This is a genomic window from Nocardioides sp. LHG3406-4 (assembly GCF_049897745.1).
GTDB lineage: Bacteria > Actinomycetota > Actinomycetes > Propionibacteriales > Nocardioidaceae > Nocardioides.
The window spans coordinates 54,923-111,561 of record NZ_JAFCWV010000004.1; the positions used below are offsets into that span (position 1 = coordinate 54,923).

The following is a 56,639-nucleotide window of genomic DNA, read 5'->3' on the forward strand; positions in this document are numbered from 1 at the left end:
GAGGACGACGGGTTCGCCCACGTGCTGATCGACGAGGCGCAGGACCTCACCCCGATGCAGTGGCGGATGGTCGGCCGCCGCGGCCGCGGGGCGAGCTGGACGATCGTCGGTGACCCGGCGCAGTCGTCCTGGCCGGTGCCCGAGGAGTCCGCGCGCGCCCGTGCAGAGGCCCTGGCGGGCAAGGCGCTGCACGAGTTCCACCTCTCCACCAACTACCGCAACTCCTCGGAGATCTACGAGTACGCCGCGGCCTACGCCCGCCGCGTCGGGCTCGACGCAGACCTGCCGACCGCCGTGCGCTCCACGGGGGAGGCGCCCCGGGAGGTGGTCGGCGGCGACGATCTCGAGTCGGCGACCCGCGAGGCGGTCGCCCGGACCGCCGGCCAGGTGGCCGGCACCGTCGCGATGGTCGTACCCGCGGCCCGACGCAGCGAGGTCAACGCCTGGTTGGCGGGCTGGCCGGAGTTCGCCGACGACGCCCCTGGCGCCCGCTCGGCGGTCGACTCGTCGGTCGCACCGAGTGGTGAGGACCGCATCGTGGTGCTGACCGGTCTCGACACCAAGGGCCTGGAGTTCGACGGGATCGTGGTGGTGCGTCCCGACGAGATCGAGGCGGAGTCGGCGACGGGGCGGGCCACGCTCTACGTCGTGCTCACCCGGGCCACCCAGCTGCTGACCACCGTTCGCTGAAATCGGGGATGACCGGGGCTTCGCGATACGATCCGAGCGAGCCAGTCCGGGGAAACCCGCGCCACCGTCACTGTTCGGGGGAAACACCATGAGCGCGCAGTACGCCGACGACCGAGACGGGCGAGGAATGATCCTCTCCATCCCGTGGGTGCGCCGCGGAGCACTCGCGGCGCTCGACGTGGCGAGCTGGAGCATCGCGCTGGCCGTGATCATCGGCATCCGTCTCGACTTCACCATCACCGACGTCCAGTGGGCGTCCGTGCTGCGCTACTGGCTGACGGTGGGCGTGCTCCTCATCGCCATCGGATACGCCACGAAGTTCTACCGCGGCCGGTTCCTCGTCGGCTCCTTCGACGAGGCCCTCGGGCTGGCGCTGCACATCGGCGTGGTCACGGTGATCACCATCCTGAGCGGCTCGGTGCTCTACCCCGGGCTGCCCCGCAGCATCCCCGTCCTGGTGCCGCCCGTCGCACTGCTGATCAGCGCCGCGTTCCGCTGGCTCTACCGCGCCTTCCGCGAGCGCACCGAGGAGACTGGTGCGGAGACGCTGCGCAACGCCGTGATCTACGGCGCGGGCGACGCCGGGCGCCAGGTCGCCAACCTGGTCCGCACCGACCCCCACCTGTCCTTCCGGATCGTGGGGTACGTCGACGACAACCCCGGCAAGCGCCACCTGAAGATCCACGGCGTGCCGGTGCTGGGCAGCGGCCACAACCTGGCATCGGTGGCCGCCGACTGTGGCGCCACCGCCGTCATCTTCGCCGTGCCTAACGCCGCCGGCGCCCTGATCGGTCGCGTGCAGGAGCAGGCCCAGGAGGCCGAGCTCGACTTCTTCGTGCTCCCGCGGGTCAGCGAGCTCATCGGGGGCCGCGTCGAGGCCACCGACATCCGTCCGGTGGAGATCGGCGACGTGCTGGGGCGCCACCAGGTGTCGACCGACCTGAGCGCCATCGCCGGGTACCTCACCGGCAAGCGCGTGCTCATCACCGGCGCCGGCGGGTCCATCGGCTCCGAGCTCGCGCGCCAGGTGCGCAGGTTCGGTCCGGCCACCCTCATCATGCTCGACCGCGACGAGTCGGCACTCCACGCTGTCCAGCTCTCGATCTACGGCCACGGCCTGCTCGACAACCCCGACACGGTGCTGGTCGACATCCGCGACTACGACAGCCTGCGCGAGGTCTTCGAGGACCAGAAGCCCGAGATCATCTTCCACGCCGCCGCCCTCAAGCACCTGCCGATGCTGGAGCGCTTCCCCAGCGAGGGCTGGAAGACCAACGTGCTGGGCACGCTCAACCTGCTCCGCCTCTCGGGCGAGTACGACGTCGAGCACTTCGTGAACATCTCCACCGACAAGGCAGCCGACGCCTCCAGCGTGCTCGGTGCCACGAAGCGCGCGGCAGAGCAGCTGACCGCCTGGCAGGCCCAGCAGACCAAGCGTCCCTACATCAGCGTGCGGTTCGGCAACGTGCTCGGCTCTCGCGGCTCGATGCTCCACACCTTCAACGCCCAGATCGCCGCCGGAGGGCCCATCACGGTCACCCACCCCGACGTCAGCCGCTACTTCATGACGATCCCGGAGGCGTGCGAGCTGGTCGTCCAGGCCGGCGCGGTGGGTCGTGCCGGTGAGGTGATGGTGCTCGAGATGGGTCAGCCCGTGAAGATCCTCGACGTCGCCAAGCGGATGATCGCCCTCTCCAACGCCCACAGCGTCGACATCGTGTTCACCGGCCTGCGGCACGGGGAGAAGCTGCACGAGAAGCTCTTCGGCGACGACGAGCGGTCCCGGACCACCGAGCACCCGATGATCAGGAGCGTCTCCGTGCCGCCGCTCGATCCGGCCGACCTCGACGACTTGGCCGCAGTGGGTCGCGCATGACGGCACGCATCTACCTGTCCTCGCCCGACGTCACCGAGCGTGAGGAGCAGGCGGTCGTCGGCGCGCTCCGCTCCGGCTGGGTCGCGCCCCTCGGCCCCGACGTCGACGCCTTCGAGGCCGAGCTGGCCGCCTTCACGGGTCGCAAGCACGCTGTCGCCCTCTCCTCCGGTACGGCGGCGCTCCACCTCGCTCTCCTGGGCGTGGGGGTCACTCCCGGCTCGGTGGTGGTCACCTCGAGCATGACGTTCGCCGCCACGGCCAACGCGATCACCTACACCGGGGCCACCCCCGTGTTCGTCGACTCCGACGAGACCGGCAACGTGGACCCTGCCCTGGTGGACAAGGCCATCGGCGACCAGAAGGCGCAGGGGGCGCACGTCTCGGCGCTGCTCCCGGTCGACCTCATCGGCAAGGTCGCCGACCACGTCGCGCTCGCAGAGGTGGCCGAGCGGCACGGCGTACCCCACGTCGTCGACGCCGCCGAGTCGCTGGGGGCCTTCCGCGAAGGACGACCGGCGGGGCAGGACGGCATCGCCTCCATCGTGTCCTTCAACGGCAACAAGATCATGACGACCTCGGGCGGGGGCGCGCTGCTCTGCGACGACGCCGACTTCGCCCGGCGGGTCCGCTACCTGTCGACGCAGGCCCGGCAGCCGGAGGTGCACTACGAGCACACGGAGACCGGCTTCAACTACCGGATGTCCAACCTCCTGGCCGCGCTCGGGCGTGCTCAGCTGGAGCGGCTGCCCGCCATGCTCGAGCGCCGCCGGGAGTGGCGCACGCGCTACCGCGCACTCTTCGCAGCGGTGCCGGGGGTGACCATGTTCGGCGGCGACGACGGAGCGACCGCGGACGCCGGCACGACCGTCGACAACTTCTGGCTCACCTCGGTGCTGGTCGACGCCGACCGCGCCGGCTGGACCTCCGACGACCTCCGGCTCCACCTCGCCGCGCACGACATCGAGGCGCGGCCGCTCTGGAAGCCGATGCACCTGCAACCGGTGTTCGCGTCCGCGCCGGCCTACGCCAACGGCACGTCGGAACGCTTCTTCCGCACCGGTCTCTCCCTGCCGAGCGGCTCCGCCCTGAGCGACGAGCAGTTCCAGTACGTGACGGAGACGATCGAGCAGTTCCTCCAGAAGGCATCCGGGTGAGCAGGGCGTGGGCCCGTACGTCGCCCAGGGCGCGCAGCGGCTGCGCGCGATCCCGCTAGCATGAGGTACCTGACTCGTCGCCCCAGTCGAGCCGCCACGCGCGGGCTGACCGTCCTCCTGGACCAGGCGACGAGCAGCCTGAGCAACTTCCTGTTCCTGCTCCTGATGGCCCGGTCGAGCAACACCCGGGACTTCGGCGCCTTCGTCCTCGTCTTCACGGTCTTCACGTTCGCCCTGAGCTTGAGCCGTTCCAGTCTCGGCATCCCCCTGAACACGGATCTCAGCGCGCTCGAGGGGGAGGAGGCGCGCGAGTTCCTCGGCCGGAGCATCGCTGTCGCGCTGGCCTTCGGAAGCACGGTCGGGGTCGCGGTGGGCCTCGTCGCGTGGATCCTGGCACCGGGAGGATCGCCCAGCACCGCGATGCTCATCCTGGCGGTGGCCTCGCCTCTGCTGGTGGCCCAGGACATCGGCCGCTACGTCAACATCGGCGGTGGGACACCCGGCCGAGCGCTCGCCTCGGACTCGCTGTGGCTGGTGGTCCTCGCCCTCGGGTACGTGTGGTTCATCGTCACCGACGCGGTGTCGCCCACGGCGGCGGTCGCGGTGTGGGTCGGTGGCGCCCTGCTGGCCCTGCTCGCCCTGCTGCCGTCTCTCGTCAAGCCGATCGTGAAGGGGACCGGACACTGGTTCCGCCGCGATCGCAGGCGCCGCCATCTGCTGTGGGACGCGGCCATCGCTGCCGCAGCACCACTGATCGTGGTTGCCGTGACCGCTGTCGTCGTGTCCTCGATCGCAGTCGGCACCATCCGTGGCGCCTCTGCACTCCTGACCCCCATCAACGTCCTCATCTCGGCAGTGGGGATGGGGGCCGTGGCCGAGGCCGCGCGACACGCCTGGCCGGTCGCCCGACGTCTCGTGGTGGGGGTCACCGTCGTCCTCGTCGCCGTCACCGTGCTGTGGGCGGGCATCCTGCTGGCACTGCCCGCGTCCTGGGGTCAGGAGCTGTTGGGTGAGACCTGGGAGCCGGCGCATCGGCTGTTGCCGGTCACGGCACTGGAGGTGGTCGGACTGTCGCTGTGGCAGGGCAGCATCGCGCTGATGCTCACCGGGGGATACACGAAGCTGGCCCTTCGCTTCCGGATGGCCTACGCGGCAGGAGTGATCACGCTGGCCTGCACCGCCGGGGTGATCGTCGGGTCCGCTCTCTCCGTGCAGCTGTCGATGACCACGGTGACGCTCGTCATCGCCGCCTCCAGCTGGTTCGCGGCGTTGCGGCTGACGAAGCCCGCGGGGCGGGTCGCCGGCGGGGTCGACGCAGGATCACCGCCCGCGCCGCCAGCAGCACCCTGAGCTCGACGGCCAGAAGTCCACCCCGGCCTCAGGGCCGGCGGGCTCGGCCGATCACCTCGTCCGCGAGAGCCACGATGCGCCGCGCCTGGGTCACGTTGTTCTTGTGCTGCAGGACGAACGCCCTGCCGGCCGCTCCCCGGGCGTTCAGCTCCTCGAGGGTCGACGCGAAGGCCGCCCCGAGTGCCAGCCGCACCCCTTCGGGACCGGGCTGATCGATCGTCAGCACGTGGTCGTAGTACTCCGCGGGCATGCCCGGCAGGCGGGTCGTCACGACCGGGGTGCCCGACGCCAGGTACTCCATGTTCTTGGACGGGAACGAGTACTTCGTGAACTCCTGATCGATCGGGCGCGGGTTCACCAGGAGCCAGGCGCGTCTCTCCTCGGCCATGACGAAGTCCAAGGGGCGAGGACCGTGGAACTGGACACGAGGATCGGCACGCGCGATCTCTCGCAGCTCCTCGGCGTAGTCACCGTCTCCGTAGATGATCAACCGAGCCGTTGCGTGGTCCCACTGCTGGAAGCCCACCACCAGGTCCTCGAGCCCGTACTCCTTGCGGAGCGCGCCGGCGTAGAGCACCGTCGGGCTCTCGCTCTTGGCCCCCGGCTCCCCGTGATGGGGATCCTCGCTGACCAGCCCCTCCATCACGATCGAGGGACGATGCCCTACGGGCAGGACGTCGGTCATGTGCGGCGTGAGGACCACGAAGGCATCGAGGCGGCTCACGCAGGCGGCCACGACCCGCCGTGCGATCTTGTGGACGACTCCCACGTCCCGGTGGGACGCGTCCGCGACGTCGGCCATGTAGGAGTACAGGTCGCAGAAGATGCCCACCCGGGCGACTCGGGCACCGACGAGGGCGGCCAACGGCGCCGGCATGGCCGTCACGTACGCCCCGTCCAGGATCATGAGCCGCGTCGGCGCCTTGCGGGTTCGCCAGCGCCACAGGAGGGTTCGCCAGTACAGCGCGAGCGAGGCCGTCCCCTGCTTGGCGAGCGCCACGTTCGGGAACGCCATGTGGTCGATCACGTGGTTCGGGGACCTGTGCTCAGACCTGCGCGGCCAGAAGCGTCCGCGGTGGAGCGCCGGAGCGACGGCCCGGCCCACCACCGAGTAGACATGACAGCCCTGGACTCTCGTCAGGCCTTCCTGGACGAGGGTGTGGAACTTGAAGGACGCCTCCGGCATGCCGTACGTCGCGGTCTGCGATCCCTCTCGGACGAGCTGCTTCATCCGTGCGAACTCGTCTGGTGAGGGGGCGCTCGAGATGTAGAGCACCTCGACGGTGTTCCGCGCACGTGACGTCAACGGCCAGCTCCTATCCGGGTCACTTCGGCCTGCAGGATGGCGGCGACCCTCTCGGCGCGGTCGGCCGAGCTGGGAAGCTGATCGGCCAGTCGCAGACCCAGCTCGACATGGGCCGCCACCCGGTCGGGCGACGAGAGCGTCTCGACGACGGCCTTCGCTGCACCCGCGGCGTCGAGGGGGTCGAAGTAGACGGGCGCGTCGCCGCAGACGTCCCGGACGAAGTCCCGGTCGGAGGCGAACAGCACGCGCCCCATCCGCATCGCTTCGAGAGGCGCGGCCGAGAACGCCTCGAGCAACGAGGGGAAGATCGCGCCGTCCACTGCGCCGTAGACGGTGGGGACGACGTCTATGGAGATCGGTCCGATGTTCTCGCAGCAGGAGCGGAACTTCTCCGACATGGACTCCCACTCGGCCGCGGTCAGCGTGACCACGAACCTGAGCTTGGCGCCCAGACCCGCTGCTTCGGAGGCCAGGCGCGGCAGGAACTCGTGGTTCTTGTGCGGGTAGGCCCGCGCGACGTAGCAGAGCACGTGCGTGTCGGGCGCAGTGTCCGGCAGCGCACGGGGAAGAGGCGTCCAGTGCTCGGGCTCGTCGAAGATGCCGTGGTAGGAGTTGCTCACCACGTCGATGTGGTCCGCGTCGGCGACCCTCCGTCGGATGAGCTGCTTGGCGATCGCAGGGGACTCGACGACCAGCCGGTCCGCTGTCCTCGTCAGGAGTCGCGACACGAAGCCTCGCAGCGCAAGGAACGCCTGTTGGCGCCTGCTGCTCGCCTCACCGGCAGGGACCGGGAAGACCGAACGCACGTCGGCGAAGCCGACGATCCGCCGGCGGGCCCGCGGCCAGCCGTACTCGGGCCCGAAGACGAGGAACGAGACGTCGTGCCGGCGCCGGCGCGGCATCCACTGCCGGATCTTGTAGGGCCTCGAGTCATGGATCCGGAGACCGGGCAGCCCTCGCGCAGCCGCGCTGAGGTTGGCGTGCACCTCGCTGCTGACCAGGATCGTGGCGGTCCGCAGCCACGGCGCGTCCGGCAGCCGCACGAACTCGTCGATGAGCGATGCCCCCACCTGGACGCCGCCACCGACGTGGAGGTTGGAGGCGTCGATGAGGACCGGTCTGGTGCCGCTCACGGGCGACCCGTCCACGCGTGGCGTCGTCGAGGGGGGCGGGCAGGGATCGCGTGCCCGCACGAGGCTGGGCCTAGCCCGGGCTTCATCCAGCGACCTCTCTCGCGCAGCACAGCATGAGCGGCCAAGTGTAGGTGTCCCACCCGGAGGGACCGAGCGGGAGCAGGTGCCGTTGCCACTGCGTCCCGCCCGCGGGACTACCCTCGTCGCCATGCGGGTCCTGTTCCTCACCCAGTGGTTCGAGCCCGAGCCCACCTTCAAGGGACTCCAGTTCGCCAAGGAGCTGCAGCGCCAGGGTCACGAGGTCGAGGTGATCACGGGCTACCCCAACTACCCCGGTGGCACGGTGTACGACGGCTACCGGATCAGGGCCTACGAGCGCACCGTCGTCGACGGTGTCGTGGTGCGTCGCGTCGCCCTCTACCCCAGCCACGACTCCTCCGGCGCCCGTCGCGCGCTCAACTACTGCTCCTTCGCGGCCACCTCGACGCTGGCAGCGTTGCTCGGTCGCCGACCCGACGTCGCCTACGTCTACCACCCCCCGGGCACCACGGCTCTGCCCGCCATGGCGCTGCGGCTGCTGCGCGGGGTGCCGTACGTCCTGGACATCCAGGACCTGTGGCCGGACACGCTGCAGGCGACGGGCATGGTGGGCAACCCCCGTGTGCTCGGCGTCGTCGGCGCCTTCATGGACGTCGCCTACCGGTGCTCGGCGCACGTCGTGGTGCTCTCCGCGGGCTTCCGGCAGCGTCTCCTGGCGAAGGGCCTCGACGACCGCAAGTTGACGGTGATCCCCAACTGGACCTACGAGGATGCCATCGAGCCGGTCGACGAAGCCTCTGCCCGTCGCAGCCTGGGTCTCGAGGGCACCTTCAACGTCGTCTTCGCGGGCACCATGGGCAAGGCGCAGGCGCTCGAGACGGTGCTGGAGGCCGCGCACGCCATGCGGGAGGACGAGGACGTGCGCTTCGTGCTCGTCGGCGGTGGCATCGCGGTCGAGAGCCTGACCCGTCAGGCGGCCGAGATGGGTCTACGGAACCTGGTCTTCCTGCCTCGCCGCCCGACCTCGGAGATCGGTGAGGTCCTGGCTGCGGCCGACGCGCTCCTCGTGCACCTCAAGGACGACCCGCTCTTCGAGATCACGATCCCGTCCAAGATCCAGGCCTACCTCCTGATCGGCAAGCCGCTGCTGATGGGTGTCCGCGGGGACGCCGCCGCGATGGTCGAGGCTGCCGAGGCCGGCGAGGCGTTCGCGCCCGAGGATCCCGCGGCGATGGTCACCGCGATCCGTCGTCTCAAGGCTCTGCCGCCGGCGGAGCGTGCGGCCATGGGTCGGCGGGGCAGTGCCTACTACGAGCGGGAGCTCTCCCTGGCCGTCGGCAGCGCCCGGTTCGCCGACGTGCTGGGCCGGGCGGCGAGCCGCGTGCCGTACGCCAGGACGAAGCGTGCGATCGACGTGGCAGGGGCCGCGTCGGCACTCGCCCTGCTCGCCGTACCCATGGCGGTCCTGGCTGCACTGATCAGGAAGCGGCTGGGCAGTCCCGTGCTCTTCCGCCAGGAGCGCCCCGGCCGCCACGGCAAGCTGTTCACGATCCTCAAGTTCCGCACCATGACCGACCAGCGCGACGAGGACGGGCAGCTCCTGCCCGACGCCGACCGGCTGACGCGGTTCGGCAGCACGCTGCGCACCTCGAGCCTCGACGAGCTTCCCGAGCTGGTGAACGTGCTCAAGGGAGACATGAGCCTGGTCGGACCCCGCCCGCTGCTGCCCCGGTACATGCCGTACTTCTCGGACGCGGAGCGCAGGCGGTTCCTGGTGCGCCCGGGCATCACGGGTCTCGCCCAGGTCACCGGCCGCAACCTCGCGACGTGGAACGAGCGGCTCGCCCTGGACACGTGGTACGTCGACCACGTCTCCCCCTGGTTGGACCTGAAGATCGTCGGGAGGACCATCAAGGGCGTCCTGACGCGCGACGGTGCGGTGGCCGCACCCGTCTCGGTGATGCGGGACCTCGACGACGAACGCCGCGCCGTCACCGTGGAGCGCTCCTCTTGACCGTCATCCGCCTCGCAGGAGTCCAAGACGTCGAGGAGATGGCCGAGCTCTCGCGGAGGTCCTTCGATCCACCCCTCCGCGACCACCTCGTCACCACCCAGCCCCGCACGGGCGAGTTCTGGAGGATCTTCGTCGAGCATCCGGGGAGCTTCCCCGGCCTCCGCTTCCTGGTCGCCGACGCCGGGCCGGGCGGGATCGTCGGGCTGGCGGACTTCCGGCACCCCGAGCCCGCGACGGGCTTCCTCTCCCACGTGTGCGTCTCCGCGGCAGCGCGGGGCCAGGGCCTGGCCACGGCGCTGATGCGGGCCTACCTGGAGGAACGGCCGGACGTGCAGCGGATGGAGCTGGACGTGTTCGAGGGAAGCACCGCGGCGCGTCGCCTGTACGAGCACCTCGGCTTCAGGGCTCGGTCGTCGTCGTCCTGGTGGACCATGCCCCTCCCAACCTCCGAGAGGGACACCGACACAGGGATCGCGTTCGCCGACCTCCACGGGTCTTTTGCGCGGTTCGGCCTCTTCGGCTTCTGCGAGCTCCACGGGACCTTCCGCGACAGGGAGTTCCACGTGGGACGGATCGGCGAGGAGGTGCTCAGGCTCTTCTCGCCTGACGACGCCTCGGACACCGGTCTCCTCGGTGCGCTGGGCGCCGTGTTCCCCACGCTGAGCCGGGCCCTGGTCGTGACGCCCGGGGACTCCGCCCCCGCGCTGGAGCGGCTCGAGCTCCTGGACCGCTCGGTGCGGATGGCAGCAGAGGACCTCCGGGCGATCGCAGGGCCCTCGTGAGCACCCCCAATGCGTCCGGAGCCCGGTGATGGCGACGTTCACCCTCGAGACGGACTCGTCCGCCCGATGGGAGCAGGCGTGGGCCGCGACCGGCCGCGAGCCGTTCGCGCACCCGGCGTACGTCGAGCTGCAGTGCGGCACGGGCGAGGAGGCCCGCGCCGTCTGCTGGGCGGACGACGGCGGGGAGATCCTGCTTCCCCTGGTGACGCGTCCCCTCCCGGACTCGCTGGAGGTCCGAGAGGTCAGCGACCAGGGCTGGGTCGACGCGGTCTCGCCCTACGGGTACGGCGGCCCCTTCACGTCCGGAGCGCCCGACGTGGCGGCCTTCATGAGCGCGCTGCTCGAGTGGATGCGCGAGGCGAGGGTGGTGACCGCCTTCCTGCGCGCGTCGTTGGGTGTCCCGATGCCCGCGAGCCTGGACCTCGACGGCTACGAGGCCGTGCACCTGGCCGACAACGTCGTCGTCGACCTCGGTCGCTCCCCGGAGGAGCAGTGGAGCACCTACGAGCACAAGGTCCGTAAGAACGTGAACAAGGCGCGTCGCGCCGGCCTCCAGGTCACGGTGCGCGACGACTTCGACGGCCTCGAGGCGTTCCTGGGCATCTACCACGACACGATGCGACGACGCTCGGCGTCCGACCACTACTACTTCGGCGCCGACTACTTCGCCACCATCCGTGACCGGATGGCCGGCTCCTACTGGGTCGCGGACGTGCTGGACGGCGACGGTCGCACCGTGTCCACCGAACTGGTCCTCACCAGCGACCGGCGCTGCTACTCGTTCCTCGGCGGCACGCTCGAAGACGCCTTCCCCATGGCCCCCAACGACCTGCTCAAGCACGAGGTGATCAGCCACGCCGCAGGGCTGGGCATGGACGGCTACGTCCTCGGCGGGGGATACCAGCCGGGTGACGGGATCTTCCGCTACAAGCGCGCCTTCGATCCCGAGGGGGTGCAGCCCTTCCAGGGCGTGCGCCTCACGGCCGACTCCTCGACGTACGACGCCCTCTGTGCCGCTCGGCGCGGCGGCGACCCGGGCTCGTTCTTCCCGGCCTACCGGGCTCCCTGACGCCTCGATCGACGTCCCACCGATGGACGGGCGCGGCTCGACCCGCGCGCCGTGGCTAGGGTTTCGCCATGACTGCCGCTGACGCCCGTGCCGCGATCGAGGCGATCCAGGCGCACGAGGCATGGGCGATCATCCGGCGCTCCACCCGGGCGGGCGACCGCGACACGGTCGGCATCGTGGGCGGCACGCGTCGAGTGGTCGAGTCGCTCCTCGATGTGCCCCTCGAGGAGGGCCCGCCCCGCGACGGTCACATCGCCGACCGGCTGCTGGCCGTCCCGTTCCGGCAGGTGCGCGAGCGTGGCTTCGAGGCACACGACGACGGCACCCCGCTCGTCGTCGTGGACGTCGAGTCCGAGCTCGAGTTCTCCGTTGCCGAGGTGGTCGACGCGATCGACGACACCGGCGTGGAGTTCACCGACCGGGGCGGCTTCGAGACCTCCGACGAGGACTACGCGAAGGTCATCGAGTCGATCATCGGCGACGAGATCGGCCAGGGCGAGGGCGCCAACCTCGTCATCGGCAGGCACTACCGCGCCACCGTCGCCGACTGGGGGGCCCACACGGCGCTGACCGTCTTCCGCAGGCTGCTGCAGCGCGAGCGGGGTGCCTACTGGACCTACGTCTTCTTCACCGGCGACCGCTACCTCATCGGCGCCAGCCCAGAGCGGCACGTGACCATCCACGGCGGTGACGTCCGGATGAACCCGATCAGCGGCACGTTCCGCATCCCCCGCGACGGCGGCGTGCACGACCGGCTCCTCGACTTCCTCCGCGACGAGAAGGAGATCTACGAGCTCTTCATGGTCGTCGACGAGGAGCTGAAGATGATGTGCGACATCTGCACCGAGGGCGGCCAGGTGCTGGGCCCGTTCCTCAAGCCGATGAGCCACCTCGTGCACACCGAGTACCTCCTCGCCGGGCACACCGGTCGCGACCCGCGGGAGGTCCTGCGCGACACGATGTACGCCGCCACCGTGACCGGCTCGCCGGTGGAGAACGCCTGCCGGCTGATCAAGCGGTACGAGACCGAGGGCCGCGGCTACTACGGCGCCGCGCTCGCGATCCTCGGCCGCGACGCCTCGGGCGGGCCGGTGGTCGACAGCCCCATCGTCATCCGCACCGCCGACGTCGGCCTCGACGGGCGGCTCACCGTCACTGCGGGCGCCACGCTGGTGCGCGACTCCGAGCCGGCGTACGAGGTCGCGGAGACCCACGCCAAGGCCGGTGGCATCCTCAGTGCCTTCGGCCTGGTGCCGGCGGCGCCCACGCCGGACGTCAACATCGCCGAGCTGGTCAACGACGAGGACGTGCTGCTCGCGCTTAACGCCCGCAACCGCCGCCTCAGCACGTTCTGGCTGACCGACCAGGCCGGCGCGCCGCCGGACCCGTCGCTGGCCGGCCAGCGGGTCGGCATCCTCGACGGTGAGGACGACTTCGTGAACATGCTGCGGCACGTCCTCGGCGTCCTCGGGCTCACCAGCGAGGTGATCCGGCACGACGCCTACGCCGACGGAGCGCTCGACGACTTCGACCTGGTCGTCGTCGGGCCTGGTCCTGGCGACCCGCGCGACGACGACGACCCGAAGATGCGGCGGTTCCGCGCTGCGGTCGACCGGCTGCTCGAGCGACGCCAGCCGTTCCTCGCCATCTGCCTGGGCCACCAGGCGCTCTGCCACCGGCTCGGCATCCCGCTCGAGTTCAAGGACATCGTCTTCCAGGGCACCCAGTCGCCGGTGGAGATCGACGGCCGGGTCGAGCGGGTCGGCTTCTACAACACGTTCGTCGGCAGGTCCGGTGGCCCGCTGCCGGACGGTGTCAGCGTCGAGGCCGACGAGGCGACGGGCGACATCCACCTGGTGCGCGGGCCGCACTACCGCGGCATCCAGTTCCACGCCGAGTCGATCCTCACCGAGCGCGGCCGCGACCTCATCCACGAGCTCGTGCGCGACCTGGTCGGCACGTCTTCGGCGAAATGACCGAAATCCGTTCGCATTTCGGGCAACCTGATCGCAGTCCGCTGCGTCTACTTCAGTGGAGACCGGTTTGAGGGGGACACCGCGCGCATGCGACGTCACGGGGGCATCGCAGCGCTGATCGGCCTGATGGCCGGCTCGGCGTTGCTCGCGGGTTGCAGCGTGCTCGGGGTCAGTCCCGGGTCCGCCGCTGATTCCTCTCGGCCGGTCTCCGACCAGTCCGCACCGCTGACCACCCAGGTCCGTCCCGCTGCTGGCGGCGCCGTGGCCCCGGCGATCACCCAGGCGGACCGCCCCAGCATCGTGTTCGTGCTGATGGACGACTTCTCGATGGACCTGCTCCAGACGATGAAGGGCGCGCGCCGGCTGGCCCGCACGGGCGCGTCGTACCCGCACTCCTTCGTCGTCGACTCGCTGTGCTGCGTCTCGCGCAGCAGCATCTTCACCGGGCAGTACCCGCACCAGACCGGCGTGCGCACCAACACCGCCGCCGGCGCCGGGGCCGATGGGCCGATGGGCGGCTGGGAGGCGTTCGACACCTACGGCAACGCCGAGCGCAGCTTCAACACCCGGCTGCAGGGGGCGGGCTACACCACGGGGTTCGTGGGCAAGTACCTCAACGAGTACGAGTACGTCCCCGGCCGCAAGCCCGTCCCGCCGGTCCCTCCGGGCTGGTCGCAGTTCAACGTGGTGTTCGGCTCGGCCTACGACGGGTGGGACTTCCACAGCACCACGATCAGCGGCGGACAGCTGCAGCTGCGCGCCCACCCGGCGCCGCCGCTCGGCTCCACCACCGAGGCCCTCGACGACGCCTACGCCGGCGAGATCATCGAGGACTACGCGCTCGACTTCATCCGCGCGCACCGCGATGACCGGGCGCCGTACTTCCTCGAGGTGGCGCCGTACGCCACCCACAGCCGCACCACGGCCGAGGGCGCCTACCCCGGCGACCCGCTCTTCCCGCCGGCGTTCCGCGATCGCCCGGGCGGCACGAACGCCGCCGGCAACTGCGGGATGCCGTGTCGCCGGCTGACCGTCGACGACCTGCCCGGGTACGCCGACGACAGCAGCGACAACCGGCCGCGCCGCCGCAACGGGAGCCCGGCCACCGCCTGGAACACCCAGGCCAGCCGGCTCCCGACCTCGGCGTACGTCACTTCGCTGCGCACCCGCGCCCAGATGGCGCAGTCGGTCGACCGCACCCTGCGCAAGATCATCAAGGCCGTCGGTGACGACACCTACGTCGTCCTGACCTCCGACAACGGGTTCCACCTCGGGCAGCTGGGTCTCGGCCGCGGCAAGGGCACGGCGTACGACACGGACGTGCGGGTGCCGCTGCTGATCGCGGGACCGGGCGTGACACCCGGCGCGCGTGCGGAGATGGTCAACAACATCGACCTCGCCCCGACGTTCGAGGACCTCGCGGGCGTCGCGTCGCCGCGCTACCGCTCGGGCAGCTCGCTGGTGCCGTCGCTCCGGTCGCCGGCGAAGGCGGAGCGCAACTTCGTCTTCTTCGAGCACACCTCACCCAGGTCGAGCGACGACCCCGACCAGGCCTTCACCGGCGACGAGCTGAGCCGGATCCCGTCGTACGTCGCCGTGCGCAGCCGCACGGGGCTGCTCATCCGGTACGACCTCGACCCGACGCCGGCCAGCGTCGAACGCGGGTACGAGTTCTACTCGTACGCGAAGCGGCCTTGGGAGCGGAAGAACACGTTCGCTGCCCCACGGAACCAGGCGGAGGTCGAGGTGCTGATGGGCAAGCTGAAGGCGTTCGACCGGTGCGCGCGGGCGACGCGGGGCGCAGCCGTGAGCCCCGCCTGCCACGACCTGACCCGCTGACGAGAGGGCGCCGATGCCGCGCGCGTTCATAGCACGCCCAGGTGTCCGGCCGCGGTCCAGCGGCGGTCAGGACGGCCAACGGGCGACGTTATGCTGACGTGATGCCTGACTCCACCGGAAGCGCTCAGTTCGCAACCACTCCCTCGTGGGTCCGGTGGTGGGTCGTTGCCTGCATCGTCTGCGTCTTCGGCCCGTACGTCGTCTCCGGCGTCCGGACCGAGCAGCTGGCCATGTACGGCTCGGCGGGCGCGATCCTCGTCACGCAGGCCCCCCGGCTGTGGCTGTTCCTGAGGCCTGCCGTGCCGCTCCTGGCGGTCTGGGCCTGCTACGTCGCGGTCGCCCTCGTCGCGACCCTGACGGCGGTGAACGACACGATCTGGAAGTCGGGCTCGCTCGTCGCCGGGCTGGACAACGCCTTGCTGCCGATGGCCACGATCGTGACGGTCACCTTCTGGGGGGCCCTCGCCAGGGGCCACGACCTCCTGCGCGTCGCCTGCCAGGCACTCGTCGCGGGGATGTGCCTCAACACGCTGGTCTCGATCTGGACCGCCTACGCCGGCATGGACGTCCCGGTACTCGGCCGCTTCTGGGCGGCCGGGAGCTCGGACCTGACCGTCGCCGTCCTGGCGGGGCAGAACGGGCGCTTCTCAGGCGTCTTCAACCAGCCCGCCGAAGCCGGCATCGCCTACAGCCTGGCGGCCTTCGCGGTGCTCTATCTCGTGCGCATCTCGGGGACGGCGCGATGGCCGCACTACCTCGCGTGGTCACTCGTCATCGTGGGCGGGCTGCTCACCCTGTCCAAGGTCTTCGTCGTGGGCGGCATCGCGGTCGCAGCGGTCATGCTCTTCACCGACCGTCGGAACCGGGCCCGGATGGGCGCAGCCGGTGCGGTGACCGTGGGCGCGGCGGTGGCCGGGGCCGGGCTCGGGCTCACCGGCGCCTGGGGAGCGTCGACGATGCTCAGCTGGTACCGCGCGAGCGTCCAGGCGGGCGACTCGCCGTTGTACACCATCAGCGCCGGCCGCTTCGGCAGCGCCGGCGATGTGCCGGCGCCTGTCGTGACCCCCGGTGCTCCCGATCCCGTGGAGCCGACGGTGCCCGAAGGGCTCGCCAGGATCGCCGCGGAGATCCTTCATCACGACCCGGTGATCGGGCTCGGTGCGCGGGGCCTGCAGGTCTCCTACGACTCGACGTGGGGCGAGGCGATCGTCACCGGTGGGCTCGTGGGAGTCGGCCTGATGCTGATCGTGCACGCGATCATCGTGGCGCGCACGTACCGTGCGAGCCGCCGCCTGGCGGCACCGGAGCGAGTGCTCGCGGTCGCCGTGACGGTGCTGGTCCTGGGCTCGTCCTTCGGGATGCCATCGCTCACCGGGAACCGCGAGTCGACGCTCCTGTGGATCTTCGTGGGGCTGCTCGTGCTGGCTCCCTCGACCGCAGCCCTCCGCCGCAGCAGGTCCCTCGACGGGCAGGACACCTCGGCGCCTGACTCGCCCGCCCATGAGGATGCGCTCCGGGGCGGCCGGTAGCCGCACTCGGCTCAGGCCGTTTCCGGCCGGGCTGCGCTGAGCTCTGCCGTCACTCCTCGCGCTGTGCGGGGGTTGCAACGCCGGCAAACCGTGGTGATCCCCGGATATCCGGGGATCCCGACCCGACGACCCGACGACCAGCGACCACTAGGTTGAACCCGTGCCGGAAGTCGTCGTCGTCGACCACCACGACTCCTACACGTGGAACCTCGTGCACCTCGTCGCCGGCGTCACCGGACGGGTGCCGGAGGTGGTGCAGCACGACGAGACCACCGTCGCGGCGCTGGCCGGGTTCACGCACGTCGTCCTGTCCCCGGGCCCCGGACACCCGAGCAGGCGGGCCGACTTCTCGGTGGGCGTCGACCTGCTGCTCGAGGCGACCCGCCCCGTGCTCGGCGTGTGCCTGGGCATGCAGGGCCTGGTCACGGCGTACGGCGGTCACGTGGAGCGGGTCGCGCCCGCCCACGGGGAGGTGGCGCACATCCGGCACGACGGTGCGGGCGTGTTCGCCGGGCTCCCGCAGGACTTCGACGCCGTGCGCTACCACTCGCTGGCCGCGGTCGCGCTGCCCGAGGAGCTGGTCGCCACCGCGTGGAGCGAGGACGGCGTCGTGATGGGCGTGCGCCACCGCCGCCTGCCGCTCGAGGGCGTGCAGTTCCACCCCGAGTCGATCCTCTCGGTCCACGGCGCCGAGCTCGTCGCCAACTTCCTGGGCCTGACGTGACCGGCCCGGAGGAGTTCTTCACCGACGTGGCCGCCCGCCACCCGCGCTGCTTCTGGCTCGACGGCGGCGGCGCCAGGGAGTGGTCGGGGCGCCGGTCGGTCGTGGGGTGGCTCGACGACGACGACGTCTCGCTCACCTACGACGCCGGCCGGGGCACGGTCAGCCGGCACTCGGGCGGCCGGTCCGAGGTGGTCGGCGACGACGTGTTCGGGGTGCTCGAGGCGGAGCTGGGGTCCGGGGAGGAGGACGACCAGTGGTTCGGCTACCTCGGGTACGCCGCCCGGCGGGACCTCCCCGCCACCACCGGCGGCGGGCTGCCGGACGCGGTGTGGATGCGGGCCCGGCAGGTGCGCCTCTTCGACCACGACCCGACGACCGCGAGCGGCGGCCGGCCGCCGCAGGGCGAGGCGCCGCCGGTCCCCGACGAGTACGCCGCGGCCTTCGTCGAGGTGCAGGAGCAGCTGCACGCCGGCAACAGCTACGAGGTCAACCTGACGCACCGCCTTGAGCGGGGGTCGCCGGCCGACCCGGTTGACGTCTACCGCCGGCTGCGCCGGGCGAGCCCCGCGCCGTACGCCGGGTTCCTCCAGCACGACCTGGCCGATCACCGGGCCTGGCTGCTGAGCTCCTCACCCGAGAGGTACGCCCTGATCGGCGCCGACCGGACCATCGAGACCAAGCCGATCAAGGGCACCACTCCCCGGGGCCGTTCCGTCGGCGAGGACGAGCGGCTGCGCGCCCTGCTGGCGGCCGACCCGAGGTTCCGCGCCGAGAACCTGATGATCGTCGACCTGCTGCGCAACGACCTGTCGATGGTGTGCGAGCCCGGCAGCGTGGAGGTGCCGGCGCTGATGCAGGTCGAGTCCTACGCGTCGGTGCACCAGCTCGTCTCGACCGTGCGCGGCCGGCTGCGCGACGACGTGTCGAGCGTGGGCGCGCTGCGGGCGCTGTTCCCCGCGGGCTCGATGACCGGGGCCCCGAAGCTGCGCACGATGGAGATCATCCGCGACGTGGAGTCGACGGCTCGGGGTGTTTACGCGGGCGCGTTCGGCTGGGTCAGCGCCGACGGTCGCGCCGACCTCGGCGTGGTGATCCGGTCGCTGATGACCGGCGGCGACGGGCGCTGGCTGCTCGGCACCGGCGGGGGGATCACCGTGCGCTCCGACGTACGCGAGGAGTGGGCGGAGTCGTGGTGGAAGGCGCACGCCCTCGAGGCGGCGCTGGGGTCAGGCTGACGCGGCCGGCAGCCACATGGAGACGCGCGCGCCGCCGGCGGGCGAGGCGTCCGCCCGGACCGCGCCGGAGTGCCGCTCGACCACCTGGCGCACGATCGACAGGCCCAGGCCGGAGCCGGGCATCGACCGCGACTCCTCCGACCGGTAGAAGCGCTCGAACACGTGCGGCAGGTCGGTGTCGGAGATGCCCGAGCCCTCGTCGTCGACGGTGAGCACGCCCTCGGCCAGCCGCACGGTGATGGTGCCGTCGGGAGGGCTCCACTTGGCGGCGTTGTCGAGCAGGTTGGTCACCGCACGCTCGAGTGCCGCGGACTCTCCACGCACCGGCCACGGCTCGAGCACCACGTCGAAGGTGGCGGCGGGAGCGCGGCGGCGCACCCGGGCCACCGCCCGCTCGGCGACCTCGGCGAAGTCGATGCGCTCGACGACGTGGTCGATCTGCTCGTCACGGGCCAGCTCGACCAGGTCGCCGACCAGGGTGGTCAGCTCCTCGGTCTGGGCGCGCACGTCGGAGAGGAGCTCGCCGCGGGCCGCGTGGGGAAGGCCGTCGCCGGCCTGCGCGAGCAGGTCGATGTTGGTGCGGAGGCTGGTGAGCGGGGTCCGCAGCTCGTGCCCCGCGTCGGCGACGAGCTGCCGCTGCCGGTCCCGTGAGGCCGACAGGGCCGCCAGCATCTGGTTGAAGCTGGTCGCCAGCCGGGCGATCTCGTCGTCACCCTCGACCGCGAGCGGGGTGAGCCGCTCGGTCCGGGCGATGTCCTCGAACGACGCGGTGAGGCGGCGCACCGGCCGCAGGCCGTTGCGCGCGACAGCCCAGCCCGCGAAGGCGGCGGTGAGGATGCCGATGCCGCCGCTGGTCAGCATGATCGTGCCGAGGCGGTTCAGCGTCCGCTCCTGCGGGGCGAGCGGCTGGGCCAGCACGAGCGCCTGCTGCGCCCCGGCCGGCACCGTCGCGACGCGGTAGCGGGTGCCGTCCGCGGCCACGACCGTGCGCACGCTGTGGGGAGTGTCGCCGGCCGCCACGTCCAGCTCGCGCCGGCCGAGGGGGATCGACGGACCGTCGTCGTCGGCGGTGAGGACCCCCTCGTCGGAGGTCACGAAGGCCACCCGCACGTCCGCCGCGCCGAGCATCCACGACGGCACGTCGCGGGCCGTCATCTGCGCGAGCGTGGTGTACGACGCAGCCTTGTTGGCGCGGTTGAGCAGCGACTCGTCCAGGGAGTCCTGGAGCTCCATCCGCATGGTGACGAAGGCGCCCAGCGCCATCAGCGAGATCGCCACGCCGACCGCGGCGGTCGTCAGCAGCGCTACGCGGCTGGCCAGGGACCGCCGGTAGTGCCACCGGCCGTCGTCGTGCAGGGTGTGCAAGGGCTCACGCGTCCTTGAGGACGTAGCCGACCCCGCGCACGGTGTGGAGGACCCGCGGCTCGCCCTCGGCCTCGGTCTTGCGGCGCAGGTAGCCGACGTACACCTCGAGGGAGTTGGCGGTGGTGGGGAAGTCGTAGCCCCAGACCTCCTCGAGGATGAACGAGCGCTCCAGCACCCGCCGCGGGCGGCGCAGGAACATCTCCAGCAGGGTGAACTCCGTGCGGGTCAGCTCGATGGACCGCTCTCCACGGCGGACGACCCGGGTGGCGATTTCCATGCTGAGGTCGCCGAAGGTGAGCGTCTCGTCCGGATCGTCCTCGTGGGGTACGACGCGGCGCAGCAGCGCGCGCAGCCGCGCGAGCAGCTCCTCCAGGGCGAACGGCTTGGTGAGGTAGTCGTCGGCGCCGGCGTCGAGACCCTCGACCCGGTCGCCCACGGCGTCCCGGGCGGTCAGCACCAGCACCGGGACGTCGTTGCCGGCGGCCCGGAGCGCACGGGTGGCCTCGAGGCCGTCGAGCCGCGGCATCATCACGTCCATGATCACCACGTCGGGGGCCGTCGACGCGATGCCGGCGAGCGCCTCGGCTCCGTCGGAGGCCAGCGCGACGGCGTACCCGTTGAACTCCAGGCTGCGTCGCAGCGACTCGCGGACCGCCCGGTCGTCGTCGACGACCAGGACGCGTTGACCGGGTGTGTTCACGGCCCCATGCTGCCAGCCGGGCCTGAGCCGCGCCTGAGAGTGCGGGAAGAGGAGCTGCATCCGCCGACGACTGCATAATGAGCACCCCCGCGCCGGCGGGAGGTCAACGAGGAGGCTGCCAGGTCGATGACGGATCCTGCAGCGGCTCGCGATGGGGTGCGGCGCCTCCTCGTCGCCGCCGTTCTCGCAGTCGTCGTCGCCGTAGCTGGCCTCACCTCCGCCTCCGCATCAGCCCGGGCGCCGGGCACGCTGACCACCTCCGACGGTGTCCTCTTCCAGGCATGCGTCCACCACCCGGTGGCCTACGCGGCGACGCCGGGCTCCGGGAACTGGTCGCTGTTCCTCTCCAGCACGCGCAGCGACGGCGCCCCGGGGCCGTTCGTCAGCCTGTCCTCCGCCCTCGGTGACCAGCCCAGCGGGTCCACGACCCTGGACTTCTGCGGGTACGCCGGCACGGCGGGCGTCTACGTCCCCGGCGACTACACGCTCTCCGGAGCGCTCAGCTGGGTCGACGCCGGCGGCGTCACGCACGCCGAGCAGCTGCCGTCAGCGGCGTTCACCATGGCCAGGCCGCAGACGCGGACCGCCCTCACCCTCTCGGACCGCACGCCGAGGCCCGGTCAGCCGATCCGGTTCCGGGTGAAGGTCGACGTCCAGTCGCCGAGCGGCTGGATGCGGGTGCCTGACGACGCCCTTCCCCTGCGGCTGCGAGTGCTGGCCCGTGGACCCGGCGAGAGGACGTTCACCCCGCTGCGCGGCGCCAACGGCGTCTACGACTACGGCGGCACCTGGTCGCGGAAGGTCCGCTGGCTGGGCACCCTGCCGCGCGCGCAGTTCGAGGCCGAGACCCGGGGCAACCGCCTGCTCGCGGCGTCGACGTCGAAGGTCGTCCGCCTGACCACGGTCCACAGGCGCCGGTGACCACGGAGGCCGGCCCGCTGGCGCGCCGTCAGGCGTAGCGTCGGGCGAGCTCGGCGGCCCGCGTGCCGTAGGACCCGCCGAAGTGGCAGGCGTGCACGAGCAGGGGGTGCAGCTGATGGATCGCCAGCCGGTCCTCCCAGCCGTCGGCCAGCGGGCTCGCCTCGTCGTACGCCGCCATCACCCGCGGCAGGTGTGGCAGCCCGAAGAGCGCGAGCATGGCGAGGTCGAGCTCGCGGTGCCCGCCGTAGGCCGCGGGATCGATGATGTGGACGTGCCCGTCGAGGCCCCACAGGCAGTTGCCGTTCCAGAGGTCCCCGTGCACGCGGGCCGGCGGCTCGTCGGGCAGCAGCGTGGCGAGCCTGCCGATGATGGCCTCGATCGTGGCGGCGTCGGCGTCGGTGACGGAGCCCCGGTCGCGCGCGATCTTGAGGTAGGGCAGCACCCGGCGGGTGGCGTAGAACTCCGGCCACGACGCGGCGGTGCGGTTGGGCAGCGGCAGCTTGCCGATGAAGCCGTCCCGCTCAGCGCCGTACGACGCAGCGCCGGCCCGGTGCGTGACCGCCAGCCGCTGGCCGAAGTCGGTGGCCGCCTCGAGCGTGGTCTTGCCCGGCTCGACCCAGCGGATCACCACGCACTCGTGGTCGACGCCCAGCACCTCCGGCACCGGCACCCCGTCGGGGGTCTCGCCGAGCCAGCGGAGACCGGCGGCCTCCGTCTCGAAGAAGCCGTCGGGCGCGCGCGGGAGCGTCTTCATCAGCGCCGTGGTGCCGTCGTTGAGCCGCAGCCGGGTGGCGGTGGAGATGTCGCCACCGGCGACCGGGGCGGTGCTCACCACGGCCACGCCGAGGAGCTCCTCGGCACGCCGGGCGACGAGTGGCTGCCGCGTCACGAGCCCGACCCGACGCGAGCGGCCCGGAGAGCGGCCACGAGCGCGGCACTGGTGCGTTCGACCATGGTCAACACCTCCCTGAAGCCGTCCTCACCACCGTAGTACGGGTCCGGTACGTCGCTGCCGGGGTCGACCGGATCGAACTCGCGGAAGAGCCGCACGCGGTCGGCCGAGCCGCCCAGGGCCCGTACGTCGGCCAGGTTCGCCTCGTCCATCACCAGCACCAGGTCGTGGTCGAGCCAGGTCGCGTCGAACTGCCGGGCGCGGTGGGCCGACCCGTCGTACCCACCGCCGGTCAGGGCCGCTGCGGCCCGGGTGTCCATCGGCCGGCCGACGTGCCAGTCGCCCGTGCCGGAGCTGGCCACCTCGACGGTCCCGGCAAGGCCTGCCTCCCGGAGCTTGGACTCCAGCACGACGTGGGCCATGGGCGACCGGCAGATGTTGCCCAGGCAGACCAGGGCGATCCGGTAGGGACCGGACGCTGCGGCCGACCTCGGGAGCGGCTCGGGCACGTCGGGCACGGGCGCCTCAGTCGTCCAGCACGGCGATGTCGATGAAGCCGTTGACGATGGTGATGACCAGGCCCCCGAGCAGGGCGGCCCAGAAGCCCTCGACGTGGAAGCCGATGTCGAGGTGACCGGCGATCCAGGCGGTGAGCATCAGCATCAGTGCGTTGATGACGAGCAGGAAGAGCCCGATGGTCAGCACGATGAAGGGCAGCGACAGGATCTTCACGACCGGCTCCACGAACACGCTGACGGCGCCGAGGATCAGCGACACCAGCAGCAGCGGGACGATCTTCTCCTGGACCTCGTCGAGGCCGGCGTTCGGTCCGTCGAACCAGATGTCGTCGAGCAGCCAGGCCGCCACCGCGACGGCGGCGGCGGTCGACACCAGCCAGGTCACGAAGCGCATGCGGCCACCCTAGTGGGGCTCATTCGCGGCCGGTCAGGGCTCTCGCGACCGCCCCGCTGCAGGCCCCGATGAGCGACTCCAGGGGCCCCCGCGTGCGGGCGAGTGCGTACGCCGCCCCGATGAGGAGTACGACGAGCACCTGGGGGAGGTAGCTCGACGGGACCTCCGCCGGCGGGATCTCCGGGGTGAGCAGCACGATGTGGAGCGAGTAGAGCGTCAGCGTCATCGCGCCGGCCCCGAAGACGACCGCCCATCCGCGGGTGACGACCCGCGCGGCCAGCACAGCGAGGCCCAGCACGGCCAGCGAGCAGCCGATCGTGTGGAGGAAGGTGAACGACGTGCCCGAGTGCGGGCCGATGGGGACCAGCCACCACCACGAGTCGGTGGGCGTGGTCCCGAAGGAGCCCTGGTCGAGCTGACGGCGCAGCTCGGTCCACGTGGTGGCACCGCCGTGGTCGGCGCGCAGCAGTGCGCGACGTACCCCGGCGTCGCCGGTGAGGTCGGTCGACACCACCCACGTCACGCCGGCCACCGCCGCCCCGACGAGCGCCACCCGCGCGGCTACCGCGGATCGGCGGAGGTCGAGCCGACCGATCGCCAGGCCGGCCAGCAGGTAGGCGAACCAGCCGATCGCCGGGTAGTAGCCGGTGAGCAGGAGGCTCTGGGCCAGGTCCGCCGGCGCGGCCAGGTGCTCGAAGGACGGCACGAGCCGCGCGGGCGACTCGAGGCCGGAGCGCAGCAGCATGCTGGCGACCGGACCCGCCACCGTCCAGGCCAGGGCGAGCAGGGCGAGGGGTCGCCAGCCCAGCCCGAGGAAGGGCAGGGCCAGCACGAACAGCACGGCGTAGTAGACGAGGATGATGGCAATGTCGGTCGGCAGCCCGCCGAGCAGCAGCCCGATGAAGGCGATCAGCAGCGCCCGGACCACGATGCCGGCGCGGTCGCCGTGCAGCCGGCGCCCCTGGTGCGGCCGCGCGCCGCCGGTCACGAGCGCGAGCGACACCCCGGCGAGCAGGGCGAAGAGCCCGGACGCCCGGCCCGACGCGATCGACTGGATCGTGGTCAGCTCGCCGTCGCCGCCGAGCGGCTCGAGGATGTGGGTCGCCATCATGCCGAGCAGGGCGAGGCAGCGCGCGACGTCGACGCCGACGATGCGGCCGGCGGGACCGGTCACGGGCGCGGAGACGCTCCCAGCGCCCCGATGATCGCGGTCTCGGCGTCGGCGAGGTGCTGCGTCAGGTCGTCCGCGGCAGCGTCGACGTCTCCCCGCTCCAGCATCATCACCAGGTGGGTGTGCGTCCCGGCCTGGTCGTGGGCGTTGCGCCGGATCCGGTCGATCTGAGCGAGGGCCAGCCTGAGCTCGGCGCTGAGGCTCTCGGCCACGGCGACGAGCCGGGTCGAGCCGAGCAGGCCGACGAAGGACGCGTGCACGGCGAGGTGGCGCTCGTTGAGCAGCTGGTAGGACCCGCCGGCGGCGACGGCGCCGGTGTAGGCGACCAGCGCCGCCCGGACCCGTTCGCGGGCCGGCTCGGCCGCCAGGTGCCAGTTGCGTACGCCGGCCACCTCCAGCACCGCCCGGGCGCGGCACACGTCGCGCACCGACTCCGGGTCGGGCGCGGCGACGGCGACGCCGCGGTTCGGCTCGCGGGTGGCCAGGCCCTCGGCGACCAGGGCGGCCAATGCCTCGCGCACGGTGGGTCGGGAGACGCCGAGGGACTCCGCAAGGGCCACCTCGCGCAGCGGGGTGCCGCTCTCTAGCTCGCCGTCGAAGACGGCTCGGCGGAGCTCGTCGGCGACCCGGTCGACGGTCGAGCTCTGCTCGATCCCGAGCGAGGCGAACTGGTCTGGCATGCAGACATCCTCCCAGTCCTCGTCCCAGTCCTCCGCCCAGTCATCCGCCCAGTCATCCGCTCAGTCCTCCTTCAGGTCCCGGGCGGGCCGGCCTAGCCCGACTTGCGCCGTACCGGTCGGTCGGGCACACTGCGGAGGTTGTCAGATTGTCTGACAATCCGACTACGACGCCTGAGGAGGCGACCCGGCATGAGCGCACTGGCGTGGGGCACGAGCTACGCGATGGTCCGTCCCGACCACTTCCGGGTCGACTACCGGATCAACCCGTTCATGGACCTCGCCGACCAGCCCGACCCGCTGCTGGCCCGCGACCAGTGGGACCGTCTGGTCGCGGCCATCGAGGAGCGCGGCGGCACCGTGCAGGTGCTCGAGCAGCGCGAGGACGCGCCCGACATGGTCTACGCGATGAACCTCGGCCTGGCCGTGGTGCGGCCCGACGGCACGCCCTCGATGGTGATGTCGCACATGCGCTACGCCGAGCGCCGGATGGAGACCGACAGCGCGCAGCCGTTCTTCGCCGACCTCGGCTACGCCACGTCGTACGTCGGGCTGGAGGGTGTCGGCGCCCACTTCGAGGCGGGCGACGCCTTCGCCTGGGGCGACGCGCTCGTGGTGGGCTACGGCCCGCGCAGCGAGGAGCTCGCGCTCAAGCACCTGGCCACCGACCTCGGCACCCGGGTCCGCGGCTTCCGCATCACCCACCCGGGGATGTACCACATGGACCTCGCGTTCTGCCCGCTCGACGACCGCCGAGCGATCGTCTGCCCGGCCGCCTTCGACGACGCCTCCGCCGCCGCGCTGCTGGAGCTCGTGCCCGAGCCGCTGATCCTGTCGGAGGCCGACGCCCTCGAGACGTTCGCCGCCAACTCGATCGTGATCGGCACGACGATCCTGATGCCGGCCTGCCCCGACGCGGTGCGCGCCCGGCTCGAGGCGTGGGGCTTCGATATCGTGCTGCTCGAGCTCGGCGAGTTCCACAAGGGTGGCGGCTCGATCCGCTGCCTGACCAACCCGCTCGACGTCACCATCGGCCGCGACCTGCCGGTGGTGCCCGGTGGCGAGGTCGTCATCCCCTGACGGGGGTCGGTCGGTAGCCTCGACGACGTGGTGGAGATGGCCGGCACGGGCAGCATGGTGCTCGGCAGTCTCGCGGCCGGTGCGGTGCTGATCCCCCTGGCGCTGCTGCTCCGGCGGCGTCTCGGCTGGGTCACCGGCTGGGCGATCGCGGGCCTGCTGTGGTCGGTCGTGGTGATCGCGTTGGTCACGCTGCTGCCCACAGACGCCTCGATCGGGGTGGTGCCCGCCGAGTCGCGGTTGCCGGAGTGCTCGATGGACTACGGCGGTCCGGCCCCGGACGGCTTCTGGATCCTCTCCGGCGGCCAACGCGCGCTCAACACGCTGCTCTTCGTGCCGGCCGGCGCGTTCCTCGTGCTGGCGGTCTCCCGGTGGCGGGCCGGGCTCGTGCTGGCGCCGGTGGGGCTGCTCGGGCTCGCCGGCTACTCCCTGCTCATCGAGCGCACCCAGTTCGAGCTGGCACGGATCGACCGCGCCTGCGACATCACCGACGTCGTCGACAACGTCACCGGCGCGGTGATCGGCTTCGCCATCGGCCTGGTGCTCGTGCTGGTGCTGCGGCCGTGGCGGCACCGCTCTGCTCAGTGAGGTTGCCGGCCGCGGCGACCACCTCGGTTTCGAGGCTCCTCGCTGCGCTCGTCGCACCTCAACCAGCGGTGACGTCGCACCTCAACCAGCGGGGATGTGGCGGCTCAGACTGCGGTTAGGGTGACGCGCATGTCGCACCCGCCCTCCGCCCCGACGCCGCGCCGCAACGTGCTCGAGATCCCGACCTACGTCGCAGGCAAGTCGGCCGCGCCCCGGCCCGGACTGACGTCGTACAAGCTGTCGTCGAACGAGAACCCCTACCCACCGCTGCCGGGCGTGGTCGAGGCGGCCCAGGCGGCGGTGGCGCAGATGAACCGGTACCCCGACATGGGCAGCTCCGCCCTGTACGACGCCCTCTCCGCGCGGCTGGGTGTGCCGGTGAGCGACCTGGCCGCCGCCACCGGGTCGGTGGCGCTGATCTACCAGCTGCTCCAGGCGTTCTGCGAGCCCGGGGACGAGGTCGTCTATGCCTGGCGCTCGTTCGAGGCATACCCGATCGCGGTGGCCGCCGCCGCCGCGACCTCCGTGCGCGTGCCGCTCCGCGAGGACGGCCACCACGACCTCTCCGCGATGTCCGCCGCGATCACCGAGCGCACCCGGGTCGTGCTCGTCTGCACGCCCAACAACCCGTCGGGACCGTCGGTGACCCAGGCCGAGCTCGACGCGTTCATCGCCACGGTGCCCGCGCACGTCGTGGTCGTCGTCGACGAGGCCTACCTCGAGTTCGTGCGGATGGCCGACCCGGTCGACGGGGTCGCGACGTACCGCACCCACAGCAACGTCATCGTGACGCGGACCTTCTCCAAGGCCTACGGGCTGGCCGGGTTCCGCGTCGGCTACGCCATCGCGGCGGCACCACTGGCCGGCGCCCTGCGTGCGGTGTCGCTGCCCTTCGGGGTCTCCGGGGTCGCCCAGGCCGCGGCCATCGCGTCGCTCGACGCCGAGCCCGAGCTGCTGGCCCGGGTCGACGAGCTGGTGTCGCGGCGGGCCGAGCTCGTCGCCGGCCTCACCGACGTGGGCTGGCGGGTGCCGGACCCCCAGGGCAACTTCGTCTGGTTCGCGCTGGGGGAGCGCACGACCGAGTTCGCCGCGGTAGCCGACGAGCTCGGCATCACGGTGCGCCCGTTCGCGGGGGAGGGCGCCCGGGTCACGGTGGGCGAGCCGGAGAGCCTCGAGCGTGTCATCGAGCTGGCGCGCCGTTTCGCCCGCTGAGCGCGCTACCGTGACCTGACTTTTCGGGAGGAAGCATGACGACACTTTCGGTGACCGCAGAGGTCTCCGTGATGGCCAACACCCTCATCGACGCGGACTTCGTCGACTACCTGATCGTCGCCATCTACTTCGTGGCGGTGCTCGGCATCGGGGTGCTGGCCCGCAGGCACATCTCGCACTCCGTGGACTTCTTCCTCTCCGGCAGGTCGCTGCCGGCCTGGGTGACCGGCCTGGCCTTCATCTCGGCCAACCTCGGTGCCGTCGAGATCATGGGCATGTCCGCGAGTGGAGCAGAGTTCGGGCTGCCGACGGTCCACTACTTCTGGATCGGCGCGATCCCGGCGATGCTCTTCCTCGGCGTCGTGATGATGCCGTTCTACTACGGCTCCAAGGTGCGCTCGGTCCCCGAGTTCATGCACCGCCGGTTCGGGACCGGCGCCCACCTGGTCAACGCGATCTCCTTCGCGGTGGCCCAGCTGCTGATCGCGGGCATCAACCTGTTCCTGCTCGGCTCGATCATCCGTGCCCTGCTCGGCTGGTCGCTCTGGGTGGCGCTCATCGTGGCGGCAGCCATCGTGCTCTCCTACATCACCCTGGGCGGTCTCAGCGCGGCCATCTACAACGAGGTGCTCCAGTTCTTCGTGATCGTGGCCTCGCTGGCGCCGCTCACCCTGATCGGGCTGCACCGGGTCGGCGGGTGGGACGGGCTGACCGAGAAGATAACCGCGGCCGCATCGAGCAACCCCGACGGACCAACCGCCGCCGACCAGCTCAACTCGTGGCCCGGCAACGCCCTGTCGGGCTTCAGCTCCGACATCTGGTCGGTCGTGGGCATCGTCTTCGGCCTCGGTTTCGTCCTCTCCTTCGGCTACTGGACGACGAACTTCGTCGAGGTCCAGCGGGCCATGGCGTCCAACTCGATCTCAGCGGCCCGCAAGACGCCGGTCATCGGTGCCTTCCCCAAGATGTTCGTACCGTTCATCACGATCGTCCCGGGCATGATCGCCGCGGTCCTGGTCACGGAGATCGCCGACGTCAAGGCCGGCCAGTCGGTCGCCGGCGGCGCGTCCGGGGAGGGCGTGGCCTACAACGACTCCCTGCTCTACCTGATGCGCGACCTGCTGCCCAACGGGCTGCTGGGGCTGGCGATCGCGGGCCTGATGGCCGCGTTCATGGCCGGCATGGCCGCCAACATCTCGGCGTTCAACACCGTCTTCAGCTACGACCTCTGGGAGCGCTACGTCATCAAGGAGCGTGACGACGACTACTACCTGAAGATCGGTCGACTTGCGACGGTCGGGGCCACCGTCGTCGCCATCTTCACCGCGTCGCTGGCGTCGAACTTCTCGAACATCATGAACTACCTCCAGACGCTGTTCGGCTTCTTCAACGCTCCGCTCTTCGCCACGTTCATCCTGGGCATGTTCTGGAAGCGGATGACACCCACAGCCGGGTGGGTCGGCCTGGTCGCCGGCACGGCCTCGGCGGTCCTGGTGGCCTTCCTGTCCGAGGACGCCTTCGGCTCCGCCAGCACGGGCGTCATCCCCATCGGGGGACAAGGCGCGGCGTTCCTGGCAGCCTCGACGGCGTTCGTGGTCGACGTCGCGCTCAGCATCGCCGTCTCCATGGTCACCAGGCCGAAGCCCGTCTCGGAGCTGGTGGGCCTCGTCTACTCCGAGACGCCGAAGGAGCAACGCACCGACCCCGAGGAGCACACCTTCCCGTGGTACCGCCGCACCGTCCCGCTCGCCGGGGTGGCGCTGGTGATGGTCATCATCTTGAACGCGGCGTTCTGAGGAGGAACGGATGTCTGAACAGAGCACTCCCGACCGCGGCACCGCTCCCGAGGGCGGCACCCGCACCGCCGGTGCCCTCGACGTACGCAACATCATCGGCGGCCTGCTGTCGATCTACGGCGTGATCCTGCTGGTGATGGGCATCTTCGGCGACACCGCGCCGGAGAAGACCGGCGACATCAACGCGAACCTGTGGGCCGGGATCGCACTGCTCGTCGTCGGGGTCGGCTTCCTGGCCTGGGCGAGGATCCGGCCCATCGTCGTGAAGGGTCCGGCCTCCGGGCAGTCCACCACTGGTTGAAAGTTGAACTTCTGTCGCGGGTCTGGGACAATGGAGGTATGGCCGACCGCGACGCAGACCTGACCCCGAAGTACGTCGAGGCCGACGGCTTCGACCGGGACATGAACTACCTTCCGGACCGGATCACCCGCGACGGCGCCGACGGCTGGCCGGTCGAGCCCGGGCGCTACCGCCTGATCGCGGCGCGTGCCTGCCCCTGGGCGAGCCGGGCCATCATCGTCCGCGAGCTGCTCGGCCTGGGCGACGTCATCTCGCTGGGCACGCCCGGCCCGACCCACGACGTCAACAGCTGGACCTTCGACCTCGACCCCGGCGGGCGCGACCCGGTGCTCGGCATCGAGCGGCTCCAGGAGGCCTACTTCGCCCGGGTTCCCGACTACCCGCGCGGCATCACGGTGCCCGCGATCGTCGACGTCCCGAGCGGCAAGGTCGTCACCAACGACTTCCCCCAGATCACCGAGGACCTCTTCTTCGAGTGGCGGAAGTTCCACCGTCCCGACGCCCCGGACCTGTGGCCCGCCGACGTCCGTGCCGAGATGGACGAGGTGATGCAGCGCATCTTCGAGGGTGTCAACAACGGTGTCTACCGCTGCGGCTTCGCCGGGTCCCAGAGGGCGTACGACAGGGCGTACGCGCAGGTCTTCGAGACCCTGGACTGGCTCGAGGAGCGGCTGGCCGACCGCCGCTACCTGATGGGGGACACCATCACCGAGGCCGACGTGCGGCTGTTCACCTCGCTGGTCCGCTTCGATCCCGTCTACCACGGGCACTTCAAGTGCAACCGCAACAAGCTCAGCGAGATGCCGGTGCTGTGGGCCTACGCCCGCGACCTCTTCCAGACGCCCGGCTTCGGCGACACCGTCGACTTCGACCAGATCAAGAAGCACTACTACGTCGTGCACTCGGACGTGAACCCCACCGGCATCGTGCCCGGCGGCCCGGACCTCAGCGGCTGGACGACCCCCCACGGGCGCGACCGGCTCTGACGGAACGCCCCGGCCCGACAGTGTCGGGTCGCGCGTTCCGGCTGGCGTCGTAGGCCGACGCACGGGCGGACGCCAGCCAGTCGGGCACGAGCCGCCACCCCCGGGGGTGGTGCAGCACCGGGTCGAAGTCGACGGGCTGCACGCGCGGGCCCTCCACGACCAGGGCGCCGGTCTGCAGGTCGCCGTGGCGACCGACCACCCGCACGCGAAGGCGAACCGGCAGCCGGTGGGCGAGAGCGCGTACGTCGGGGGACGGCAGGCCCGGGTCGGCCGTCTCCATCAGCACCTGCGCCCGGGCACCGTCCTCGGACTCCCACGCCATCAGGGAGGAGAGCCGAGCCGTGCTCCAGGACGCGACCGGCCACAGGACGAGCCGTCGCCATCCGTCGAATCCGGCGCAGGTGGCGGCGAGCACGTCGACCGGCTCCCCGTCTACCTCGAGGCGCAGCCCCACCCCGAGGATGTCAGGCAGGTCGCCGGGCGTGCCGAGGGCCTTGGACAGCCGCACCAGGCAGGCGTGCTCCCCGGTCGGCAGGGGACCCTCGCCCGTGAGGTGCAGCCGGGCCGCGAAGGCGATCCCGCGCGGGTGGAACATCCGGGCCCGGCGCAGCCGGGAGCCGAGCCAGTAGGGCGCGCGGACCAGCGAGTCGACGAGGTGAGTGGTGGGCATGCCGAGCGGTACCCGACGGTCAGGGCTTCATCCACTCCGCGACCGACGGCAGCCCTGCGGTCCAGCGCAGCCGGGCGGCGTACATCGACCGCACCGCGCGCTGCCGCTCGCGCTTGGACCAGTCGAAGCCGCTGCCGCACGGCCGTGGCTTGCGGTGGCAGGTCCAGCCGTGGAGGAAGATCCGCTGGCGACCGCCGGGGCCGTCTGCGAGATCGGCCCCGCCTGGGCCGCACAGCCGGGTGCTCGCCGCGTCGAGCAGCACTCCGGACTGAGCCACGCTCCAGTCGAGCAGCGAGGCCGAGCGGTACCACAGCGTGCGGTAGGCGCACCGCGTGTAGTCGCCCTCCGACAGCAGCATCACCCAGCCCTCCGGGCGGTGGATCAGCACCGGGTTCTCGACCACGCCCGGCGAGCGCAGCAGCTCCTGGCTGACGGTGCCGGTGCGGATCCGGCGGCCGTTGCTGCTCAGCTGGACGATCCGGATGGACGAGGGGATCCGGTCGGTCTTGTAGAGCAGGAAGCGGGCGCCTGAAGGGTCGACGTACACGGACGGGTCGATGGTGCCCGCCCGCGGCAGGGTGGGGTCGCGAGGCAGCAGCTGGTCCTGGGCGGCCGGCACGTCGGCGTACGCCGGACACACCAGGGGAGCGCTGCCGACCGGGACGAACAGGCGCTGCGGCGACCGCGACCGCGCCACCCCGGTGCAGCGCCCGGACTCGCCCAGGCCCGCGACGGGCGCGGAGAAGTAGAGGAGCCACCAGCCGCCGACCCGCTGGATGTCAGCGGCCCAGACGTCGCCGGGTCGCGCCCATCCGGGGAGCCGGCGCAGCGCCGGGCCGCCCTCGGACCAGGTGCCCTTCGACGTGCGGGTCCAGGCGCGCGGCGCCCGCTCGCCGGTGGCGACCCCGACGTAGCCCTTGCCGAAGCGCTCGACGGCGGGGTCGGCGAAGTTGCCGTGCAGGATCGGTCGCGGCGACCAGCGCGACTCCGCCACGGCGTCCGCCGGCGCGGTCGGCGCGAGCAGGGTCACGAGCAGTGCAAGGGCGCCCAGGGCGCCACCCATCAGCCGCCTCACCAGTCGGTCTTGCCGCAGTCGGAGGCATCGGTCTCGACTTGGAGGGTGGCGTGCTCGACGCCGTAGCCCTCCATGAGCACGACGCGCGCCGCGCTCAGCACGTCGTCCACGTCGGTGGCCGGCGCCGAGAGCAGGTGCGCGGTGGCGACGTTCATGCCGGAGGTCAGGGTCCACACGTGGAGATCGTGCACCTCGCGTACGCCGGGGACGCGGCACAGCGCCGACTCGACCTCGGCGGGTACGACGCCCGCCGGCGCATGCTGGCCCAGCACCGCCAGCACCTCCCGGCCCAGCATCACCGCGCGCACCGCGACGAACGCCGCGATCGCCAGCGCCACCACGGTGTCCCACCAGCTGTCGCCGGTCAGGGCCACCAGGAGTCCCGCGGCGATCACGCCGACCGAGCCCACCGTGTCGGCGACCACCTCGAGGTAGGCGCCCTTGACGTTGAGGCTCTCTCCCGCACCGCCGCGCAGGAGCACCAGCGCCACCATGTTCACGAGGAGCCCGAGCGTGCCGACGACCAGCAGCGGCCCGGCATCGACCTGGGCGCCCTCGCCGATGCGGGCGATCGCCTCCCACGCGACGTACGCCGCGGCCCCGAGCATCAGCAGCACGGTCAGCCCGGACGCGAAGACCTCCGCGCGGTAGGAGCCGAACGTGCGCAGCCCGCTGCTGTCGGCGCGGGTGGCGATCCGGGTCGCCGCGAGCGCCGCCCCGAGGGCCACCACGTCGGCGGCCATGTGGCCGGCGTCCGAGAGCAGCGCCAGCGAGCCGGAGAGCAGGCCGAAGACCAGCTCGACGAGGAAGAAGGCGGCGACCAGGCCGAACGCGACACCGAGCCGCCAGCGGTGCCGACCCCCCGCGTGACCGGTCGGGGGCGGGCCGTGCCCATGCCCGTGTCCGACGCCCATGGTGGTCACCCTAAGGGTCCGCGGGTAGCCGGATTGGCGGCCCGGGGAACCTCGCCGGTAGGTTTGGTCACCCCGGACCTGTGGTGGCGGTCACACCCCGACTGGCACCCTGTCCGGTGCAGGTGCAAGGTGGCGGAGCGGCGACCCCGCGCTGCCCCGGTGACACGAAGGAGCCCACGTTGAGCCACCACGGATTCGGCCCCGACCTCGCGGAGGTCTTCGGGCCCTCGCAGCAAGACGGCGGACCAGAGCTCGTCCAGCTGCTGACCCCCGAGGGTGAGCGCGTCCACCACCCGGAGTTCGACCGCGATTTCAGCGCGGAGGAGCTGCGCGGCTTCTACCGCGACATGGTCCTGACCCGACGCATCGACACCGAGGCCACCGCGCTCCAGCGCCACGGCGAGCTGGGCATCTGGGCCCAGCTGCTCGGCCAGGAGGCGGCGCAGATCGGCGCCGGCCGCGCGCTGCGCCCACAGGACTACGTGTTCCCGACCTACCGCGAGCACGGCGTCGCCTACTGCCGTGGCGTCGACCCGCTCGACCTGCTCGGACTGTTCCGGGGGGTCGACCACGGTGCGTGGAACCCTAACGACAACAACTTCGGGCTCTACACCATCGTCATCGGCGCCCAGGCCCTGCACGCCACCGGTTACGCCATGGGCATGCAGCGCGACGGCGTCGTCGGCACCGGCGACCCCGAGCGCGACGCCGCGGTGATCGCACACTTCGGTGACGGCGCCAGCAGCCAGGGCGACGTCAACGAGGCGTTCATCTTCGCCGCGTCCTACAACGCTCCCGTGGTGTTCTTCTGCCAGAACAACCAGTGGGCCATCTCCGAGCCCATCGAGCGGCAGAGCCGGATCCCGCTCTACCAGCGTGCCCTGGGCTTCGGCTTCCCGGGCGTGCGCGTCGACGGCAACGACGTGCTCGCGACGTACGCCGTCACGCAGGCGGCGCTGCAGCGGGCCCGGGACGGCCAGGGCCCGACGTTCGTGGAGGCCTACACCTACCGGATGGGCGCCCACACGACCACCGACGACCCGACCCGCTACCGGCTCTCCGACGACGTCGAGAACTGGAAGCTCAAGGACCCCATCGCCCGGCTCGAGGCCTACTTGCGCCGCAACGGCCTGGTCGACGACGCGTTCATCGACGCGCTCAAGGTCGAGGCCGACGAGCTCGGCCACTACCTGCGCGAGGGCTGCAAGGCGCTGCCCGACCCGTCGCCGCTGAGCATGTTCGACCACGTCTACGCCGAGGAGACCGAGGAGATCGCCGCCCAGCGCGCGGGCTACGCGGCGTACTTGGAGTCGTTCGAGGGGAGCCACTCGTGAGCGAAGCGAGAGACCGCATCGGTCTGCACCCGAGTAGGGACCGTGAGTGTGCGGTCGAACTGCGAGTGAACGGAACACGGGGATGAGCACGCAGAAGATCACTCTCGCCAAGGGCCTGAACATGGGCCTGCGCAAGGCGATGGAGGACGACCCCAAGGTCCTCATCATGGGCGAGGACGTCGGCAAGCTCGGCGGCGTCTTCCGGATCACCGACGGCCTGCAGAAGGACTTCGGCGAGGACCGCGTCATCGACTCGCCGCTGGCGGAGTCCGGCATCGTCGGCACCGCGGTCGGCATGGCGCTGCGCGGCTACCGGCCCGTGGTCGAGATCCAGTTCGACGGCTTCGTCTACCCGGCGTACGACCAGATCGTGTGCCAGGTCGCGAAGATGAGCTACCGCTCCAAGGGCCGCTCGAAGATGCCGATGGTCATCCGGATCCCGTTCGGCGGCGGCATCGGCGCGGTCGAGCACCACTCGGAGTCGCCGGAGGCGCAGTTCGCGCACACTCCCGGGCTCAAGGTCGTGGCGTGCTCCAACCCGGTCGACGGCTACTGGATGATCCAGCAGGCGATCGCCAGCGACGACCCGGTGATCTTCCTCGAGCCCAAGCGGCAGTACCACGCCGACAAGGCCGAGCTCGACGAGTCGGCCACCCCCGACCCGCTCTTCACCAGCCGCATCGTCAGGGCCGGCACCGACGCCACCGTGCTCGCCTACGGTCCCACGGTCAAGACGGCGCTCAAGGCCGCCGACGCCGCCGCCGGGGAGGGCAAGTCGCTCGAGGTCATCGACCTGCGAACCCTCTCCCCGCTCGACATGGCCCCGGTCTTCGAGTCCGTGCGCCGCACCGGCCGCGCGGTCATCACCCACGAGGCGCACGTCAACCTCGGCATGGGTGCCGAGGTGTCGGCCCGGATCACCGAGGAGTGCTTCTACTCCCTGGAGGCCCCGGTGCTGCGCGTGGGCGGGTTCGACACGCCCTACCCGGCGTCTCGGATCGAGGAGGACTTCCTCCCCGACCTGGACCGCGTGCTCGACGCCGTCGACCGCTCGCTCGACTTCTGAGACTCGACCTTTCTGAGAGGGCCACATGTCCGAGTTCAAGCTGCCCGATGTCGGTGAGGGCCTCACCGAGGCCGAGATCGTGACCTGGAAGGTCAAGGAGGGCGACACGGTCGAGATCAACGACATCATCGTCGAGATCGAGACCGCCAAGTCCCTGGTCGAGCTGCCTTCGCCGTACGCCGGCACCGTGCTGTCGCTGATGGTGTCGGAGGGTGAGATGGTGCCCGTCGGCACCCCGATCATCTCGATCGGCGACCCCGCCGAGGCCACCGCTCCGGCGCCCGCCGCCGCTCCCGCGCCCGAGATGGAGATCGACCTGTCCAACCCGGCAGCCAGCGGCAGCGCCGAGGGCGAGTCCCTGGTCGGCCGGATGAAGGCCGACCGCGGCCCGCTGCGCCGGGCGCGCAAGGGCTCGGCGTCGCCGTCGACGGAGTCTGCCGCGGCCACCCAGATGCAGGTCCAGGGGGCCTTCGCGCCCGGTGGGGCGCAGAGCGAGCCGGTCGTCGAGTCCGACGAGCCCGCCGTGCCCGCCACGTCGGCGCGTCCGCGGAGCAGCGAGCCGCCCGCGCCGGCCCTGGTGCCGTCGCGCGCCCAGACCCCGGCGGAGGTGCGTGTGCTGGCCAAGCCGCCGGTGCGCAAGCTGGCCAAGGACCTCGGCGTCGACCTCGCGACGCTGACCGGCTCGGGAGCAGGCGGCGTGATCACCCGCGCCGACGTCGAGGCCGCCGGCTCGCGTGCCGCAACGTCATCCGGTGGGAGCCGCCCGGAGCCCCGTCCGTATGACGTCCCGGCCGGCCAACGCGAGACCCGCGAGCCGATCAAGGGTGTCCGCAAGATGATGGCCGGCGCGATGGTCGACTCCGCCTTCACCGCTCCCCACGTCACCGAGTGGATCACCGTCGACGTCACCCGCACCATGGAGTTCGTCGACCGGGTGCGGCAGCGGCGTGAGTTCAGGGACGTCAAGGTCAGCCCGCTGCTCGTGCTCAGCCGTGCCGCCATCCTCGCGATGCGGCGCACTCCGGAGATCAACTCCTTCTGGGACGAGCAGGCGCAGGAGGTCGTCCTCAAGCACTACGTCAACCTCGGCATCGCGGCCGCGACCCCCCGCGGGCTCGTCGTACCCAACGTCAAGGACGCCGACTCCCTCGACCTGCTCGACCTGGCTGGGGCGCTCAACCAGCTCACCGCCACGGCTCGCGAGGGCCGGACCCAGCCTGCCGAGATGAGCGACGGCACCTTCACCATCACCAACGTCGGAGTCTTCGGCGTCGATGCCGGCACCCCGATCATCAACCCCGGCGAGTCGGCCATCCTGTGCTTCGGGGCGGTGCGCAAGCAGCCCTGGGTGGTGCAGAACGACGGGGTCGACGAGATCGTGCCGCGGCAGATCACGACGCTCGCGCTGTCCTTCGACCACCGGCACATCGACGGTGAGAAGGGGTCGCGCTTCCTCTCCGACGTGGCCGGCATCCTCGAGGATCCCGCGTCGGCCCTGCTGTTCTGAACCGTCCGTTCACCTGGGCGGCACCCGACGTTTGCAGGTGTCGGTGGCGGGTAGGACCGGGTGGTGAGCGCTGCGCCCCAGGTCTATCCGCACAGCGGTGAGGAGATCGGACCCTTCCGGATCACGCACGTGCTGGGTGGCGATGCCGCGGGAGCGGTCTACGGCGCCACGCCCAGCCGACCGGGGGGCAGCGTCCACGCCGACGTGGCCCTGCGGGTCGTGCCCCCGCACCTCTCCGGTGACCGGGGCTTCCGGGTGCGCTTCGCGCGTGAGGCGCGGGCGATGGTCACGCTGGAGTCCGGCAACCTGGCCCGCGTCTACACCTTCGGCGAGGACCGCGGCCGCCTCTACCTCGCCAGCCAGCTCACCCGCGACGCCGACCTCGGCACGGCGCTGCGCACCCGCGGCGCCCCGCCGCTGGGCGTGGCGCTCGACCTGGTGTGCGACATGGCTGCCGGCCTCGCCGACCTGCACCTCGCGGGTCTCGTGCACCGCGACATCCAGCCCGCCAACGTGCTGCTGCGCGAGCGCCCCGACGGGGTGACCGCCTACCTCGCCGGCCTGGGCTCGTCGCCGGCGGCCGAGCCGGGCCCGCTGGACGCCGCGTGGGACGTCCGCACCCTCGGCTGGTTGCTGTGGACGACCCTGACCGGCCTCGCGCCGTACGCCGGGCCGGTGCGACAGCTGGCCGGCGACTCGCCGCAGGTGCTGCACGTCAACCACGTGCTGCGCACGGCCCTGGCCGCCCACCCCGCGCTGGCCTACCCCTCGGCGGCCGCGCTGCGTGACGACCTCCGCCTGGCCGGCTCGCTGCCCGGGCCGTCGTGGCTGGTCGCGACGCCCCTCGCGCGGCGTCGTCGCGGCCGGGCCGCCGCCGTGGTCGCGGCCGTGGTCGCGGCCCTCGCGCTGGGCGTCGGTGGCGCGGTGTGGGCGGGCGCGGCGATGCGTGGCGACCAGGCCGCCGCGCAGCCTGCCGCGGGTGAGCCGGCCCGCGTCGCCTGGTCGGACGCCGACGAGCGGCGTGCCGTCGCCAGCATCGCCGCGGCCTTCGACGGACAGCTCCTCGTCGGCCCGGCGCGCGCCACCTGCATCGCCGAGCGGTGGGTGGCGTCGGTGGGCGTCGGCGCGCTGGTCGAGGCGCGGTTCCTGGACGAGCGGATGGTCTTCTACGACCGGGACCTCGCCACGGTCGACCCGGAGGTCAAGACCGCTCTGGGCGAGGCGACGAGCGAGTGCCTGGTGTCACGCACGAATCAGCGCCCCTGACCCCCGGCAGGCCGCACCCGACCGGGTGCGGCCTGCGGGTCACGGCGTTCGCGAGCGGCTGCCGTGCGGAGTGCGTCAGGCGTTCTTGATGGCGGAGACGTCGAAGTCGAGCTTGATCTTCTCCGACACGAGCACGCCACCGGTCTCGAGGGCTGCGTTCCACGCCAGGCCCCAGTCCTTGCGGTTGATCGTGGTGGCGCCCTCGAACCCGAGCCGGGTGTTGCCGAAGGGGTCGGTCGCGGACCCGGTCTGCTCGAACTCGATGGTCACCGGCCGGGTGACGTCCTTGATGGTGAGGTCGCCGGTCACGGTCCAGGTGTCGCCTTCGCGGGCCACCTTGGTGGACTGGAAGGTGAGCTCGGGGAACGTCTCGACATCGAAGAAGTCGGCCGAGGCCAGGTGGCCGTCACGATCCGGGGAGCCGGTGCTGATGCTGGCCGCCTTGATGGCCAGGTGGACGTGGGAGTTGGCCGGGGTGGCGGTGTCGACCAGCGCCGTGCCGGTGAAGTCGGGGAAGGTTCCGCGGACCGTCGTGACCATCGCGTGCCGCGCCGAGAAGCCGAGGCGGGAGTGGGAGGCGTCGATGGTGTAGTCACCGGCGATGTCGTTGAGGACGGCGGTGGGCGCACCGAAGGCGCTGGGAGCGGCCACCGGGCTCTTCGGGGTGGTGACGGCGGTGGGTCGGGCGGCGGGCTTGCGGGAGAAGAGACGCATGAGGAGCTCCAGGATCAGTCGAGGTGAATGAATCTTCAACTAACCGAACCACGCGACTCCCGGTTGTATTCCGCGACGGCGGATCCTGACTTACCGGGTGTGCCAGGCGGCCAGCACTCGCGCCTCCACCTCCGAGGAGATGCCCGTGCGCGCCGCACCGGGGGTCTCCTGCAGCCAGGCAAGCGTGTCCCGGGTGGTGTCGGCGACCGACCGCACTCCCAGCCCCGCCTCGAAGGACGGCGTGGGGTCGTGGGCGGTCATCCCGTCGTACTCCGGGCGGGGCAGCCAGAGCGGGATGCCGTCGTCGCCCGACCACGGCTGCACGCCCTGGTCGCCCAGGAACCCCTGGTCGACCCACGTGAACGAGCCGTCGAACCCCGTCCCCTCGGCCGCCTGGGCGAGCAGCTCGCCGATGCCGAGGATCTCTCCGACGCCGTCGTAGGTGCCGGTACGGCGTGACTCGGCGCTGTCGACGATCCAGCCCGCCAGGTCGCGGACGTCGATGATCTGCACCGAGTCGTCGGGCGAGCCCGGCGCCAGCACCTCGCCGCCGCGGTCGAGCCGCCAGGGCCAGTAGGTGAACCTGCCGGTGCCGTCGCCGGGCCCGACGATGAGCCCGGGCCGGATGACCATGCTGGACGCGGTGCCTTCGGTCACGATCTGCTCGCAGGCGACCTTCATCGCGCCGTACGCCTCGGGGCTCGACGCCGGGTCGAGGTCCTCGGTGATCGGCTCGTGCAGCCGGGACGTGGCGGGGGTGCCGGGCAGGTGGTTGTCGGGGTAGACGTTGATCGTGGAGACGAACACCCAGTGCGCATCGGGCACTGCGGCGACGGCGCGGCGTACGTGCGACGGCACCCGGCTGACGTCGACGACGGCGTCCCAGCCGGTCCCGGTGACGTCGGGCGGGGCGTCGTCGGCGCGATCCCACACGATCAGCTCGGCACCGTCGGCCACCTCGCCGGAGACGCCCCGGCAGGCACAGGTCACGTCGTGGCCCCGGCCGAGCGCCTCCGCGGCCACAGCGTGGGAGAGGAACTGGGTGCCACCGAGCACGAGGAGTCGCATGGCACTCACCCTCACCGTGCGGCCCCGATCTCAGCAAGGGAGTTCGCTACGGGCGGACGGTGCGGCTACCCGGCGGTCGGCTCCGGCATGGTGCGTCCCATGATCCAGCTGTCGAAGAACGACGAGAGCTCGAGCCCGGTCGCCCTCTCCCAGTGGTCGTAGAGCTGCTCCCGGCCGGCGGAGGTGCCGGCGTTGTCGTCGAGCCAGCTGCGGGCGACCGCCCAGAACTCGTCCTCGCCGACGCGCTTGCGCAGCTCGTCCCACATCAGCGCGGGGCAGTAGTAGATGTTGCTCGCGCCGAAGCCGGCCGCGTTGTAGGCACCGGGCGGCCCGTCGCCCGGCAGCGACGCGCGGCAGGCGCCGGCGTAGTCAGCCAGCTCCTCCGCGACGGGTACGCCGGCCAGGTCGGCCTCGTAGCCGGCTTGGAGGTACATCGTCATCCCCTCGTTGAGCCATACGTCGCGCCAGTCGGAGGGGCTGACGATGTCGCCGTACCACTGGTGCGCGATCTCGTGCATGATCACCGGCTCCGAGAGCACGTAGTCGCCGGTGCCCAGGGTGACCATCGTCTGCGTCTCCATCGCGCTCACGGCATCGGTGACGACCAGACCGAGGGTGCTGAAGGGGTAGGGGCCGAGCCTCTCCTCGACCCAGTCGACGGCGTGCGGCGCCTTGCGGAGCAGGGGCAGCGCCTCGGGGAGGCCGCGGGGATACCAGTAGTCGATCGTCAGGCCGCTGCTGGTGGTGTCCGCCGAGTGCTGGTAGTCGCCCACCGCCATCGTCGTGAGGTACGACGACGCCGGGGTGTCGAGGTGCCAGCGCGTGGTGGTGCGTCCCTTGTCGGTCACGGACTCCACGAGCTCTCCGTTGGCCACGCCGGTGAAGGGCGCGTCGGTGGTGATCGTGAAGTCGTAGAGCGCCTTGTCGGCCGGCTGGTCGTTGACGGGGTACCACGTGTAGGCGCCGAACGGCTCCTGCATCGTCCAGAGCTCCCCGGCGTCGGTGACGGTCATGCCGGTGACCGAGAAGTCCGCGCGACGGGTGGGCGCGGGCACCGGCGCGGGCTCGCCGCGGTAGGTCACGACGAGCTCGTACTGCTGGTCGCCCGTGACGGGCGCGTCGACGACGAGGTCCTTGCCGGGATGGCTGAACGGCACGTCTGCTCCGTCGAGCGTGACGCTGCGGGGCTTCAGGCTGGGGCCCAGGTCGAGCTGGAGGCGCGGCGCGTCGGTCGTGGCGCGCAGCGTGATGGTGGCGGTGCCGTCGAGGCGCCGCCGCGTGGGTGACCAGGCGAGCTCGAGGTCGTAGTGGAGTGCGTCGACCCCGGGGTCACCGGCGTCGGGATAGACGCTGTCCTCGACCGGCGTGCTGCGGGCGGCGTCGAGGTCGGCCGCGGCTGCCGCCGGATCTGCCGGCTGGGGGGCGGCGGTGGGCGAACCCCCGGCCGGGCGGCCACCGTCGGAGTCGTCGGGCTCCGACCCGTCGCCGGAGCACCCCGTGGCGAGCAGGAGCACGACGGCCAGGGCCGCCGGTGTCGTCCTCACGCCGGCTCCTCCGGCAGCCGGGTCGCGTGACCCTCGAACGTGGCGACCAGTCGGTCGCCGGCGCGCACCTCGACGTCGTACACGCCGCGCCGGCCGTCGTGGGACCGCTCGACCGCCGTCGCGGTGAGGACGTCGCCGAGCCGCACCGGCGCGTGGAAGCGGATCGACGCGCTGTGCGCCACCGTGGCCGGGCCGTGGGAGTTGCAGGCGAACGCGAAGGTCGAGTCGGCCAGGGTGAAGGTGATGCCGCCGTGGCCGATGCCGTGACCGTTGACCATGTCGTCGCGCACCGGCATGGTCATCTCGGCCCGCCCGGGAGCCACCGAGACGAGCGACATGCCGAGCGCCTGCGAGGTGCGGTCGTTGTCCCACATCCGGCGCATGTGGTCGGGGCCCGGAAGATCGGCCGGGGTCATGCGTCGCCCCTCAGCAGCGGGCGCGCCAGCTTGCGGCCGGTGTGGATCTGGGCCTTCACGGTGCCGAGCGGCAGGTCGAGCAGCGCCGCGATCTCGTCGTACGCCATGCCGTAGACGTCGCGGAGGAGCAGTGGCTCGACGAGCTGGGGGTGGTCGCCCTCGATGCTCTCCATCGCGTCCAGCAGGTCGAGCCGGGTGCCGGCGATGACGCTGGTCGTGCGCGGGTCGGGGCGGTCGAGCGGGAGCACGTCGGAGGGGATCGCCTGGTTCTTGAGCTTTCGGTACGTCGTCCGGGCACTGTTGAGGGCCACGACGTGCAGCCAAGTGGTGAACCGGCCGCGACCGTGCCATGAGCCGATCTTCGTCGCGACGCTCAGCAGTGCCTCCTGGCAGGCGTCCTCGGCGTCGGAGGAGTAGGGCAGCACGCCGCGGCAGATGGCCAGCGTGCGCGGCGAGACGACCGCCAGCAGCGAGTCGAGCGCGTCGCGGTCGCCGTCCTGGGCGCGGCGCGCCAGGTCGTCGATCTCGTCAGGTGTCGCGGCCGCTGCCCGCATGGCTCACCCCTCCCCGTGGTCTCTGCAAGATAATGCAACCGTGCCCCCTCCCTCGCGTCTCGGTCGCTACCCGGTGCGTCACCGCATCGGCGCGGGCGGCTTCGCCACGGTGTGGCTGGCCTACGACGAGCAGCTCGACAGCGACGTCGCGATCAAGGTCCTCGCCGACAACTGGGCCGCCGACCTGCATGTGCGGCAGCGGTTCGTCGACGAGGGTCGCTTCCTGCGCAAGGTCGAGTCGCCGCACGTGGTGTCGGTCTTCGACGCCGGCGAGCTCGACGACGGCCGGCCCTATCTGGTGATGACGTACGCCGACCAGGGCACGCTCGCCGACCGGCTCGAGATCGACCCGCTGAGCCCGGCGGACGCGCTCGACGTGGTCCGCCAGGTCGGCGACGGGCTGCACGCCCTGCACGTGCGCGGCATCCTGCACCGCGACGTGAAGCCGGCCAACGTCCTCTTCCGCACCGGGGCCGACGGCGAGGTGCGGGCGATGGTGGCCGACCTCGGCCTGGGCAAGACCCTCGACATGTCGTCGCGCCTCACGATGATCGCCGGCACCCCCTCGTGCGTCGCGCCCGAGCAGGCGCGAGGCGAGGGGCTCGACGCGCGCGCCGACCTCTACTCCCTGGCTTCGCTCACCTACCTCCTTCTCAGCGGCCGCGCGCCCTATGCGCACGCGTCCCTCGCGGCGGCCGCGGAGCCCGGGCCGCCGGCGCCGATGGGTGAGGTGGTGCCGGTCGAGGTCGACGCGGTCGTGCGCCGCGCGCTGGCGCCCGTGCGGGAGGACCGCTTCCTCGACGTGCCGTCGTACACACGCGCGCTCGAGGAGGCGTACGGCGACCGCGCACCGTCGTCGACGCCCGACTGGCCGGCTGCCCGTCGCGAACCGACCCAGGTGGTGCCGGTGACGCCCGAGCCGACCGCGACCCGACGCGGGCACGGTCCGGTCCGGGTGATTGCCGCGCTGGTGGTCGCGCTCGTCGTCGGCGTCGCCGGCGGCTACGGCGGGCACCGCTTGAGCCACCGCACGGTCGAGGTCGTGGACGACCAGGGCACGCTGTCCGTGCGGGTGCCAGCCTCGTGGACCGGGGTCTCGGCAGGTGACGGCTGGACCCCGCCCGGTGCGAACACCGACCAGCCCGCGCTGTCGGTGGGCACCCGCGCCGGCTGGCGCCAGGACGGTCAGGGGGTGTTCGTCGGGCTGCTGGCCGGCCGGTCGCTGCCCACGACGGTCCCGCGGCACCCGGAGTGCGGCGAGCGCCGCCCGGTGGTCGAGGACACGGTCGACGGCGACGACCTGCGTACCGTCGTGCACGTGGACTGTCCCGGGGTGGTGGTCGAGCGCGTGGTCCAGGTGACCACCGACCGGCTGCTGTGGATACAGGTGCGCAGCGACGACCGGGGCACCGCCAACCGGGTGCTGGACTCGGTCGACACCAGCGGGCTCTAGCGCCTCGCCCCGAGCCGGGCCTCGATGCCGTTGCCGACCCGGATGACCATGTCGAGGAGGCCGACCTCGTCGCGCTCGCGGCCGTTGGCGGCGATCTCGACGAGGGCCTCCGAGGAGTCGGGATCCTTGATCCACCGCAGGTTGCCGTAGCGGGTCAGCCCGTTGTCGACGTAGACGATCTGGATGCTCGTGTCGGTCTCGTGCACGAGCCGGAAGTCCTCGGTGACGACCTTCAGGTCGGCGATGCGCTGGGACTTGATGGCGTCGATCGTCTGGTTCTGGCTGCTCACCTTCTCGATCCGCAGCAGGAAGGTGTTGCGCCGGTTGCCCGGCACCACCCACTTGGCCTCGGCCTCGGTGGTGTCGATCCGCAACCAGTCGCGCGGGGCCACCACCGGGATCTCGAAGCCGTTCGCTCCGATCGTCTGCTCGACGTACTTGAGGCCCGGCTGGAGCGCCGCGGACTCGGTGTCCGGGCGCAGCGGCAGCGGCGGGTCCACGGGCACCGAGGGCGAGACCGCAGGCACCGGTGCGGTCACGTCGCGACCCGGGTCGGCCCGGGCCATCGAGAGGAGCACGCCGCCCACCGCACCGGCCACCAGTGCGGCAGCGGCCGCGACCCACAGGCCCAGTGTCCCGACCACTGCTCCCCGCATCCCGCCACCCTAGTTCTCCGACGACGGTCGCCCGTCGCGCGACGCGGCGTGTGACGGGTGCGTGCCAGTCTTGCGCGCCGGTGTTACACGGGGGAGGCTTGGCCCATGACGTCTGCCGCCGACCTGTTCGCCACCCACCGCACCCGCCTCGACGAGGCCGTCCAGGCCTGCGCCAGCCGCGGCTACCACTCGGCGTTCGACGAGTCGCCGTCTCCCCGCGTCTACGGCGAGGAGGCCGCGGCGCAGGGCAAGGCGGCGTACGACGCCTGGCTGGGCACCGACTTCCCGATCCGGACGCCGGGCAGCGAGGGCACCGTCGCGACCGAGCGGTCGCCGTACGGCGTCGATCTCGCGGTGCGGTATCCCCGGGTCAAGGACGTCGACGCGCTGATGGCCGCAGCGCGGGCCGGGATGAAGGGCTGGCGCGACGCCGGACCCGAGGGCCGCACCGGCGTCTGCCTCGAGATCCTGCACCGGCTGCACGGGCGGGTCTTCGAGCTCGCCAACGCCGTCCAGCACACCAGCGGGCAGGCGTTCGTGATGGCGTTCCAGGCCGGCGGCGCGCACGCGCTCGACCGGGCGCTCGAGGCGGTCGCCTACGCCTACACCGAGATGACCCGGACCCCGGCCACCGCGCGCTGGGAGAAGCCCGGCAAGCACCCGATCGCGATGGAGAAGACGTTCACCGTGGTGCCGCGCGGCGTCGCGCTCGTCATCGGCTGCAACACCTTCCCGACGTGGAACTCCTGGCCCGGGCTCTTCGCCAGCCTCGTCACCGGCAACCCGGTCGTCGTCAAGCCGCACCCCGGTGCCGTGCTGCCGCTGGCGATCACCGTGCAGGTGTGCCGTGAGGTCCTCGAGGAGTGCGGCTTCGCGCCCGACCTCTTGACGCTCGCTGCCGAGGACCCCGCCGACAAGCTGGCCGCGACGCTGGCGATCCGGCCCGAGGTCAGGCTCATCGACTTCACCGGCGGCAACGCCTTCGGCGACTGGCTCGAGGACAACGCCCGCCAGGCGGTCGTCTTCACGGAGAAGGCCGGCGTCAACACCGTGGTCGTCGACTCCACCGACAGCTTCAAGGCCATGTGCCAGAACCTGGCGTTCTCGTTCGCGCTCTACTCCGGCCAGATGTGCACCGCGCCGCAGAACGTCTACCTGCCCACCGACGGCATCGAGACCGACGAGGGCCACAAGAGCCTCGCCGAGGTGGGCGCGGGCATCGACGCCGCCTTCGGCAAGCTGCTGGGCGACGACGCCCGCGCGGTCGAGCTGCTCGGCGGCGTCGTCAACGGTGCAGTCCTCGACCGTCTCGCCGACGCACCCGGCACGGGCGAGGTGCTGGTCGCCTCGCGCGAGATCACCCACCCGTCGTACGCCGACGCGACGGTGCGCACGCCGACGTTGATCGCCCTCGACGCGGCCAAGGACGCCGAGGTCTACGAGACGGAGTGCTTCGGGCCGGTGGCCTACCTCATCGGCACCGACGGCACCGACGCCTCGATCGCGCTCTTCCGCGACACCGTGCAGCGCCACGGCGCGATGACGGCCTCCGTCTACTCCACCGACGGCGGTGTCGTCGAGCAGATGCGTGAGGCCGCGCTCGACGCCGGAGTGGCGCTGAGCGAGAACCTGCTGGGCGCGGTCTTCGTCAACCAGTCGGCGGCGTTCTCAGACTTCCACGGCACGGGCGCCAACCCGGCCGCCAACGCGTCGTACACCGACGGCGCCTACGTCGCCTCGCGCTTCCGCGTCATCCAGTCGCGCCGGCACGTCTGAGCCGCGCGCCGGGTCGCGTGCCGCGGTTGACGTACGGCGCGCGGGGCCGCGCACGCGACCGGCTCAGCCGGTGACGGCCCTGACGAGGCCGGCGAGTTCCGGCGTCGCCTCGGCCTCCTCCAGCGCCTGCTGGAGCACCCGGTCGTGCACCGGCCGGGCCTTCTCGAGCGCGGCGCGACCGGCGGGCGTCAGCTCGGTGTAGATGCCCCGGCGGTCGTCGGCGCAGAGGATGCGGGCGAGCAGGCCACGGTCCTCGAGCCGGTTGACCAGCCGGGTGCTGGCGCTGGGGGAGAGGGCCGCCGCCCGGGCCAGCTGTGACATCCGCAGGTGGAAGCCGTCCTGGCGGGCCAGGGCGTCGAGCACGGTGAACTCGACGACAGACAGGCCGTGGGCGTCGGACAGTGCCTTCTCGAGGCGTGCCTCGATCATCTGGTGCAGCGCCGCGAGCGTGCGCCAGCCCTCCGCACGCACCTCGACGGCCTCGTCACTGATGCCCATGCCTGCCACTATACGTGCGTTTGCAATATAAAGCGTGTGCAACTAGCGTCGAGTGCAAGTAGTTGGAAGCCGCATCTGGAAGAAGGAAACACCATGAAACCCGGACTGCTCGCCCTGGCCATCGGTGGCTTCGGCATCGGTCTCACCGAGTTCGTGATCGCCGGGCTCCTTCCCGAGGTCGCCGCCGACTTCGCGGTCAGCGAGTCCACCGCCGGCTGGCTGATCTCGGGCTACGCGCTCAGCGTCGCGGTCGGCGCGGTGCTGCTGACCGCCGCCGTCACCCGGCTGCCGCGCAAGCAGGTGCTGCTCGGCCTGATGGTGCTCTTCATCGTCGGCAACCTGGTCAGTGCCCTGGCCACGACGTACGACGCGATGCTTCTCGGCCGCATCATCGCCGCCCTGTGTCACGGCGCCTTCTTCGGCATCGGCTCGGTCGTCGCGGCGGACCTCGTCGAGCCCGAGGAGCGGGCCGGCGCGATCGCGCTGATGTTCGCCGGGCTCACCTCGGCGAACGTGCTGGGCGTCCCGGCCGGAACCTTGCTGGGCCAGCAGCTCGGCTGGCGCTCGACGTTCTGGGCGATCACGGCGATCGGCGTCGCCGCCTTCGTGGCCATCGCCCTGCTCGTCCCGGCCGTACGCCGCGGCCCGGTGCCGCAGCTGCGACGAGAGATCGCGGCGTTCGGCAGCGGCCAGGTGTGGCTGTCCCTGCTCGTCACGGTGCTCGGCTTCGGCGGCATGTTCGGCGCGTTCACCTACATCGCGTTCACGCTCACCTCGGTCAGCGGGTTCGCGGCCGGCTGGGTGCCGTGGCTACTGGTGCTGTTCGGCGCCGGCCTCTTCATCGGCAACCTGCTCGGGGGCCGCTTCGCCGACCGGCACGTCGCCCGCACGCTCTACGCCGTGCTGGTCGGGCTCGTGGTGGTGATGGTGCTCTTCGCGCTGACGGCGTCCTCCCAGCCGCTGACCGTGGCCTCCCTGGTGCTGATGGGCGGCTTCGGGTTCGCCACCGTGCCGGGCCTGCAGATGCGCATCATGCACTGGGCCGGCGAGGCGCCCACCCTGGCGAGCGGCGCCAACATCGCGGCGTTCAACGTCGGCAACGCGCTCGGGGCCTGGCTCGGCGGCCTGACCATCGCCGCCGGCCTCGGCTTCACCTCCCCGATCTGGGTCGGCGCCGTCCTGGCCCTGGCCGCGCTGCTGGTGCTGGGCTTCGCGGAGTGGCGCGCTCAGGCGAGCGCGACCGTGAGCTCCAGCAGCGTGTCGGGGTCGTCGAGCGCGTCGCCGTACGCCTCGCGCAGCTGACCCATGCGGTAGCGCACGGTCTGCGGGTGCACGAAGAGCACCAGGGCGATCTCCTCCCGACGGCCGTGGTGCAGCAGCCAGGCGCGCAGGGTCTCGGTGAGCTTGTCGCGGGTGCTCGGCCGTAGGTCGGCCAGCGGGGCGAGGGCGCGCCGGCGCAGGTCGGCGAGCGCCTCCGGGTCGGCGCCGACGACCAGGTCGACCAGCCGCGCCTCGGTGTCGACCGGCGCCCGGCCGGTCGAGGGCAGGTCGAGCGCCCGGACCGCCCGCAGGTACGACGCCCGCACCTCCTGCCACGGTCGCTCCGGCCCGGCGACGGCGTGCCGACCGGCCAGGATCTCTAGCAGCCGGGTACGCGACGGACCGCCCAGCTCAGCCACGAGCAGCACCGCCCAGCCGTCGGGCAGGCTGGGCGTCGCCTCTGTGGGGTGCAGGGTGCGGCTGTCGACCAGTCCGAGCACCGGCCGGAGCTGCGCCTGCGGCAGCAGCACGGCGGTCAGGGTGCGTGGCGGCTTCCAGTCGGCGCGCTCGGCCGCCTGGTCGAGCGCCTCGGGGGTGTCGCCGCGCAGCAGCGCCTGGCCGAGCTGGTCGAGGCGCTGGTGAAGCACCCGGCCCGTGGTCTCCAGCTCGTCGGCGTGCCCGGCGACGCTCGCCGCCGAGAGCTCGTCGATGTAGGCGAAGACGAGCTCGGCGAACGACGCCAGCACGTCGGCCTCCACGCCCGTCTCGACCGCCTTGGCCGACAGCTCGCGCCAGGCCACCCGGGCGCCCACGCGGTAGGCGGCGAGGAGGGCGTCGGCGGAGCGGCCGCTGCGGGCCTCGCCCCGACCCAGCGCGTAGGCGCCGTCGAGGGCGGGCGTGAGCGGGGTCCCCGGGTCGCTGCTCGAGCCCCGGGCGGCCAGCCGCAGGAAGCCGGCCAGCGCCATCTGCACGGCGTTCTCGATGTTGGCGCCGAGCGGACCGCCGAACTCGCGGGTGTAGGCGGGCACCTCGTCGCGCACGGCGTCGATGGTGTGGGTGGCGACCTCGGGCAATTGGTCGCGCAGTACCTCGATGAGGCGGAGGTCCAGCCGGGGTCCAGCGGCCATTGTTTGTCTCCTGCGAACAGTTTTCGGCGAAAGGTTCACGCCGACTGGTCAGGGTTTCATCCTAGAAGTCAGACACTATGGTTGTCATGAGCCCGAGCCTTCGCGATCGCGTGACCCGCGTCGTCGAGGCCGCCACCACCCCGCTGGTGCCGGCCGACTTCCTCGACCTCTTCGCCCCCCTCCGATCGGGCGCTGACCTGCGCGGACGCATCGTCTCGGTCCAGCCCGAGACCGCCGACGCGGCCACCATCGTCATCCGCCCGGGTGCCGACTGGGCCGGTCACGAACCCGGGCAGTACGTCCGCATCGGCATCGACGTCGACGGCGTACGCCTCTGGCGCGCCTACTCGCTCACCCACGGGCCACGTCCCGACGGGCTCATCTCCATCACGGTCAAGGCCGTCCCCGACGGCAAGGTGAGCAACCACCTCGTGCACCGCTGCCAGGTCGGCACGCTCGTGCACCTCGAGCAGGCGGCCGGCGAGTTCGTGCTCCCGACCGAGGGCGGCAAGCTGCTCTTCGTCACCGCGGGCTCCGGCATCACGCCGGTGATCGGGATGCTGCGCAACCTCTTCCCGTCCACCGACGACGGTGTGCTGCGGCTCCCGCGCAGCGCCGACTACGACATCGTCGTGGTGCACGTGGCCCCCACGCGCCCCGACTCGATCTTCATCCGTGACCTCGAGGCCCTCGACGCGGCCGGCGCGATCTCGCTGGTGGCGCGCTACGACGACGTGCACGGCCTCATCGACGTCGACCGGCTCACCGAGCTGGTGCCCGACCTCGGAGCCCGTACGACGTTCGCCTGCGGCCCCGCCGGCCTGCTCGACGCCCTGGCCGCCCACCACGAGCGCGCCGGGCTGGAGCTGTTCACCGAGCAGTTCCGCACCGCCCGCATCCCGGCCGGCGAAGGCGGCACCGTCACCTTCCTGCGCGGAGCGCGGGAGGTGGTGGCCGACGGCGCCACCCCGATCCTCGACGCGGCCGAGTCGGCCGGCGTGCTCATGCCGAGCGGCTGCCGGATGGGCATCTGCTTCGGCTGCGTCCTGCCGCTGCGTGAGGGCAGCGTGCGCGACCTGCGCAACGGCGAGGTCACCACCGCCGTCCCCGGCGAGAGCAACGACATCAAGATCCAGACCTGCATCAGCGCCGCAGCCGGCGCCTGCCGCATCGACCACTGACCGCATCCGCACCCGAAGGAGACGCACATGACTGCCATCCAGAAGAAGGCCGACAACCCGATCGCGCACCTGACTCGTGCCGACATCGAGCAGATCGGCATCGAGCTCGACGCGATCCGCCAGGAGGTCATCGAGTCCCGTGGCGCCTCCGACGCGGCGTACATCCGCGGCATGATCAAGACCCAGCGCTCCCTCGAGCTCGGCTCGCGCGCGGTGCTGCTCTTCAGCATCTTCCCGCCGGCGTGGCTGGTCGGCACGGCCGGGCTGAGCCTGGCCAAGATCCTCGACAACATGGAGATCGGCCACAACATCCTCCACGGCCAGTGGGACTGGATGCGCGACCCGAAGATCCACTCGACCACCTGGGAGTGGGACTCCGCGACCCCCGCCGAGCAGTGGAAGCACAGCCACAACGAGGTGCACCACGCCTACACCAACGTCATCGGCAAGGACAACGACCTCGGCTACGGCATCATGCGCGTCGACGAGGACCAGCCGTGGGTGCCCTTCCACCTGGCCCAGCCGGTGTGGAACTTCATCAACGCGCTGTTCTTCGAGTACGGCATCGCCGCCTACGACCTCGAGCTCGGTGCGGCCACCAAGAAGGGCACAACCAAGACGCCGGAGTTCCGGAAGAACCTCAAGGGCGTGCTGAAGAAGGTTCGTCGCCAGGTCACCAAGGACTACGTCGTCCACCCGGCGCTGTCGCTGGCGACCGGCTCGTTCCTGTCGACCATGCTCGCCAACTTCACCGCCAGCACGATCCGCAACCTGTGGAGCCACTCGATCATCATGTGCGGCCACTTCCCCGAGGGTGTCGAGACCTTCGAGCGCCGTTCGATCGAGGGCGAGACCAAGGGTGACTGGTACATCCGCCAGATGCTCGGCTCGGCCAACATCTCGGGCTCGAAGACCATGCACATCCTCTCCGGCAACCTCTCGCACCAGATCGAGCACCACCTGTTCCCGGACCTGCCGTCGAACCGGTACGGCGAGATCGCGCCGAAGATCCAGGCGCTGTTCGAGAAGTACGGCCTCAACTACTGTGCCCGGCCGCTGGTGCCGCAGGTCTACTCCGCCTGGCACAAGGTCGTGCGGCTCTCGCTGCCCAACGGCTGGCTGGCCACCACCAAGGTCGGCAACGCCCCCCAGCAGCTCGCGAAGCTCTACAAGATGTCCACCGGCACCCCCAAGGTGCGCCGCGCCATCCAGGCCAGGCTCACCCAGGAGGCCCGCCGCGTGGAGGAGTCCGCCGCAGCCTGAGCCCCCGTCGTACACCCGAGAACGCCGCCCTCCTACACGAGGGCGGCGTTCTTGCGTTCGACGCCACGTCGTCCTCGGGGGTGGCTGTTTCGGGACGTAGGTCCTCGATCGTCGCCCCTTCACGTCCGAAGGGGTGGCACGGCCGTCATTCGGCAACGAGCCTCGTCCAGGCGTCCGTAGCGTCTGTGGCACCGCTGCCACATTCGAGTGAGCGAGCAGCACCACGGCCCAGAAAGGCCCTCATGACCTCCCCCCTTCACAGCTTCGCCCGCCGCGGCACGGTGATCGTCGCGTCCCTCGCGACCGCCGCGCTCGCGCTGTCGGTGGCTCCGCCCGCCATGGCTGCCCCGACCGGCAGCATCTCCGGCACCATGACCGACGTCGACCTCGAGCCGACGGACGGCCAGGTGCTCGTGTTCCTCGATGGCGCATACGAGTCCTCGGTCGCCAACACGTTCGCCGTCGACGGCGAGTACCTCCTCGAGGACCTCGACCCCGGCACCTACGTCGTCCTCTTCAACGACGAGGACAACACCGGCTTCCAGGAGTACTGGGACGACGCCGACAGCACCGAGACCGCCGAGCGGGTGGAGATCACCGCGGAAGACCCCGTGGTCACGGGCATCGACGCCGTGATGGACGGCGAGCAAGTGCAGGACTATCTCAACAACGAGGTCGAGCCCACGATCACCGGCACTGCCCAGGTCGGCTCGACGCTGACGGTCAACCCCGGCACGTGGACCCCGAGCGACGCCGACATCACGTACAGCTACCAGTGGAGCAACGACCGAGGGGACATCCCCGGTGCCACCGGCCAGACGTACACGCTGACCGCCGCCGATGACGGTGAGTGGATGCAGGTCGCGGTCACCGCGTCCGCGCCGGGCTTCGACGACATGACCGGATACGGCCATCTGGACGAGATCGTCACCACACTCGTAGTCAACGCCGTAACCGACCCCACCATCTCCGGCACGCCGCAGGTCGGCTCCACTCTCACCGCCAACCCCGGTACGTGGGACCAGCCCGGCGCCACCTTCACCTACGAGTGGGAAACGTACAAGGAGGGTCAGCAGCACACCGACTTCCTCGCCAGCGGCCAGACCTACGTTCCGACGGCGGCCATCGTCGGCCAGCTTGTCTGGGTGACGGTTGTCGCCAGCGCACCCGGCGTCGGGGATGGCTATGCGAGCAGCGACAGCGTGGGGCGCGTGACGGCTGCTCCGGTGGTTGTCCCGCCGGCCGTTGCCACCCCCCTGACTGATGTCGACAACTCGCACAAGCCCAAGGTGAAGGGTGCGACCAAGGTCGGCTCCACCCTCAAGGCGAAGGTGTCCGCGTGGGTCCCCGCCGGCGCCAAGGTGACGTACAAGTGGCTCGCCAACGGCAAGCCGATCAAGAAGGCCCACAAGGCCAAGCTCAAGCTGATCGGCAAGCTCAAGGGCAAGAAGGTCTCCGTCAAGGTCACCGCGACCTCGGCCGGCAGCCTGCCCGTCACGGTCGTCACCAAGGTCGGCAAGATCAAGGGCTGACCTGCCTCGGACTCATCAACGAAGCGCCGCCCCTTCGGGGGCGGCGTTTTGCGTGTGGCCGTTCTGCCATTCGGGTCGGGACGTTGATCCCGATATCGCTCGCCCACCTCGTCCGAAGGGGTGGCGCCGACCCCTCCGGTCGTCGTACCGCCGGTGGTCAGCCCGCCGGTGGTGCCGCCGGTCGTCGCCCCGCCGGTCGTCACGCTCCCGCTCACAGGCGTCGACAACGCGCACAGGCCGAAGGTGAGGGGCAAGACCACGGTCGGTGCGACGCTGAAGGTGAATGCGGCGTCGTGGATCCCGCGGGGTGCCAAGGTCACGTACGGGTGGCGCGCGAACGGCAAGCCGATCAAGAAGGCCACCAAGAGCAAGCTCAAGCTGACGAAGAACGTCAAGGGCAAGAAGATCAGCGTCCGGGTCGTGGCCACCTCCGCCGGGCACCTGCCCGTCGCCGTGGTCATCAGCGCGGGCAGGGTCAAGGGCTGACCCGACCAGCTCGAGACGCGGTCACTCCTCGCTCGAAGTCCCCGCGGGTGCCTGCTGGCGCTGCTCGTGCTGCTGGCGGCGCCGCTTGATCTCGCCCTGGGCCACGGCCCAGGCGACGACGATCGGTACGACGTACTTCGCGTGATCGCGCACCCAGCGCACCCAGCCCGGAAGCTCCCAGTCCGGCAGGCTGACCTCCGGCCAGGGGATCGACGGCAGGTCCGGCCATGGGACGTCGGGCAGGTGCGGCCACGGGATCGAAGGCAGGCTGGGCCAGGGGATCAGGCCCAGCAGCGGGATCAGCACCGCGGCGGCCACCAGTGGCACGACGACCACGGCGACGCCGCCCAGTGTGGCGACCAGCGCGTGGCGGCGGGGATGGTCGAGGATCGACTGCTCCCACTTCGCCGCGCGCGAGCCCTCCTCGGGCACCAGGTCGGTCCCGCCGAGCCCGACTGTGGCTGCCGCCTTGTCGTCGTACAGGGTGGCGCGCCGGGGTGACCCCAGGGCGGAGTACCGGACGTGGAGGGCCTGCCCACCCTCGCGGCTGACCGTCAGCTTGTCCTCCATCGACCGCTTCTCCAGAGCCAACTCGTCGTCGACGTACCAGCGCAGCCTGCGGTTGACGTCGCCCGTCACCTCTACGCGGTGGCGCACGCCGCCATCGGTGAGGTCCCACGTCTGGCGCTTCATGGCTCGACGCTAGGGCCGCCACGGACCCGGGCACATCCAGCGAAGGTCGACCGGTCCGCGACTTTGGTAGGCGACGGCGTTGACTGCGGGCTTGCTGCAGGGTGCTGCCTCGGGCTGGGTCGTGATACCCGGGTAGCCGGGTATCACGTCGCCTCACGGGGGTTGCAACCCCCGTGAAGCGACGGAAAGCCCCGGGAAGCTTCCCCGCAGCGACTCCAAGTTACCGGCGAGTTACCTAGGATGGACGCCATGCCTCTCGTGACCTGCCACGTCGCCGACGGAGTCGCCGACGTGCGCCTCGACCGTCCCGACAAGCTCAACGCGCTGACCCTGGAGACCCTCCGCGCCCTGGTGTCGACGGCCCGGACCCTGCTCCGCGACCCGCACCTCCGCGCGGTGGTGCTCTCCGGGGAGGGCGACTCGTTCTGCGCCGGCCTCGACTTCGGCACCGTCATGAAGGATCCGAAGGGCGTCGCGGCGGCGTTCGTGCCGCGACCGTGGCGGGGCACCAACACGTTCCAGGAGGCGTGCTGGGCCTGGCGCCGGCTGCCGGTGCCGGTGGTCGCTGCGGTGCACGGCCACTGCTTGGGCGGCGGGCTGCAGATCGCGCTCGCCGCGGACTTCCGCTTCGCCACCCCCGACTCGACGTGGTCGGTGCTCGAGGGCAAGTGGGGGATCATCCCCGACATGACGGGCGTGCGGAGCCTGCGCGAGCTCGTCGGCATCGACACCGCCAAGAGGCTGACCATGACGGCTGAGAGGTTCAGTGGCGTCGAGGCGCACGAGCTCGGCCTGGTCACCGGCGTCTCCGACGACCCGTACGCCGCGGCGTACGACCTCGTCACCCGGCTGCGCACTCGATCGCCCGACCAGCTCGCCGCCACCAAGCGGCTGTTCCAGGACACCTGGCACACCAGCGCACGGCGCACGTTCCGCCGCGAGCGCATCGAGCAGCTGCTGCTGCTGCTGGCGAGCCGCAACACCAAGGTCGCCCGCGAGGCGGCGTACCGGAAGGTCGCCCCGCAGTTCGGCCCTCGACAGAGGTGACGCTCAGGGCCAGCGCAGCCCGACGGCCTGCTCGCTGATCTCCCACAGCCGTTGCTGCTGCACCGGGTCGCGGGCCAGCGAGCTGCACCCGACGAGCGTCGGGCGGCCGCGGGTCTCGCGGAAGCCACCCGGCCCGCAGTACGTCGACCCCGGGAGGTCCGCGGTCGCGGCCATCAGCGTCGGCCAGGCGCCGGTCGCTGCCGATTGGGAGACGGCCCTCATCCC

The 56,639-nt window shown here is 71.5% G+C and carries 53 protein-coding genes (2 of these 53 running past the window's edge); 31 read left to right on the top strand and 22 right to left on the bottom strand.

The features are described from left to right. The 4 genes from ACP7BP_RS14525 to ACP7BP_RS14540 all read left to right on the top strand — a co-directional run. On the top strand, positions 1–690 hold the end of the coding sequence (locus tag ACP7BP_RS14525; RefSeq protein WP_426245533.1) for a HelD family protein. 1,485 nt of this gene lie to the left of the window's left edge; only the last 690 of its 2,175 coding nucleotides appear in the window; its start codon lies off the left edge, out of view; the stop codon is at positions 688–690. An 88-nt stretch (positions 691–778) separates the two neighbouring features. Continuing rightward, positions 779–2,566 (top strand): polysaccharide biosynthesis protein, encoded by a 1,788-nt coding sequence (locus ACP7BP_RS14530; protein WP_426245534.1) that lies wholly within the window; start codon positions 779–781, stop codon positions 2,564–2,566. Beyond that, a complete protein-coding gene (locus ACP7BP_RS14535) occupies positions 2,563–3,720 on the top strand; it encodes a DegT/DnrJ/EryC1/StrS family aminotransferase (protein ID WP_426245536.1) in 1,158 nt (385 codons plus the stop codon). Before ACP7BP_RS14530 ends, ACP7BP_RS14535 begins: the two co-directional genes overlap by 4 nt. Positions 3,721–3,780: 60 nt before the next feature. Beyond that, positions 3,781–5,070: a hypothetical protein gene (locus ACP7BP_RS14540; RefSeq protein ID WP_426245538.1), complete on the top strand. Its 1,290-nt coding sequence runs from the start codon at positions 3,781–3,783 to the stop codon at positions 5,068–5,070. A gap of 28 nt (positions 5,071–5,098) precedes the next feature. On the opposite strand, the gene ACP7BP_RS14545 is transcribed toward ACP7BP_RS14540, so the two are convergent. Together ACP7BP_RS14545 and ACP7BP_RS14550 are read right to left on the bottom strand one after the other, a co-directional pair. Then, positions 5,099–6,376 (bottom strand): glycosyltransferase, encoded by a 1,278-nt coding sequence (locus ACP7BP_RS14545; RefSeq protein WP_426245539.1) that lies wholly within the window; start codon positions 6,374–6,376, stop codon positions 5,099–5,101. Further along, on the bottom strand, positions 6,373–7,509 hold the full coding sequence (locus ACP7BP_RS14550) for a glycosyltransferase (protein WP_426245541.1): 1,137 nt from the start codon (positions 7,507–7,509) through the stop codon (positions 6,373–6,375). Before ACP7BP_RS14550 ends, ACP7BP_RS14545 begins: the two co-directional genes overlap by 4 nt. A 208-nt stretch (positions 7,510–7,717) precedes the next feature. Here ACP7BP_RS14550 and ACP7BP_RS14555 point away from each other — a divergent pair, with 208 nt between their 5' ends. From ACP7BP_RS14555 to ACP7BP_RS14590, 8 genes are all read left to right on the top strand, one after another. Next, the gene (locus ACP7BP_RS14555) at positions 7,718–9,562 is read left to right on the top strand and encodes a sugar transferase (protein ID WP_426245542.1); all 1,845 of its coding nucleotides are present in this window, start codon (positions 7,718–7,720) and stop codon (positions 9,560–9,562) included. After that, on the top strand, positions 9,559–10,344 hold the full coding sequence (locus ACP7BP_RS14560; RefSeq protein ID WP_426245544.1) for a GNAT family N-acetyltransferase: 786 nt from the start codon (positions 9,559–9,561) through the stop codon (positions 10,342–10,344). The genes ACP7BP_RS14555 and ACP7BP_RS14560 overlap by 4 nt, the downstream gene beginning before the upstream one ends. Before the next feature lie 28 nt (positions 10,345–10,372). Beyond that, positions 10,373–11,413: a GNAT family N-acetyltransferase gene (locus ACP7BP_RS14565; protein ID WP_426245546.1), complete on the top strand. Its 1,041-nt coding sequence runs from the start codon at positions 10,373–10,375 to the stop codon at positions 11,411–11,413. A 68-nt stretch (positions 11,414–11,481) separates the two neighbouring features. Further along, positions 11,482–13,389 (top strand): anthranilate synthase family protein, encoded by a 1,908-nt coding sequence (locus tag ACP7BP_RS14570; RefSeq protein WP_426245548.1) that lies wholly within the window; start codon positions 11,482–11,484, stop codon positions 13,387–13,389. Between the two features lie 87 nt (positions 13,390–13,476). Continuing rightward, positions 13,477–15,228: a sulfatase-like hydrolase/transferase gene (locus ACP7BP_RS14575; protein ID WP_426245550.1), complete on the top strand. Its 1,752-nt coding sequence runs from the start codon at positions 13,477–13,479 to the stop codon at positions 15,226–15,228. Between the two features lie 101 nt (positions 15,229–15,329). Continuing rightward, complete coding sequence (locus ACP7BP_RS14580) at positions 15,330–16,757, top strand: hypothetical protein (RefSeq protein ID WP_426245551.1); 1,428 nt, start codon at positions 15,330–15,332, stop codon at positions 16,755–16,757. A gap of 160 nt (positions 16,758–16,917) precedes the next feature. Next, positions 16,918–17,481, top strand: a complete 564-nt coding sequence (locus tag ACP7BP_RS14585; protein WP_426245552.1) for an anthranilate synthase component II — start codon at positions 16,918–16,920, stop codon at positions 17,479–17,481. Continuing rightward, positions 17,478–18,716, top strand: coding sequence for an anthranilate synthase component I family protein (locus ACP7BP_RS14590; RefSeq protein ID WP_426245554.1), 1,239 nt, complete (start codon positions 17,478–17,480; stop codon positions 18,714–18,716). Before ACP7BP_RS14585 ends, ACP7BP_RS14590 begins: the two co-directional genes overlap by 4 nt. Here the strand turns inward: ACP7BP_RS14590 and ACP7BP_RS14595 are convergent. Together ACP7BP_RS14595 and ACP7BP_RS14600 are read right to left on the bottom strand one after the other, a co-directional pair. Continuing rightward, complete coding sequence (locus ACP7BP_RS14595; RefSeq protein ID WP_426245556.1) at positions 18,708–20,081, bottom strand: sensor histidine kinase; 1,374 nt, start codon at positions 20,079–20,081, stop codon at positions 18,708–18,710. The two genes, ACP7BP_RS14590 and ACP7BP_RS14595, sit on opposite strands and share 9 nt — an antisense overlap. A gap of 4 nt (positions 20,082–20,085) precedes the next feature. After that, positions 20,086–20,781 carry a response regulator transcription factor gene (locus ACP7BP_RS14600; RefSeq protein ID WP_426245558.1) on the bottom strand — a complete coding sequence of 232 codons (696 nt, stop codon included), beginning with the start codon at positions 20,779–20,781 and terminating at the stop codon, positions 20,086–20,088. A 126-nt stretch (positions 20,782–20,907) separates the two neighbouring features. On the opposite strand from ACP7BP_RS14600, the gene ACP7BP_RS14605 reads away from it, so the two are divergent. Beyond that, a complete protein-coding gene (locus tag ACP7BP_RS14605) occupies positions 20,908–21,702 on the top strand; it encodes a hypothetical protein (RefSeq protein WP_426245560.1) in 795 nt (264 codons plus the stop codon). A 28-nt stretch (positions 21,703–21,730) separates the two neighbouring features. On the opposite strand, the gene ACP7BP_RS14610 is transcribed toward ACP7BP_RS14605, so the two are convergent. The 5 genes from ACP7BP_RS14610 to ACP7BP_RS14630 are packed head-to-tail and all read right to left on the bottom strand — an operon-like array spanning position 21,731 to position 25,357. Continuing rightward, positions 21,731–22,591, bottom strand: coding sequence for a fructosamine kinase family protein (locus ACP7BP_RS14610; RefSeq protein ID WP_426245561.1), 861 nt, complete (start codon positions 22,589–22,591; stop codon positions 21,731–21,733). Beyond that, a complete protein-coding gene (locus ACP7BP_RS14615) occupies positions 22,588–23,112 on the bottom strand; it encodes a low molecular weight protein-tyrosine-phosphatase (RefSeq protein ID WP_426245562.1) in 525 nt (174 codons plus the stop codon). The genes ACP7BP_RS14610 and ACP7BP_RS14615 overlap by 4 nt, the downstream gene beginning before the upstream one ends. Positions 23,113–23,119: 7 nt before the next feature. After that, positions 23,120–23,506, bottom strand: a complete 387-nt coding sequence (locus ACP7BP_RS14620; RefSeq protein WP_426245564.1) for a phage holin family protein — start codon at positions 23,504–23,506, stop codon at positions 23,120–23,122. Between the two features lie 19 nt (positions 23,507–23,525). Then, positions 23,526–24,680: a heparan-alpha-glucosaminide N-acetyltransferase domain-containing protein gene (locus ACP7BP_RS14625; protein WP_426245566.1), complete on the bottom strand. Its 1,155-nt coding sequence runs from the start codon at positions 24,678–24,680 to the stop codon at positions 23,526–23,528. Next, positions 24,677–25,357 carry a GntR family transcriptional regulator gene (locus ACP7BP_RS14630; protein ID WP_426245568.1) on the bottom strand — a complete coding sequence of 227 codons (681 nt, stop codon included), beginning with the start codon at positions 25,355–25,357 and terminating at the stop codon, positions 24,677–24,679. Before ACP7BP_RS14630 ends, ACP7BP_RS14625 begins: the two co-directional genes overlap by 4 nt. A 189-nt stretch (positions 25,358–25,546) precedes the next feature. On the opposite strand from ACP7BP_RS14630, the gene ACP7BP_RS14635 reads away from it, so the two are divergent. The 6 genes from ACP7BP_RS14635 to ACP7BP_RS14660 all read left to right on the top strand — a co-directional run bounded on the left by ACP7BP_RS14635 (position 25,547) and on the right by ACP7BP_RS14660 (position 31,314). Next, the gene (locus tag ACP7BP_RS14635; RefSeq protein WP_426245570.1) at positions 25,547–26,434 is read left to right on the top strand and encodes a dimethylarginine dimethylaminohydrolase family protein; all 888 of its coding nucleotides are present in this window, start codon (positions 25,547–25,549) and stop codon (positions 26,432–26,434) included. Between the two features lie 36 nt (positions 26,435–26,470). After that, a complete protein-coding gene (locus ACP7BP_RS14640) occupies positions 26,471–27,019 on the top strand; it encodes a VanZ family protein (protein WP_426246220.1) in 549 nt (182 codons plus the stop codon). 129 nt (positions 27,020–27,148) lie between these two features. Then, on the top strand, positions 27,149–28,231 hold the full coding sequence (hisC, locus tag ACP7BP_RS14645) for a histidinol-phosphate transaminase (RefSeq protein WP_426245571.1): 1,083 nt from the start codon (positions 27,149–27,151) through the stop codon (positions 28,229–28,231). A 68-nt stretch (positions 28,232–28,299) separates the two neighbouring features. Beyond that, positions 28,300–30,027, top strand: coding sequence for a sodium:solute symporter family protein (locus tag ACP7BP_RS14650; RefSeq protein ID WP_426246221.1), 1,728 nt, complete (start codon positions 28,300–28,302; stop codon positions 30,025–30,027). A 10-nt stretch (positions 30,028–30,037) separates the two neighbouring features. Then, the gene (locus ACP7BP_RS14655; protein ID WP_426245572.1) at positions 30,038–30,328 is read left to right on the top strand and encodes a hypothetical protein; all 291 of its coding nucleotides are present in this window, start codon (positions 30,038–30,040) and stop codon (positions 30,326–30,328) included. Between the two features lie 38 nt (positions 30,329–30,366). Next, complete coding sequence (locus ACP7BP_RS14660) at positions 30,367–31,314, top strand: glutathione S-transferase family protein (RefSeq protein ID WP_426245574.1); 948 nt, start codon at positions 30,367–30,369, stop codon at positions 31,312–31,314. Here ACP7BP_RS14660 and ACP7BP_RS14665 read toward each other — a convergent pair. The 3 genes from ACP7BP_RS14665 to ACP7BP_RS14675 are packed head-to-tail and all read right to left on the bottom strand — an operon-like array spanning position 31,274 to position 33,973. Further along, positions 31,274–31,984: a hypothetical protein gene (locus tag ACP7BP_RS14665; protein WP_426245575.1), complete on the bottom strand. Its 711-nt coding sequence runs from the start codon at positions 31,982–31,984 to the stop codon at positions 31,274–31,276. The two genes, ACP7BP_RS14660 and ACP7BP_RS14665, sit on opposite strands and share 41 nt — an antisense overlap. A 19-nt stretch (positions 31,985–32,003) precedes the next feature. After that, positions 32,004–33,059 (bottom strand): family 43 glycosylhydrolase, encoded by a 1,056-nt coding sequence (locus ACP7BP_RS14670; protein ID WP_426245577.1) that lies wholly within the window; start codon positions 33,057–33,059, stop codon positions 32,004–32,006. Further along, positions 33,056–33,973 carry a cation diffusion facilitator family transporter gene (locus tag ACP7BP_RS14675; protein ID WP_426245579.1) on the bottom strand — a complete coding sequence of 306 codons (918 nt, stop codon included), beginning with the start codon at positions 33,971–33,973 and terminating at the stop codon, positions 33,056–33,058. Before ACP7BP_RS14675 ends, ACP7BP_RS14670 begins: the two co-directional genes overlap by 4 nt. A 179-nt stretch (positions 33,974–34,152) precedes the next feature. Here ACP7BP_RS14675 and pdhA point away from each other — a divergent pair, with 179 nt between their 5' ends. The 4 genes from pdhA to ACP7BP_RS14695 all read left to right on the top strand — a co-directional run bounded on the left by pdhA (position 34,153) and on the right by ACP7BP_RS14695 (position 39,146). Next, entirely contained in the window at positions 34,153–35,307 is a 1,155-nt protein-coding gene (gene pdhA, locus ACP7BP_RS14680; RefSeq protein ID WP_426245581.1) for a pyruvate dehydrogenase (acetyl-transferring) E1 component subunit alpha, read from the top strand. Between the two features lie 82 nt (positions 35,308–35,389). Beyond that, positions 35,390–36,373: an alpha-ketoacid dehydrogenase subunit beta gene (locus ACP7BP_RS14685; RefSeq protein ID WP_426245582.1), complete on the top strand. Its 984-nt coding sequence runs from the start codon at positions 35,390–35,392 to the stop codon at positions 36,371–36,373. 25 nt (positions 36,374–36,398) lie between these two features. Further along, positions 36,399–37,880: a dihydrolipoamide acetyltransferase family protein gene (locus ACP7BP_RS14690; RefSeq protein ID WP_426245584.1), complete on the top strand. Its 1,482-nt coding sequence runs from the start codon at positions 36,399–36,401 to the stop codon at positions 37,878–37,880. 63 nt (positions 37,881–37,943) lie between these two features. Next, complete coding sequence (locus ACP7BP_RS14695; RefSeq protein WP_426245586.1) at positions 37,944–39,146, top strand: protein kinase; 1,203 nt, start codon at positions 37,944–37,946, stop codon at positions 39,144–39,146. A gap of 75 nt (positions 39,147–39,221) precedes the next feature. Here the strand turns inward: ACP7BP_RS14695 and ACP7BP_RS14700 are convergent, their stop codons facing one another. The 5 genes from ACP7BP_RS14700 to ACP7BP_RS14720 all read right to left on the bottom strand — a co-directional run bounded on the left by ACP7BP_RS14700 (position 39,222) and on the right by ACP7BP_RS14720 (position 43,442). Beyond that, entirely contained in the window at positions 39,222–39,860 is a 639-nt protein-coding gene (locus ACP7BP_RS14700) for a YceI family protein (protein WP_426245588.1), read from the bottom strand. 90 nt (positions 39,861–39,950) lie between these two features. Then, a complete protein-coding gene (locus tag ACP7BP_RS14705; RefSeq protein ID WP_426245589.1) occupies positions 39,951–40,928 on the bottom strand; it encodes an NAD-dependent epimerase/dehydratase family protein in 978 nt (325 codons plus the stop codon). A 65-nt stretch (positions 40,929–40,993) separates the two neighbouring features. Next, positions 40,994–42,472 (bottom strand): M1 family metallopeptidase, encoded by a 1,479-nt coding sequence (locus ACP7BP_RS14710; protein ID WP_426245591.1) that lies wholly within the window; start codon positions 42,470–42,472, stop codon positions 40,994–40,996. Next, a complete protein-coding gene (paaI, locus tag ACP7BP_RS14715) occupies positions 42,469–42,888 on the bottom strand; it encodes a hydroxyphenylacetyl-CoA thioesterase PaaI (RefSeq protein ID WP_426245592.1) in 420 nt (139 codons plus the stop codon). Before paaI ends, ACP7BP_RS14710 begins: the two co-directional genes overlap by 4 nt. Beyond that, positions 42,885–43,442 carry an RNA polymerase sigma factor gene (locus tag ACP7BP_RS14720; RefSeq protein ID WP_426245594.1) on the bottom strand — a complete coding sequence of 186 codons (558 nt, stop codon included), beginning with the start codon at positions 43,440–43,442 and terminating at the stop codon, positions 42,885–42,887. Before ACP7BP_RS14720 ends, paaI begins: the two co-directional genes overlap by 4 nt. Before the next feature lie 40 nt (positions 43,443–43,482). Between ACP7BP_RS14720 and ACP7BP_RS14725 the strand changes: the two genes are divergently transcribed. Beyond that, on the top strand, positions 43,483–44,895 hold the full coding sequence (locus ACP7BP_RS14725; protein WP_426245595.1) for a serine/threonine-protein kinase: 1,413 nt from the start codon (positions 43,483–43,485) through the stop codon (positions 44,893–44,895). On the opposite strand, the gene ACP7BP_RS14730 is transcribed toward ACP7BP_RS14725, so the two are convergent. Further along, complete coding sequence (locus ACP7BP_RS14730) at positions 44,892–45,551, bottom strand: hypothetical protein (protein WP_426245597.1); 660 nt, start codon at positions 45,549–45,551, stop codon at positions 44,892–44,894. The genes ACP7BP_RS14725 and ACP7BP_RS14730 overlap by 4 nt on opposite strands. 105 nt (positions 45,552–45,656) lie before the next feature. On the opposite strand from ACP7BP_RS14730, the gene paaN reads away from it, so the two are divergent. Next, positions 45,657–47,327, top strand: a complete 1,671-nt coding sequence (paaN, locus tag ACP7BP_RS14735) for a phenylacetic acid degradation protein PaaN (protein ID WP_426245599.1) — start codon at positions 45,657–45,659, stop codon at positions 47,325–47,327. A gap of 63 nt (positions 47,328–47,390) precedes the next feature. Here the strand turns inward: paaN and ACP7BP_RS14740 are convergent, their stop codons facing one another. Then, positions 47,391–47,825 (bottom strand): MarR family winged helix-turn-helix transcriptional regulator, encoded by a 435-nt coding sequence (locus ACP7BP_RS14740; RefSeq protein WP_426245601.1) that lies wholly within the window; start codon positions 47,823–47,825, stop codon positions 47,391–47,393. A gap of 93 nt (positions 47,826–47,918) precedes the next feature. On the opposite strand from ACP7BP_RS14740, the gene ACP7BP_RS14745 reads away from it, so the two are divergent. Then, a complete protein-coding gene (locus ACP7BP_RS14745) occupies positions 47,919–49,127 on the top strand; it encodes an MFS transporter (RefSeq protein WP_426245602.1) in 1,209 nt (402 codons plus the stop codon). Here the strand turns inward: ACP7BP_RS14745 and ACP7BP_RS14750 are convergent. Further along, on the bottom strand, positions 49,052–50,212 hold the full coding sequence (locus ACP7BP_RS14750; protein WP_426245603.1) for a PucR family transcriptional regulator: 1,161 nt from the start codon (positions 50,210–50,212) through the stop codon (positions 49,052–49,054). The genes ACP7BP_RS14745 and ACP7BP_RS14750 overlap by 76 nt on opposite strands. A gap of 86 nt (positions 50,213–50,298) precedes the next feature. Between ACP7BP_RS14750 and ACP7BP_RS14755 the strand changes: the two genes are divergently transcribed. The 4 genes from ACP7BP_RS14755 (at position 50,299) to ACP7BP_RS14770 (ending at position 54,674) form a co-directional block, all read left to right on the top strand. Beyond that, on the top strand, positions 50,299–51,393 hold the full coding sequence (locus ACP7BP_RS14755) for a ferredoxin reductase (RefSeq protein ID WP_426245604.1): 1,095 nt from the start codon (positions 50,299–50,301) through the stop codon (positions 51,391–51,393). A 27-nt stretch (positions 51,394–51,420) separates the two neighbouring features. Continuing rightward, positions 51,421–52,656, top strand: coding sequence for a fatty acid desaturase family protein (locus ACP7BP_RS14760; RefSeq protein ID WP_426245606.1), 1,236 nt, complete (start codon positions 51,421–51,423; stop codon positions 52,654–52,656). A gap of 242 nt (positions 52,657–52,898) precedes the next feature. Beyond that, on the top strand, positions 52,899–54,188 hold the full coding sequence (locus tag ACP7BP_RS14765; RefSeq protein ID WP_426245608.1) for a hypothetical protein: 1,290 nt from the start codon (positions 52,899–52,901) through the stop codon (positions 54,186–54,188). A gap of 120 nt (positions 54,189–54,308) precedes the next feature. Further along, positions 54,309–54,674: a hypothetical protein gene (locus ACP7BP_RS14770; protein ID WP_426245610.1), complete on the top strand. Its 366-nt coding sequence runs from the start codon at positions 54,309–54,311 to the stop codon at positions 54,672–54,674. Between the two features lie 21 nt (positions 54,675–54,695). On the opposite strand, the gene ACP7BP_RS14775 is transcribed toward ACP7BP_RS14770, so the two are convergent. After that, on the bottom strand, positions 54,696–55,367 hold the full coding sequence (locus tag ACP7BP_RS14775; RefSeq protein WP_426245611.1) for a hypothetical protein: 672 nt from the start codon (positions 55,365–55,367) through the stop codon (positions 54,696–54,698). Between the two features lie 249 nt (positions 55,368–55,616). On the opposite strand from ACP7BP_RS14775, the gene ACP7BP_RS14780 reads away from it, so the two are divergent. After that, positions 55,617–56,414 (top strand): crotonase/enoyl-CoA hydratase family protein, encoded by a 798-nt coding sequence (locus ACP7BP_RS14780; RefSeq protein ID WP_426245613.1) that lies wholly within the window; start codon positions 55,617–55,619, stop codon positions 56,412–56,414. Between the two features lie 3 nt (positions 56,415–56,417). On the opposite strand, the gene ACP7BP_RS14785 is transcribed toward ACP7BP_RS14780, so the two are convergent. Further along, positions 56,418–56,639, bottom strand: the end of a protein-coding gene (locus tag ACP7BP_RS14785) for an oxidoreductase (protein WP_426245615.1). Its footprint extends 708 nt past the window's final position; the window shows 222 of its 930 coding nt (coding positions 709–930); its start codon lies beyond the right edge, outside the window; it ends in the stop codon at positions 56,418–56,420.

Coding starts and splice junctions, on each gene's coding strand:
- ACP7BP_RS14690 (WP_426245584.1), top strand. CDS start 36,399: ATGTCCGAGTTCAAGCTGCCCGATGTCGGTGAGGGCCTCACCGAGGCC.
- ACP7BP_RS14540 (WP_426245538.1), top strand. CDS start 3,781: ATGAGGTACCTGACTCGTCGCCCCAGTCGAGCCGCCACGCGCGGGCTG.
- ACP7BP_RS14705 (WP_426245589.1), bottom strand. CDS start 40,928: ATGCGACTCCTCGTGCTCGGTGGCACCCAGTTCCTCTCCCACGCTGTG.
- ACP7BP_RS14675 (WP_426245579.1), bottom strand. CDS start 33,973: ATGGGCGTCGGACACGGGCATGGGCACGGCCCGCCCCCGACCGGTCAC.
- ACP7BP_RS14780 (WP_426245613.1), top strand. CDS start 55,617: ATGCCTCTCGTGACCTGCCACGTCGCCGACGGAGTCGCCGACGTGCGC.
- ACP7BP_RS14755 (WP_426245604.1), top strand. CDS start 50,299: ATGAGCCCGAGCCTTCGCGATCGCGTGACCCGCGTCGTCGAGGCCGCC.
- ACP7BP_RS14750 (WP_426245603.1), bottom strand. CDS start 50,212: ATGGCCGCTGGACCCCGGCTGGACCTCCGCCTCATCGAGGTACTGCGC.
- ACP7BP_RS14535 (WP_426245536.1), top strand. CDS start 2,563: ATGACGGCACGCATCTACCTGTCCTCGCCCGACGTCACCGAGCGTGAG.
- ACP7BP_RS14760 (WP_426245606.1), top strand. CDS start 51,421: ATGACTGCCATCCAGAAGAAGGCCGACAACCCGATCGCGCACCTGACT.
- ACP7BP_RS14580 (WP_426245551.1), top strand. CDS start 15,330: ATGCCTGACTCCACCGGAAGCGCTCAGTTCGCAACCACTCCCTCGTGG.
- hisC (WP_426245571.1), top strand. CDS start 27,149: ATGTCGCACCCGCCCTCCGCCCCGACGCCGCGCCGCAACGTGCTCGAG.
- ACP7BP_RS14555 (WP_426245542.1), top strand. CDS start 7,718: ATGCGGGTCCTGTTCCTCACCCAGTGGTTCGAGCCCGAGCCCACCTTC.
- ACP7BP_RS14605 (WP_426245560.1), top strand. CDS start 20,908: ATGACGGATCCTGCAGCGGCTCGCGATGGGGTGCGGCGCCTCCTCGTC.
- ACP7BP_RS14635 (WP_426245570.1), top strand. CDS start 25,547: ATGAGCGCACTGGCGTGGGGCACGAGCTACGCGATGGTCCGTCCCGAC.
- ACP7BP_RS14700 (WP_426245588.1), bottom strand. CDS start 39,860: ATGCGTCTCTTCTCCCGCAAGCCCGCCGCCCGACCCACCGCCGTCACC.
- ACP7BP_RS14720 (WP_426245594.1), bottom strand. CDS start 43,442: ATGCGGGCAGCGGCCGCGACACCTGACGAGATCGACGACCTGGCGCGC.
- ACP7BP_RS14655 (WP_426245572.1), top strand. CDS start 30,038: ATGTCTGAACAGAGCACTCCCGACCGCGGCACCGCTCCCGAGGGCGGC.
- paaI (WP_426245592.1), bottom strand. CDS start 42,888: ATGACCCCGGCCGATCTTCCGGGCCCCGACCACATGCGCCGGATGTGG.
- ACP7BP_RS14740 (WP_426245601.1), bottom strand. CDS start 47,825: ATGGGCATCAGTGACGAGGCCGTCGAGGTGCGTGCGGAGGGCTGGCGC.
- ACP7BP_RS14745 (WP_426245602.1), top strand. CDS start 47,919: ATGAAACCCGGACTGCTCGCCCTGGCCATCGGTGGCTTCGGCATCGGT.
- ACP7BP_RS14640 (WP_426246220.1), top strand. CDS start 26,471: ATGGCCGGCACGGGCAGCATGGTGCTCGGCAGTCTCGCGGCCGGTGCG.
- ACP7BP_RS14660 (WP_426245574.1), top strand. CDS start 30,367: ATGGCCGACCGCGACGCAGACCTGACCCCGAAGTACGTCGAGGCCGAC.
- ACP7BP_RS14665 (WP_426245575.1), bottom strand. CDS start 31,984: ATGCCCACCACTCACCTCGTCGACTCGCTGGTCCGCGCGCCCTACTGG.
- ACP7BP_RS14630 (WP_426245568.1), bottom strand. CDS start 25,357: ATGCCAGACCAGTTCGCCTCGCTCGGGATCGAGCAGAGCTCGACCGTC.
- ACP7BP_RS14565 (WP_426245546.1), top strand. CDS start 10,373: ATGGCGACGTTCACCCTCGAGACGGACTCGTCCGCCCGATGGGAGCAG.
- ACP7BP_RS14730 (WP_426245597.1), bottom strand. CDS start 45,551: ATGCGGGGAGCAGTGGTCGGGACACTGGGCCTGTGGGTCGCGGCCGCT.
- ACP7BP_RS14685 (WP_426245582.1), top strand. CDS start 35,390: ATGAGCACGCAGAAGATCACTCTCGCCAAGGGCCTGAACATGGGCCTG.
- paaN (WP_426245599.1), top strand. CDS start 45,657: ATGACGTCTGCCGCCGACCTGTTCGCCACCCACCGCACCCGCCTCGAC.
- ACP7BP_RS14570 (WP_426245548.1), top strand. CDS start 11,482: ATGACTGCCGCTGACGCCCGTGCCGCGATCGAGGCGATCCAGGCGCAC.
- ACP7BP_RS14620 (WP_426245564.1), bottom strand. CDS start 23,506: ATGCGCTTCGTGACCTGGCTGGTGTCGACCGCCGCCGCCGTCGCGGTG.
- ACP7BP_RS14775 (WP_426245611.1), bottom strand. CDS start 55,367: ATGAAGCGCCAGACGTGGGACCTCACCGATGGCGGCGTGCGCCACCGC.
- ACP7BP_RS14765 (WP_426245608.1), top strand. CDS start 52,899: ATGACCTCCCCCCTTCACAGCTTCGCCCGCCGCGGCACGGTGATCGTC.
- ACP7BP_RS14575 (WP_426245550.1), top strand. CDS start 13,477: ATGCGACGTCACGGGGGCATCGCAGCGCTGATCGGCCTGATGGCCGGC.
- ACP7BP_RS14530 (WP_426245534.1), top strand. CDS start 779: ATGAGCGCGCAGTACGCCGACGACCGAGACGGGCGAGGAATGATCCTC.